The 57,671-nt window shown below is 64.6% G+C and carries 49 protein-coding genes, 1 pseudogene and 1 riboswitch (1 of these 51 running past the window's edge); of the genes and pseudogenes, 18 read left to right on the plus strand and 32 right to left on the minus strand.

The annotated features are described in order from the left end of the window. The 8 genes from LB572_RS04370 to LB572_RS04405 all read right to left on the minus strand — a co-directional run. Positions 1-1,289, minus strand: a 1,289-nt coding sequence (locus LB572_RS04370; protein ID WP_224666857.1) for a hypothetical protein, incomplete at its 3' end; no start/stop codon positions are given. 86 nt (positions 1,290-1,375) lie between these two features. Beyond that, positions 1,376-2,677, minus strand: a complete 1,302-nt coding sequence (locus LB572_RS04375) for an HlyD family type I secretion periplasmic adaptor subunit (protein ID WP_224666858.1) — start codon at positions 2,675-2,677, stop codon at positions 1,376-1,378. Between the two features lies 1 nt (position 2,678). Further along, positions 2,679-4,712 (minus strand): type I secretion system permease/ATPase, encoded by a 2,034-nt coding sequence (locus tag LB572_RS04380; RefSeq protein WP_224666859.1) that lies wholly within the window; start codon positions 4,710-4,712, stop codon positions 2,679-2,681. A 580-nt stretch (positions 4,713-5,292) separates the two neighbouring features. Further along, entirely contained in the window at positions 5,293-6,150 is an 858-nt protein-coding gene (locus tag LB572_RS04385) for a patatin-like phospholipase family protein (protein ID WP_224666860.1), read from the minus strand. Next, positions 6,147-7,541: a pitrilysin family protein gene (locus tag LB572_RS04390; RefSeq protein WP_318013989.1), complete on the minus strand. Its 1,395-nt coding sequence runs from the start codon at positions 7,539-7,541 to the stop codon at positions 6,147-6,149. Before LB572_RS04390 ends, LB572_RS04385 begins: the two co-directional genes overlap by 4 nt. A 2-nt stretch (positions 7,542-7,543) precedes the next feature. Beyond that, positions 7,544-8,902, minus strand: coding sequence for a M16 family metallopeptidase (locus LB572_RS04395; RefSeq protein ID WP_140801200.1), 1,359 nt, complete (start codon positions 8,900-8,902; stop codon positions 7,544-7,546). 130 nt (positions 8,903-9,032) lie between these two features. After that, the gene (gene rsmD / locus LB572_RS04400) at positions 9,033-9,587 is read right to left on the minus strand and encodes a 16S rRNA (guanine(966)-N(2))-methyltransferase RsmD (protein ID WP_224666861.1); all 555 of its coding nucleotides are present in this window, start codon (positions 9,585-9,587) and stop codon (positions 9,033-9,035) included. Further along, entirely contained in the window at positions 9,568-11,550 is a 1,983-nt protein-coding gene (locus LB572_RS04405) for a pseudouridine synthase (protein ID WP_224666862.1), read from the minus strand. The genes rsmD and LB572_RS04405 overlap by 20 nt, the downstream gene beginning before the upstream one ends. A gap of 179 nt (positions 11,551-11,729) precedes the next feature. Here LB572_RS04405 and LB572_RS04410 point away from each other — a divergent pair, with 179 nt between their 5' ends. After that, positions 11,730-12,182 carry a nucleoside deaminase gene (locus LB572_RS04410; RefSeq protein WP_140801197.1) on the plus strand — a complete coding sequence of 151 codons (453 nt, stop codon included), beginning with the start codon at positions 11,730-11,732 and terminating at the stop codon, positions 12,180-12,182. 21 nt (positions 12,183-12,203) lie between these two features. Here the strand turns inward: LB572_RS04410 and LB572_RS04415 are convergent, their stop codons facing one another. The 4 genes from LB572_RS04415 to LB572_RS04430 all read right to left on the minus strand — a co-directional run bounded on the left by LB572_RS04415 (position 12,204) and on the right by LB572_RS04430 (position 18,359). After that, positions 12,204-12,881, minus strand: a complete 678-nt coding sequence (locus LB572_RS04415; protein WP_140801196.1) for a hypothetical protein — start codon at positions 12,879-12,881, stop codon at positions 12,204-12,206. A gap of 190 nt (positions 12,882-13,071) precedes the next feature. Further along, a complete protein-coding gene (gene ileS / locus LB572_RS04420) occupies positions 13,072-16,035 on the minus strand; it encodes an isoleucine--tRNA ligase (protein ID WP_224666863.1) in 2,964 nt (987 codons plus the stop codon). 265 nt (positions 16,036-16,300) lie between these two features. Beyond that, positions 16,301-17,101 (minus strand): MipA/OmpV family protein, encoded by an 801-nt coding sequence (locus tag LB572_RS04425; RefSeq protein ID WP_224666864.1) that lies wholly within the window; start codon positions 17,099-17,101, stop codon positions 16,301-16,303. 112 nt (positions 17,102-17,213) lie between these two features. Next, entirely contained in the window at positions 17,214-18,359 is a 1,146-nt protein-coding gene (locus LB572_RS04430) for a glycosyltransferase family 4 protein (RefSeq protein ID WP_224666865.1), read from the minus strand. A 521-nt stretch (positions 18,360-18,880) separates the two neighbouring features. Between LB572_RS04430 and LB572_RS04435 the strand changes: the two genes are divergently transcribed. The 3 genes from LB572_RS04435 to LB572_RS04445 all read left to right on the plus strand — a co-directional run bounded on the left by LB572_RS04435 (position 18,881) and on the right by LB572_RS04445 (position 21,952). Beyond that, positions 18,881-19,831 (plus strand): glycosyltransferase, encoded by a 951-nt coding sequence (locus LB572_RS04435; protein ID WP_224666866.1) that lies wholly within the window; start codon positions 18,881-18,883, stop codon positions 19,829-19,831. Between the two features lie 10 nt (positions 19,832-19,841). Next, on the plus strand, positions 19,842-21,272 hold the full coding sequence (locus tag LB572_RS04440; RefSeq protein ID WP_224666867.1) for a glycosyltransferase family 4 protein: 1,431 nt from the start codon (positions 19,842-19,844) through the stop codon (positions 21,270-21,272). Between the two features lie 125 nt (positions 21,273-21,397). Next, complete coding sequence (locus LB572_RS04445) at positions 21,398-21,952, plus strand: HdeD family acid-resistance protein (protein WP_140641117.1); 555 nt, start codon at positions 21,398-21,400, stop codon at positions 21,950-21,952. 103 nt (positions 21,953-22,055) lie between these two features. On the opposite strand, the gene LB572_RS04450 is transcribed toward LB572_RS04445, so the two are convergent. Together LB572_RS04450 and LB572_RS04455 are read right to left on the minus strand one after the other, a co-directional pair. Further along, entirely contained in the window at positions 22,056-23,039 is a 984-nt protein-coding gene (locus LB572_RS04450) for a bifunctional riboflavin kinase/FAD synthetase (protein ID WP_412033533.1), read from the minus strand. 28 nt (positions 23,040-23,067) lie between these two features. Next, a complete protein-coding gene (locus LB572_RS04455) occupies positions 23,068-23,928 on the minus strand; it encodes a TIGR01459 family HAD-type hydrolase (RefSeq protein ID WP_224666868.1) in 861 nt (286 codons plus the stop codon). 296 nt (positions 23,929-24,224) lie between these two features. On the opposite strand from LB572_RS04455, the gene LB572_RS04460 reads away from it, so the two are divergent. From LB572_RS04460 to LB572_RS04470, 3 genes are all read left to right on the plus strand, one after another. Then, positions 24,225-26,192, plus strand: coding sequence for a pilus assembly protein (locus LB572_RS04460; RefSeq protein ID WP_263497830.1), 1,968 nt, complete (start codon positions 24,225-24,227; stop codon positions 26,190-26,192). 198 nt (positions 26,193-26,390) lie between these two features. Continuing rightward, entirely contained in the window at positions 26,391-28,364 is a 1,974-nt protein-coding gene (locus LB572_RS04465; protein WP_224666870.1) for a TadE/TadG family type IV pilus assembly protein, read from the plus strand. A gap of 141 nt (positions 28,365-28,505) precedes the next feature. Then, the gene (locus tag LB572_RS04470; protein ID WP_224666871.1) at positions 28,506-29,138 is read left to right on the plus strand and encodes a LysE family translocator; all 633 of its coding nucleotides are present in this window, start codon (positions 28,506-28,508) and stop codon (positions 29,136-29,138) included. A 24-nt stretch (positions 29,139-29,162) separates the two neighbouring features. Here LB572_RS04470 and LB572_RS04475 read toward each other — a convergent pair whose 3' ends face one another. Both LB572_RS04475 and LB572_RS04480 read right to left on the minus strand, forming a co-directional pair. After that, the gene (locus LB572_RS04475; protein WP_224666872.1) at positions 29,163-29,987 is read right to left on the minus strand and encodes a DUF2189 domain-containing protein; all 825 of its coding nucleotides are present in this window, start codon (positions 29,985-29,987) and stop codon (positions 29,163-29,165) included. A gap of 201 nt (positions 29,988-30,188) precedes the next feature. Beyond that, complete coding sequence (locus tag LB572_RS04480) at positions 30,189-30,587, minus strand: VOC family protein (RefSeq protein WP_224666873.1); 399 nt, start codon at positions 30,585-30,587, stop codon at positions 30,189-30,191. Between the two features lie 92 nt (positions 30,588-30,679). Here LB572_RS04480 and LB572_RS04485 point away from each other — a divergent pair, with 92 nt between their 5' ends. Next, positions 30,680-31,180 (plus strand): CAP domain-containing protein, encoded by a 501-nt coding sequence (locus tag LB572_RS04485; RefSeq protein ID WP_224666874.1) that lies wholly within the window; start codon positions 30,680-30,682, stop codon positions 31,178-31,180. Positions 31,181-31,191: 11 nt separating this feature from the next. Here LB572_RS04485 and LB572_RS04490 read toward each other — a convergent pair whose 3' ends face one another. From LB572_RS04490 to LB572_RS04505, 4 genes are all read right to left on the minus strand, one after another. Further along, positions 31,192-32,175 (minus strand): isopenicillin N synthase family dioxygenase, encoded by a 984-nt coding sequence (locus LB572_RS04490; protein ID WP_224666875.1) that lies wholly within the window; start codon positions 32,173-32,175, stop codon positions 31,192-31,194. A gap of 78 nt (positions 32,176-32,253) precedes the next feature. Then, complete coding sequence (locus LB572_RS04495; RefSeq protein ID WP_140801184.1) at positions 32,254-33,786, minus strand: DHA2 family efflux MFS transporter permease subunit; 1,533 nt, start codon at positions 33,784-33,786, stop codon at positions 32,254-32,256. A gap of 297 nt (positions 33,787-34,083) precedes the next feature. Next, entirely contained in the window at positions 34,084-35,277 is a 1,194-nt protein-coding gene (locus tag LB572_RS04500; RefSeq protein WP_224666876.1) for an HlyD family secretion protein, read from the minus strand. Then, positions 35,274-35,753: a MarR family winged helix-turn-helix transcriptional regulator gene (locus LB572_RS04505; protein WP_140801182.1), complete on the minus strand. Its 480-nt coding sequence runs from the start codon at positions 35,751-35,753 to the stop codon at positions 35,274-35,276. Before LB572_RS04505 ends, LB572_RS04500 begins: the two co-directional genes overlap by 4 nt. Positions 35,754-36,359: 606 nt before the next feature. On the opposite strand from LB572_RS04505, the gene LB572_RS04510 reads away from it, so the two are divergent. The 4 genes from LB572_RS04510 to LB572_RS04525 are packed head-to-tail and all read left to right on the plus strand — an operon-like array spanning position 36,360 to position 40,304. Next, positions 36,360-37,775: a glycosyltransferase family 2 protein gene (locus LB572_RS04510; RefSeq protein WP_224666877.1), complete on the plus strand. Its 1,416-nt coding sequence runs from the start codon at positions 36,360-36,362 to the stop codon at positions 37,773-37,775. After that, complete coding sequence (locus tag LB572_RS04515) at positions 37,772-38,662, plus strand: glycosyltransferase (protein ID WP_140801180.1); 891 nt, start codon at positions 37,772-37,774, stop codon at positions 38,660-38,662. Before LB572_RS04510 ends, LB572_RS04515 begins: the two co-directional genes overlap by 4 nt. After that, positions 38,653-39,399 carry a glycosyltransferase family 2 protein gene (locus LB572_RS04520; RefSeq protein WP_224666878.1) on the plus strand — a complete coding sequence of 249 codons (747 nt, stop codon included), beginning with the start codon at positions 38,653-38,655 and terminating at the stop codon, positions 39,397-39,399. The genes LB572_RS04515 and LB572_RS04520 overlap by 10 nt, the downstream gene beginning before the upstream one ends. Next, positions 39,396-40,304, plus strand: coding sequence for a glycosyltransferase family 2 protein (locus LB572_RS04525; RefSeq protein ID WP_140801178.1), 909 nt, complete (start codon positions 39,396-39,398; stop codon positions 40,302-40,304). The genes LB572_RS04520 and LB572_RS04525 overlap by 4 nt, the downstream gene beginning before the upstream one ends. Positions 40,305-40,347: 43 nt before the next feature. On the opposite strand, the gene LB572_RS04530 is transcribed toward LB572_RS04525, so the two are convergent. From LB572_RS04530 to LB572_RS04545, 4 genes are read right to left on the minus strand one after another with little or no spacing between them, the layout of a single operon-like run. Then, complete coding sequence (locus LB572_RS04530) at positions 40,348-41,334, minus strand: FecCD family ABC transporter permease (protein WP_224667115.1); 987 nt, start codon at positions 41,332-41,334, stop codon at positions 40,348-40,350. A 29-nt stretch (positions 41,335-41,363) separates the two neighbouring features. Further along, positions 41,364-42,311 (minus strand): ABC transporter substrate-binding protein, encoded by a 948-nt coding sequence (locus LB572_RS04535; RefSeq protein ID WP_224666879.1) that lies wholly within the window; start codon positions 42,309-42,311, stop codon positions 41,364-41,366. A 33-nt stretch (positions 42,312-42,344) separates the two neighbouring features. Then, positions 42,345-43,133, minus strand: a complete 789-nt coding sequence (locus LB572_RS04540; protein WP_224666880.1) for an ABC transporter ATP-binding protein — start codon at positions 43,131-43,133, stop codon at positions 42,345-42,347. Further along, entirely contained in the window at positions 43,130-43,516 is a 387-nt protein-coding gene (locus LB572_RS04545; RefSeq protein WP_224666881.1) for a DUF1636 family protein, read from the minus strand. The genes LB572_RS04540 and LB572_RS04545 overlap by 4 nt, the downstream gene beginning before the upstream one ends. Positions 43,517-43,605: 89 nt before the next feature. Further along, a riboswitch (cobalamin riboswitch) is annotated at positions 43,606-43,812 on the minus strand. Positions 43,813-44,044: 232 nt separating this feature from the next. Between LB572_RS04545 and LB572_RS04550 the strand changes: the two are divergent. Next, a pseudogene (locus tag LB572_RS04550) lies at positions 44,045-44,491 on the plus strand (helix-turn-helix domain-containing protein); the annotation flags it as partial. A 117-nt stretch (positions 44,492-44,608) separates the two neighbouring features. Here LB572_RS04550 and LB572_RS04555 read toward each other — a convergent pair. The 4 genes from LB572_RS04555 to LB572_RS04570 all read right to left on the minus strand — a co-directional run bounded on the left by LB572_RS04555 (position 44,609) and on the right by LB572_RS04570 (position 49,495). Further along, positions 44,609-45,544 carry a helix-turn-helix domain-containing GNAT family N-acetyltransferase gene (locus LB572_RS04555; protein WP_224666882.1) on the minus strand — a complete coding sequence of 312 codons (936 nt, stop codon included), beginning with the start codon at positions 45,542-45,544 and terminating at the stop codon, positions 44,609-44,611. 338 nt (positions 45,545-45,882) lie between these two features. Continuing rightward, positions 45,883-47,019 (minus strand): alanine racemase, encoded by a 1,137-nt coding sequence (locus tag LB572_RS04560; RefSeq protein ID WP_224666883.1) that lies wholly within the window; start codon positions 47,017-47,019, stop codon positions 45,883-45,885. Further along, positions 47,016-48,296 carry a D-arabinono-1,4-lactone oxidase gene (locus tag LB572_RS04565; RefSeq protein ID WP_224666884.1) on the minus strand — a complete coding sequence of 427 codons (1,281 nt, stop codon included), beginning with the start codon at positions 48,294-48,296 and terminating at the stop codon, positions 47,016-47,018. Before LB572_RS04565 ends, LB572_RS04560 begins: the two co-directional genes overlap by 4 nt. A gap of 14 nt (positions 48,297-48,310) precedes the next feature. Next, complete coding sequence (locus tag LB572_RS04570) at positions 48,311-49,495, minus strand: MFS transporter (protein WP_224666885.1); 1,185 nt, start codon at positions 49,493-49,495, stop codon at positions 48,311-48,313. Between the two features lie 120 nt (positions 49,496-49,615). Here LB572_RS04570 and LB572_RS04575 point away from each other — a divergent pair, with 120 nt between their 5' ends. Beyond that, a complete protein-coding gene (locus LB572_RS04575) occupies positions 49,616-50,242 on the plus strand; it encodes a TetR/AcrR family transcriptional regulator (protein WP_140801170.1) in 627 nt (208 codons plus the stop codon). A gap of 6 nt (positions 50,243-50,248) precedes the next feature. Here the strand turns inward: LB572_RS04575 and LB572_RS04580 are convergent, their stop codons facing one another. Beyond that, complete coding sequence (locus tag LB572_RS04580; RefSeq protein WP_224666886.1) at positions 50,249-51,145, minus strand: LysR family transcriptional regulator; 897 nt, start codon at positions 51,143-51,145, stop codon at positions 50,249-50,251. A gap of 106 nt (positions 51,146-51,251) precedes the next feature. Between LB572_RS04580 and LB572_RS04585 the strand changes: the two genes are divergently transcribed. Beyond that, complete coding sequence (locus tag LB572_RS04585) at positions 51,252-52,013, plus strand: SDR family NAD(P)-dependent oxidoreductase (RefSeq protein ID WP_140801168.1); 762 nt, start codon at positions 51,252-51,254, stop codon at positions 52,011-52,013. An 8-nt stretch (positions 52,014-52,021) separates the two neighbouring features. On the opposite strand, the gene LB572_RS04590 is transcribed toward LB572_RS04585, so the two are convergent. After that, a complete protein-coding gene (locus tag LB572_RS04590) occupies positions 52,022-52,873 on the minus strand; it encodes a hypothetical protein (protein ID WP_224666887.1) in 852 nt (283 codons plus the stop codon). A 73-nt stretch (positions 52,874-52,946) separates the two neighbouring features. Here LB572_RS04590 and LB572_RS04595 point away from each other — a divergent pair, with 73 nt between their 5' ends. The 3 genes from LB572_RS04595 (at position 52,947) to groL (ending at position 55,994) form a co-directional block, all read left to right on the plus strand. Continuing rightward, a complete protein-coding gene (locus LB572_RS04595; protein WP_224666888.1) occupies positions 52,947-53,747 on the plus strand; it encodes a class I SAM-dependent methyltransferase in 801 nt (266 codons plus the stop codon). A 231-nt stretch (positions 53,748-53,978) separates the two neighbouring features. Beyond that, entirely contained in the window at positions 53,979-54,275 is a 297-nt protein-coding gene (gene groES / locus LB572_RS04600; protein ID WP_006203049.1) for a co-chaperone GroES, read from the plus strand. 63 nt (positions 54,276-54,338) lie between these two features. Then, a complete protein-coding gene (groL, locus tag LB572_RS04605; protein ID WP_224666889.1) occupies positions 54,339-55,994 on the plus strand; it encodes a chaperonin GroEL in 1,656 nt (551 codons plus the stop codon). A gap of 427 nt (positions 55,995-56,421) precedes the next feature. On the opposite strand, the gene alc is transcribed toward groL, so the two are convergent. Next, positions 56,422-57,654: an allantoicase gene (alc, locus tag LB572_RS04610; RefSeq protein WP_224666890.1), complete on the minus strand. Its 1,233-nt coding sequence runs from the start codon at positions 57,652-57,654 to the stop codon at positions 56,422-56,424. Continuing rightward, positions 57,651-57,671, minus strand: the 3' end of a protein-coding gene (locus LB572_RS04615) for an aspartate/glutamate racemase family protein (RefSeq protein WP_224666891.1). It continues 759 nt past the right edge of the window; the window shows 21 of its 780 coding nt (coding positions 760-780); its start codon lies off the right edge, out of view — the gene reads right to left on this strand; the stop codon is at positions 57,651-57,653. The genes alc and LB572_RS04615 overlap by 4 nt, the downstream gene beginning before the upstream one ends.

Genomic DNA, 57,671 nt, shown 5'->3' on the forward strand with positions numbered 1-57,671 from the left:
ATCACCGTGTTGGGAGCACCGCTGGCGTAAAGGTTGATGGTGATGCCGGCAAGCGCCGTGTCGTCGTTATTGTGCCCGGCCGTGGCGTCGTCGCCGTTGACGTCGGTGTACTTCGTGCCCGAGATCGAGAAGGCCGCCGGCTGGCTCAGCGCACTCCATTCCTCAAAGGTACCGGCGCCAGACCAGTCACCACCCTGGAATCCCATGGCGGTATAGAAATACAGGAAGTTGCCGTTCGCAGGATTGAAATTGGCAGTCGGCACCAGAACAATCACGTCGCCGCCGCCGCCGCTGCCGCTGTCATACTCGGCGTCCATCAGGACCGAGTTGGCCCCCCCAGCATTCATATTATAAGCTAAAGTGGTGTTCCCAGAAGTGAAATGGAAGTTGGGGTCCGTCCCTGCGGTGCTAGGGCCGGCCGCGAAGCTGCCCGCACCAAGACTGCCATTGGCCGACTGGTAGATTTTCAGCTGATCAAGCGAGAGGAATGGATTCGCCCCCGTCTGATGCATATCAAGGCGGAATGCGTAATACGCCCCGTTCGGGTCTATCGTGCCATCGGCGGTGACTTTGACCAGAGAGTTCAGAGCAATGACCATATTGTGCTGGCTAGACGTCTTTTCATCCAACACGCCATCGGCGCTGTTGTAGCCCTGCTCCGCGCCGGCATTCTGGATCTGCGCAAACACCGACCAATTGCCGGTGCCGGAAGAACCACTTACCAGATGGTTGAAAATCGCCGTGTCGCGGCTTGAAAACCGAGCACCAGCCGCGTCCACAATCGTGTTGTCGGCGGTTATGTCGATGTGGGTGTCGGCATAGGCAAAGGTCGTCGGCGGCGTTTTCGGCGCATCCGTGAACGCTGTTGTGGCCGTGTTGCCTAAATCGTCAGTGGCCGTCAGCATGAATGCCTGGTTTGCTGCGTCGCCGTTGACGTACCACGACGTCTGGATCGAGCCGTTGACAACGCCGTCGAGATCGCCGGCGCCGCCGTCGGTGACGGTCCAGGGCGTGCCGGTGCCGGTAAGATCGTAGGCGAGCGTGTCGTCCGCGGTGCCGAGGACGCCGTCGGCGCCGGCGCTGAGGTGGGCGACCTGGAACGTGAGTGTGCCACCATCAGCGACTTCGGTGGCACTAATCCCTACCGCCTCGCCGGGCGCGTAGTCCGCATCCGCCTGGTCGAGCGAGATTGCAAGCGGCGGAACAGGGTCGGTGCTTCCGGTTGTGGTGGTGTCCGTTGTCGCGAGTTGATCGGTCGTCAGATTGTCGGTGATATCGCTAGAGGTCATGACATTCCCCTTAACTTTGAATGCGGCACCCGTCGGGTGCGGTTACTTATCGTCGTTTCTATTTTCATTTCCCGCTCCAGGCGGGCTCACTGTCTGAAGGCGCGGGTGATCTGGTCCTGCAATGGCTTCACCAGGTAGGAGATCACCGAACGGTCCTCGGTCTTGATGAAGGATTCCACCGGCATGCCGGGCACAAGCCTGACCTCGCCGAGGCGCGCAACCTGGGCGGCGGTCGTCCTGATGCGCACGGTGTAGTAGCTGACGCCGGTGCGTTGATCGGTGGTGACGTCGGGCGAGGTTCTCTCGACCACGCCGTCGATTTGCGGCGTCGTGCGTGTATTGAATGCCGAAAAGCGCAGCGAGGCCGACTGGCCGACCCACAACTTGTCGATGTCGCTGGGCGCGATCCTGGCTTCGACCGCGAGGCTGTCATTGTCCGGCACGACCTGCATGATCGTCTGGCCGGGCGTGACCACACCGCCGATCGTGTAGGCGATCGACTGCTGCACGACGCCGTCCTGCGGCGCGCGGATGTCGACTCGCTTCAACTGATCCTCGGCGGCGACCTTGCGCTCCAGAAGCTCGCCCATCTTGCCGTCGATGTCGCGCAGGTCGCTGTTCACTTCGGTGCTGAGGTCGAGGTCGATCTGGATGATCTGCAGTTTGATTTCCGCGATCTTTCCCTCGGCCTGCGCCTGCGCGGCAACGAGCTGGCCGCGTTCGCCGTCGAGGCGCGTAGCCTCGCGCTCGGTCGAGGTCAGGCGATCGATGGAAATGAGCTTCTTGGCCCAGAGCGCGCGCACCGAAGCGAGCTCCTTTTGCTCCAGCTCGATCTCCTTGCTGTTGGCATCCGCCTGGGCGACGTCGCCGGCGATCTCCTTCTCGAGCTGGGCAATGCGCTCCCCGAGCTGGCCTTTCTGGCCGGCGCGGGAGGTGCGCCGGGTCTCGAAATGCTGCTTTTCACCGGCCACCGCCTCGGCGACGTCGGGATCGGCGACGCGGTCCAAAAGCTCGTTCGGAAAGATGATGGCGTCGCTGCTACGGCGTTCTGAATCGAGACGGGCCTTGCGCGCCGTGAGCTGGTCGAGCGCCTTGCTCACCACCGCGAGATTGGCGGCCGGAACGGTACGGTCGAGGCGCAGCAAAAGATCGCCGGCTTTCACCTTGTCGCCGTCGCGGGCATCGATCTCGGCAATGATGCCGCCCGTCGCATGCTGCACGTTCTTGACATGGGAATCGACGACGAGCGTGCCGGGCGCAATGACCGCGCCGGCAATCTCGGTGACCGAGGCCCAGCCGCCGACACCTCCGCCAAGCAGCAGCACGGCTCCTAGCCCAAGCCGTGTGTAGAAGCGGATCGATGCGTGCGAGGCGCCCGACGCAACCATGTCAGTTTCCTCCCTCGGTTCCGTTGGCGACCGCCGGGACGCCGCCTTCCGCGGCCACCCTCAGCGGCGAATTGACCGAGGGGACCGGCCGCAGCGTCGGGAACATCTTGGCGAAAACCTCGTCCTTCGGGCCGAAGTCATGGATGCGCCCCTGGTTCATCGCCAGGACGAAGTCGACGGCGGTCAGCACGTTCGGACGATGGGCGACGATGACGACCACGCCGCCCCGCTCGCGGACGCCAAGCATGGCCCGGATCAACGCCTGCTCGCCATCCATGTCCAGATTGGAATTCGGCTCGTCGAGCACCACCAGGAACGGATCGCGGTAGAGCGCGCGGGCGAGCGCGATGCGCTGGCGCTGGCCGGCCGAAAGCGCCTCGCCATGCTCGCCGATCTCGGTCTCGTAGCCCTGGCGGAAACCCACGATCAGCTCGTGCGCGCCGGCGGCCTTGGCCGCGGCGATGATTGCGTCCGCGTCGGCGTCCGGCTCGAAGCGGGCGATGTTTTCGGCGACAGTGCCAGCAAACAGCTCCACGTCCTGCGGCAGGTAGCCGATATGGCGGCCGCGCTCTTGCGAGGACCACTGGTCGAGATCGGCGCCGTCAAGCTTGACGCGGCCGCTTACGGGCTGCCAGGCCCCGACGAGTGCCCGCACCAAGGTCGACTTTCCCGAGCCGCTCGGGCCGATGATGCCCAGCCCGTGACCGGCCTCCATGGCGAAGCTGGCATCCTGCACCAGCAGCCGCTGGGTTCCCGGGGCCGCGATGGCCACACCGTGCATCATGACATTGGCGCTTGGCGCCGGCAGCGGCATCGGTTCAGTCTCGGCGGGCAAGGCCGCAAGCACCCGACTCAATCGTTGCCAACCCTGGCGCGCGCCGACGAAGCCCTTCCAATTGGCGATTGCAAGATCCACCGGCGCCAGCGCGCGGCCGCTGATGATGGAGGCGGCGATGATGACGCCCGCCGTCGCCTGCTCCTCGATGACCAGCCAGGCGCCAATACCGAGCATGGACGATTGCAGCAGCATGCGCAGCACTTTCGATACCGCGCCGAAGCTGCCGGCGACGTCGCTCACCTTGCGCTGGTCGGCAATGTATTCGAGGTTGGCATTTTCCCAGCGGGCGGCGAGCCCACCGGCCATGCCCATGGCGGCAACGACTTCCGCATTGCGGCTGCCAGCCGCGATCAGCCCGCTGCGCCGGTTCCCGCTCATGGTTGCGGACGATACCGGTTTCCGCGTCAACCGCTCGGCGAACAAGGTCAGCACGACCAGAACGATCGCCCCGAACAGCGCCGCCACGCCGAGCACCCAGTGAAACATGAAGATGATGATCAGATAGATCGGCATCCATGGCAGGTCGAAGAGCGCCGTCGGCCCCATGCCGGACAGGAAGCCGCGCACGCTGTCGAGATCGCGCATCGGCTGCTGGCTGTCGCCCTCGCGCCCAGCCTTCAGCGGCAATCTCAGCATCGAGGTATAGACGCGGTGACCAAGAGCCTCGTCGAGGGCGCCGCCGATCCGCACCAGAACCCGCGCGCGCACGAAATCGAGAAAGCCCTGCCCGCAATAGAGGATGACGAGCAGTATCGAAATGCCGACGAGCGTCGGCAGGCTGCGGCTTGGCAGCACGCGGTCATAGACCTCGAGCATGTAAAGCGAGCCCGCAAGCATCAGCACGTTGAGCATGCCGCTGAACAGGCCGACCGCGAGGAAGGCCGAGCGGCAGCTGGCAAGCGCCGCAGAGAGTTCCGAACGAGCGGAGCCTGTCGGCCGACGGCCGGCCGCTCTCGCCGATGGCTTGCTGCGTGTCACAGCGCTGGGGGTTGCGGCATCCACGGCACTTTGCGCCGCATCGCCGCGGGCGCGGAACATGGCCAGGCAACCGAAACCCGCCATCGCTGCCGCGACGAGCATCGAGCCTATCGATGCAGGCCGGCCGGAGCCGAAGAGGAAAAACATGGCGACGCAAGCGACGAGGATAAGGCCGACAAGCCTCACCTTCGCCTGCGCCGAGCCCAAGGTTGTGCCCATCAACCTGGGCGACGCGTTACTGAACCCCACAGCCACGACACGCCTCTCACATCCGCGAACGCGTCAGCTGCGGCCGCAGGCATACCTGCCGCGCCAGGCGGCTGGCTACCTCATGCCGAAAGCGTTCGCGCCCAACTTCGCGGGAGCAGAAAGATCACAAAGCCATGCGACCAGCCACGCCCCGAACAAGGCCGGCCCATGAACAGCCGGCCCAATGGCGGCTCACGGACAGGCGGTGACGCGGTGGTTGATGGCTGAGGCGACTATAAAAGCCGCGCCCGGTGCCTCCCTACCCCTGGTAGCGCCGTAACTCGTTGTTGCCGGTCGGGAGATTTTTTGCGCTACCTTATATTAGGAGATTATTAACTCTACCGGAACGTGCGTCAACGGGCAACTCAATGAAGAGTTTGTGACATGCCTGAAATCTATGCATAAAAGGCGGCTAATCAGTATAAAGAATACTTTGCGTTATTCTTAGGTCCAGCTTGAGCGAAGACCTATGCGCTGACCTATCGGACTTCGGTTGTCGGACCTCGGTCGCCATTGCATGCGCCTGAAGGGATGCGGTCGGGAGAGCCTCTCAGACCACCTTCTTCTTGCCCCGCCTGCCGCCATGCGCTTCCACGGCCTTCTCGACGGCGCGCTTCAGTTCGTCCTTGATCTCGACCGTCTCGGCCATCAGCGTCTCGATCTTGAGGAATTCGAGCACGCGGTATTTCGAGACATTCGGCCGAATCAGAATGTCCGGCGGGTGCTGCCTGAGCTTGTTGGCGATGATCGACTGCATCATCAGTTGCGTGGCGCCATACATCAGGTCGACGGTGGTCGGGTGCCGGCGCTCGGCCTCGCTCGGCGCTCCGACGACATCGACGGCGATGATGATGTCGGCGTCCTTCTCGATGAGGTCGAAAGGCACGGGGTTGTAGATGCCGCCATCGATCAGCACACGCCCCTCGCGCGTCACGGGGCGGAAGACCGCCGGGATGGCCGCCGAAGCGGCAAGCGCCGAATGCAGGTCGCCCTCGGCAAACACCGCGAGGCTGTGGCCGAAATAGTCGGTCGCCGTGACCTTGAGCGGGATCTTGAGCGCTTCGAAATTCTGCGGGATCGCCTCGGGCAGGAAAGCCTTCAGAATGCGCTCGATGTTGAACTGGCTGACGCGGATGCCGCCCTGCATGGCCTCCGCGATCGTGCCCGGCCGCGAGCGCCACATGCGCGCCGCCACTTCGGCCCGGCTGCCGAGGATCGATCGCGCATAATCGTGAACCTCGGCGCCCTTCATGCCCGACGCCATGCCGGCGCCCATGATGGCGCCGATCGAGGAGCCGGCGATCGCCACCGGCTTGATGCCCAGCTCGTCGAGAGCCTCGATGATGTGGATATGCGCAAGACCGCGCGCGCCGCCGCCGCCGAAGGCCACCCCGAAGGTCGGGCTCATCCCTTGCCGCCTCCCGCCACCTGCACCAGCGGCGGCCCGATGACCATCACCGCGGGGTCGGTCGACAGGAGCTTCTTCGCCGCCGCCTTGACGTCGGCCAGCGTCACCGCGTTGATGAGAGCCGCGCGCCGCTTGATGTAATCGATGCCGAGATCGTCGATCTGCAGCTCCACCAGCGTCGCGGCGATGGAGCTGGACGAATCCAGATTGCTGATGGCGTAGGCGCCGACCATGTATTTCTTGATCGCGGCGAGTTCCTCCTCGGTGGGGCCGTTCTGCGCCATGTCCTTCACCACCTGGCGCACGATCGAAAGCGTTTCGGCGGCGCGGTCGGAACGCGTCGCCGTCGTCACCAGCAGCGCGTTGGAATGCTCGTGATCGACGAGATCGGAGCTGACGCTATAGGCAAGGCCGCGCTTCTCGCGCACCTGCTCGTAAAGGCGCGAGGTAAATGTCGAGCCGCCGAGGATCTCGTTCATCAGCACGGCGGCGTAGAAATCGGGGTCGCTGCGCTTCACGCCCGGCCAAGCAAGCTGCAGGGATGTCTGCGGCAAGTCGTAATTCACTTCGAGCTGCTGGCCGAGCTTGGGCTTGACGTCGGCAACCGGAGCCAGCGTCTGCTTGTCCGGCAGGTCGCCGAACACCTCGTCGAGCCTGCCGCTCAGCGTGGCGGCGTCGATATCGCCCACCACCGCCACATGCAGGCCGCCACGGGCGAAGTTCGCCTTGTGGAAGGCCCTGAGGTCGTCGGCGGTGATGGTGGCGAGGCTGCCCTTGTTGCCCTCGTCCGGCCGCGCGTAGGGATGCTGGCCATAGATCGCGCGCAGCCAGCGCTGCTGCGCGATCGTATTGGGGTCCCGTTCATTGGCGAGGATGCCGGAGAGTATCTGGGCGCGGATGCGGTCGATCGGCGCCTGGTCGAAACGCGGGCTGTTCACCGCCAGCTTCAGCAGGCCAAAAGCCTCGTCCTTCTGATCGGACAGCATCCGCATCGAGCCATAGGTGCCATCGCGCGCGCCCTGGAAACTCATCTCGGCGCCGGCATCGTCGAGCTTCAGCTGGAAGGCCTCGCTGTCGAGGTCGCCGGCGCCCTCGTCGAACAGGCCGGTCATCAGGTTGACCAGGCCTTCCTTGCCGGCAGGGTCCTGCGCGGTGCCGCCGTCGAAGACGAAACGGATCGCAACCAGCGGGATCGAATGGTCTTCCACCAGCCAGGCGGTGACGCCCTTCTTCGACTTCACCTCCTGGATGTTCATTTCGGCGCGCGCGGCAAGCACCGGCAAAAGCAGGAAGAACAGGGCGAAGCAAAGGGTGACGACGGCGCGATAGAGCTTGCCTTCCTCATTCGCCGCAGAAGGAGAAACGACCATACGGCCAAGAACCATGCTCATCGTCAATTCCCCGCCTGCTGCTGCGGCAGAAGATAGCCGGTGGTGGAACGATCGAGCACCAGATAGCGGGTAGCCACCGCCTTGACCTCATCGGCGGTCACCTTGCGGATACGGTCCGGCCATTCCTGAACGTCCTTGACATCGCCGCCCGTGGCAAGCGTCGAGCCGTACATGTTGGCCATGTCGTCCTGCTTGTCGCGCGCAAAGATCATGGAGCGCACATAGCGGGTCTTTGCCCGCTCCAGCTCATCGTCGCTCACGCCGTCCTTGACGATATGGGCGATCTCGGCATCGACCGCTGCCTCGACGTCGGCAAGCTTGGCGTCGCCGCGCGGGGCGCCATAGACGGTGAAGTTGGTGGCGTCGAGCATGGTGCCCTGGAAGTAGGCGCCGGCCTCGGACGCGATACCCTGCTTGACGACGAGCTGCTGGTACAGCCTGCTGCGGTTGTCGCCGCCGAGGATCTCGGCAAGCAGGTCGAGCGCCTCCGCCTCGCCGGGCTTGGCCGTGTGATAGGACGGCACGACCCATTGCGTCGAAAAGCTCGGCACGGAAACGCGCGCGTCGGTGAGCGTCACCGTGCGCTTGGTGTTCTGCTCCGGCTCCACGGGGCGGATGCGCGGCCGCAGGTCCGGGCCGCGGGCGACCTTGCCATAGGTCCTTTCGGCCATCGCCTTCACCGCGTCGGGATCGACGTCGCCGGCCACCACCAGCACGGCGTTGTTCGGCCGGTAGTAGGCGTCGTAGAAGGCTTTCGCGTCCGGACGGTTCAATTGCTCCATTTCCTGCATCCAGCCGATGACCGGAATGCGGTATGGCTGGTTCTGCCAGAGCGTCGCGTCGACCTCCTCGTCGAGCACCGCCTGCGGATTGCTGTCGATGCGCGAGCGACGTTCCTCCAAGATGACGTCGCGCTCGGTCTTGATGACATCGTCGGTCAGGATGAGGTTGCGCATGCGATCGGCCTCGAAGCCCATCATTTCTTCGAGCGCGGAAGGCGGCACCGTCTCGTGGAAGGCGGTGTAGTCGTAGGACGTGAAGGCGTTGTTGGAGCCGCCGATCTCGGACACGGCGCGATCGAACTCGCCTGCGGCATGGGTGGTCGTGGCCTTGAACATCAGATGCTCGAAGAAATGCGCGATGCCGGATTTGCCGGGCGGCTCGTCGGCGCTGCCGATCTTGTACCATACCATGTGCGTGACGATCGGAGCGCGATGGTCGGGGATGACAACCACTTCCATGCCGTTGTCGAGCAGGAAATCCTTGACCGCGCCGTCATCGGCCGCGCGGGCCGGAGCCGCGGCGAGCGCCAGCGTGCCGACAAGAAGCGCCGCTCGCAGCCCAATCCCCGTTGGTGTCATCAAGGTCTCCGGTTCCGGTTGCGCGACGATAGGCAAGGTTCGCAGGCGAGGCAAAGTGAATTGTTCGGCATTTTCGAGGCGCTTGTGCCTTTTCCTTCTTCCCTTGCGGAAGAAGGAAGACGCGCCTCGCTCACTCCGCCTCGATGAAGCGGATAATGGTTTCGCCGTAATTGCGTTCATCCATCACGGAAAAACCGGCGCCCGGTTCGAACGGCGCCGAGGCAGCCTCCTCGACGACGCAGAGCGCGCCAGGCAGAAGCCAGCCGCCGGTCTTGGCCGAGCGCAGCGCGCGCTCGCCGAGCCCCTTGCCATAGGGCGGATCGGCAAAGACCAGCCCGAAGGGCGAGATCGTACCGGCTTCGCCGAGATGCGTGGCGTCGCGGCGGAAGATCTTGGTGCGACCGGTGAGCCCGTAGGCCTCGACGTTCTCGCGGATCAGGCCTCGCCCCTCGGTCGATTCCTCGATGAAGACGCAGTAGGAGGCGCCGCGCGACAGCGCCTCAATTCCGAGCGCGCCCGTGCCGGCGAAGAGATCGAGCACGCGGCCGCCTTCGAGCTTTTCAGCGTAACGGTGCGCCAGGACGTTGAACACCGCCTCGCGGGTGCGGTCTGTGGTCGGGCGGATGGCATTGCTTTTCGGCGTCGCCAGCGGACGCCCACGGAATTCACCGCCGACGATCCGCATCGCCGCCCCTCTTCGGACCACGCGGCCTGTCGCCGCCATCGCCTTCCGGGCGCTCGCCGCGAGGCTTGCCGAACGGTTTCGCGCCCGGCTTGCCCTTGCCGCCCGGCTTATAGGATGCCTTGCGCGCCTTCGCCTCGGCAGCCCTGGCGGCATCGGCCTCCGCCCTTCCCTTGCCGATCGGCCGGGCGCCAGGCGCCATCCAGACATTGGCCTTGCGCTGACCCGGCGGCTCGATCGGCCGCTGCTCGCGCTCGGATTTCTTGCCGCCGAAACGGGGCTTGTCGCCGAAACCACCACGCGGCTTGTCACCGAAGCCGCCGCGATCGGGTTTCGGGCCGCGCTCGCCGAACGCCTTGTCCGGCCCAAATGCCCTGTCAGGTTTTGTCGAGAGCTTGCTCAGCGCCTCGTCGCGGCTGCCTTCGCGGCGCTTGCGCGCCTTGATCAGCCCGCCCTCGCCGATCGGCCTGCGGTCGCCGTCGCGCGTGAATTTCGGCCGGTCGGCCTCTTCGTGGCGGGGTCCGCCGCCGCGCACCGGCTTGTTGGAAAACGGCTTCTGGATCTCGGCGTCGAAATTGGCGCCGGATTCCTCGATCAGCCTTTCGCCGAGCTGCTCGCGCAGCACGCGGCCCTTGATCTCCAGAACATGGCCCTCGGGAAGATCCTCGAGCTGGAACGGTCCGTAAGAGATGCGGATCAGCCGCGTCACGTCGAGGCCAAGCGCGCCGAGGATGTTCTTCACCTCGCGGTTCTTGCCTTCCCGCAGGCCGAGCGTCAGCCATGCGTTGGTTCCCTGCTCGCGGTCGAGCGAGGCCTCGATCGAACCGTAGAACACGCCGTCGACGGCGATGCCGTCGCGCAAGCCGGCGAGCGCGCTCTCCTCGACCTTGCCGTGGACGCGCACACGGTAGCGCCGCAGCCAGCCGGTGGCCGGCAGTTCGAGCACGCGCGACAGCCCGCCGTCATTGGTCAAAAGCAGCAGGCCCTCGGTGTTGATGTCGAGCCGGCCGATCGTCATCAATCGCGGCAGATCGGACGGCAGCACGTCAAAGACGGTCTTGCGGCCTTCCGGATCGCGGTTGGTGGTGACGACGCCCGCCGGCTTATGGAACAGGAAGAGGCGCGTGCGCTCGATCGGCGGGATCTCGGTGCCGTCGAGATGGATGACGTCGGAGGCGCTGACATTGAAGGCCGGCGAGTCCAGCACCTTGCCGTTGACCTTGACGCGGCCGGCCGCGATCAGTTCCTCGGCGTCGCGGCGCGAGGCGATGCCGGCGCGCGCCAACCGCTTGGCGATGCGTTCGCCGCTTTCCGGCGCGGCTTCCGCGGGACGCGGCCTCGGCCTGAAGCCACCCTCCGGCTTTCCGCCAGCTCCGCGCGGACGATCGCTGAAATCGCGCTTCGGCCGATCGGCGAAGTCGCGTGCCGGGCGGTCGCCGAACTCGCGCTTGGGGCGCTCGAAACGTCGTTCGCCCCGCTCGCCTTCGGCGGTCGCCGGCCGGTCGCCACGCGGTGCGTAAGGCTTGCGGCCCTCACGCTTTTCGAAGGGCTTGCCGTCGCGCGGCGGGCCTTTGCGGAACGGCCTGTCGCCACCTTCACCCATTTCACGCGGCTTGTGGCTGCGCTTGAAATCGCGGGCCGGGCGCTCGCCTTCGGCGGCCATCGGCCGGTCTCCGCGCGGTGCGTAGGGCTTGCGGCCTTCACGCTTCTCGAAGGGCTTGCCGTCGCGCGGCGGACCTTTGCGGAACGGCCTTTCGGCCCGCTCGGCGCTCTCGCCCGCTTCGCGCGGCTTGTAGCTGCGCTTGAAGTCGCGCGCGGGGCGCTCGCCTTCGGCGGCCACCGGCCGATCGCGCTTCACAAACGGCTTCTTGGCACCGAAGCCCGGCTTGCCGTTGCGGTCACGCTGGCCCGCCGGTTTCGAGCCGCCTTTGCGCGGCCCGCGTGAAGATTTCTTGTCGTCGTCCATTACTTTGCTCGTCTTCGCCTGCTACGGCGTCGCGCGCCCTCGCGGACGCCAACGCAGGCAGTATCATCTTGATTTTGCGCATCCGGCGGCGCGGCAAAAACCGATTCCGGTTTTCAGGGTCTCGCGCTAGATAACAGGATCGCTCTCGGGTGGCGAGGCGTAATCGGAGTGGAAACCGCTTGAAACGACCGGATTTCATGGCCCTGGCGCTTGAAGAGGCCGAGGCGGCCGCCAGCCGCGGCGAAGTGCCGGTCGGCGCTGTTATCGCCAATGGCAACACGGTGATCGCGAAAGCCGGCAATCGCACCCGCGAGCTTGCCGATCCGACGGCGCATGCCGAGATGCTGGCGATTCGCGAGGCCTGCCGGGAGCTGGCCAGCGAGCGGCTGACCGGTCACGACCTTTATGTGACGCTGGAGCCCTGCGCGATGTGCGCCGGCGCGATCTCCTTCGCCAGGCTGCGGCGGCTCTATTTCGGCGCCGCCGACGAGAAAGGCGGCGCGGTGGTGAGCGGCACGCGCTTCTTCGCTTCGCCGACCTGTCACCATGCGCCGGACATCTATCCGGGGATCGGCGAAAGCGAAGCCGCCCTCATCCTCAAGGATTTCTTTCGCGAGAGACGGGAAACGTAGGCCTGCGCGGCCCGTTCCGGCCTACAGGCCAAGCCAGTCGAACCAGCCGCCCTTCTTGCCTTCCGCCTGCGCCTTGAGCCGGCGCTCCTTCTTGTACTCGTCCTCGCCGAGCTCGTTCTGCGGCGCGTCGGCGGAGGCCTGGCGATAGGCAAGCGGCGGCTCGCTCAGATATTTGCGCGTGGTCGGGTCGCCCTGCTTCTGTTCCGCAAGGTTGCGCTGAATCGCGGCCTTGCGGGCGGCACCGCTGGAATCGTCCGGCGTCCAGCGCGGCGGATGGCTGGAGCCCGATTCGGCCAACGCCTTCTTCACCGCCTCGGGATCGGTCTGGATATCCTCGACTGCTTCCGGCTGGTAGTTTGGATCGTTCTGGTGCGCGGTGGCGTCGGCGCGGATGCGGGCGCGGCGCGCCTCCGGCGATTCGGGCCAGTCGGCGCTCGCCGTCTCGATGCTCTGCTGCGGCGGCGGCAGGCTTTCCTTCTGCCCGGGAGCGGGCTTCACCAAGTCGGGACGCGGCTTGTAGTCGATCGGATCTTTACGCTTCGGCGTGATCGAGGCAGCGGCGGAAACATCGTCGAAGAGCTGCGCGGCAGCCGTCTTGTCGGTTCCGTAGGTGGGCGAGCTCATGCAGCCCGACAGGGCGATGGCCGATACCACAAGCGGCGCGACCAGCACGGCGCGCGCAAACGTTCTGTCGGTCATGCCAAAAAGTCCCACTCTAACAGCCTTTCGGTCGCCACCGGCCAACGGCGCGGTCCCCTTCTTCCCCGCACTTGCGATGGAAATCCGGCGACAATTTGTCTTCCGGAGTGTCGCGTGTTTACCTCAACCACTTGTTAAGGGCAACGCACGGGCCGTTTCGGGCCGCCCGGCGTGGCACTTTTGCACCGGCTTATGAACGGCCAAGCGCCTTTAGCTCATGCAGCACGGCGGCGTCGCGGGCCGAGACGTCCGGAAACTCCGGGTTCTGCCCGACATCGGCGGTGTAACGCCAGGAGCGCGCGCATTTGACCAGGCCGCGATCCTCGGCTTTCTCCACCACCACCGCCACGCCCTTGACGTCGTCGAGCGCGAAGGCGCCTTGCGGGGCCTTGCCGTGCTTGACGACGAGGTCGCTGGTGATCGCCATCTCGGCCATGTCGACATCGGCGATCGCGGCTTCCAGCGCCGCGTCGTCGAGCGTCACCACCGGCACGGCCTCGAGCGAGGAGCCGATCAACTTCTCGGCGCGCGCGATCTCCAGCGCACCGGTGACGACGCGGCGCACCTGCCTCACCTTGCGCCATTTCTCGGCCAGCGCCTCGTTGCGCCAGTTCCGCGGGATCGCCGGGAACTGGTCGAGATGCACCGAGACGGCTTCCGGATGGCGGTCTAGCCAGGCTTCCTCGGTGGTGAAGGGCAGCATCGGCGCCAGCCACTTCACCAGGCATTCGAAGAGGTGGCGCACCACCTGCACGGCTGCCCTGCGGCGCAGGCTCGACGGCCCGTCGCAGTACAGCGCATCCTTGCGGATGTCGAAATAGAAGGCCGAAAGCTCCACCACCATGAAGTCGAGCAGCGCGCGGGTGATGCGCTTGAACTCGAAGGCGTCGTAGCCCTGGCGCACCACCTCGTCCAGCTCGGACAGCCGGTGCAGCATCAGCCGCTCCAGTTCCGGCATCGCCTCGACCGGCACATCCTGACCGTCGTCATGGGCGAGCGTGCCCAGCATCCAGCGGATGGTGTTCCTGAGCTTGCGGTAGGCGTCGATATTGGTCTGCAGCACGTTCTTGCCGAGCCGCTGGTCTTCCCAATAATCAGTCGTCACCACCCAGAGCCGCAGGATATCCGCGCCGGACTGCTTGATGACGTCCTGCGGCACGACGGTGTTGCCGAGCGACTTCGACATCTTGCGGCCTTCCTCGTCCATGGTGAAGCCATGGGTGATGACCGTGTCGTAAGGCGCCCTGCCCCTGGTGCCGCAGCTTTCGAGCAGCGAGGAATGGAACCAGCCGCGATGCTGGTCCGAGCCCTCGAGATAGACGTCGGCCGGCCATTTGAGGTCCGGACGGTCCTCCAGCGTGAAGACATGCGTCGAGCCGGAATCGAACCAGACGTCCAGGATGTCCATCACCTGGTGCCATTTCGAGGCATCGTGGTTGCCGAGGAAGCGCGCCTTGGCGCCTCCGGCGAACCAGGCGTCGGCGCCTTCCTTCTCGAAAGCCTCCATGATGCGCTGGTTGACGGCCTCGTCCTTCAGCACATTGCCGTCCTCGTCGGCGAAGACGGCGATCGGCACGCCCCAGGCACGCTGGCGCGACAGCACCCAGTCGGGGCGCTCCTCGATCATAGCGCGGATGCGGTTCTGGCCTGCCGCCGGGACGAAGCGCGTGTCGTCGATCGCCTTCAGCGCGCGGCTGCGCAGCGTCGTGCCGTCGCCGAAGTCCTTGTCCATATAGACGAACCATTGCGGCGTGTTGCGGAAGATGACCGGCTTCTTGGAGCGCCAGGAATGCGGATAGCTGTGCTTCAGCCGGCCGCGCGCGAAGAGCGCGTTGCGCTTGATCAGCTCGTCGATGACCGCCTGGTTGGCGTTGCCCTTCTTGCCGTTGTCGTCGATGACGCGCGCCGCACCGCCCTCGCGTCCCGGACCGAAGCCCGGCGCATCCTTGGTGAAGAAGCCGGCATCGTCGACAGTGAACGGGATCGTGGTGTGGACGCCGCGTGCCCGAAGATCGGCGGCCGCTTCCATCCAGGCGTCGAAGTCCTCGCGGCCATGGCCGGGCGCGGTGTGTACGAAGCCGGTACCGGCATCGTCGGTGACATGCTCGCCCGCAACCATCGGCACCGGGAACTCATAGCCGCCGCCGAGCCCCTTGAAAGGATGGGAAAGCGTAAGCTTGCCAAGCTGTTCGGCCGAGACGCTGTGAAGCCTGTTCAAGGTGACCTTGGCCTTGGCGGCGCATTCCTCCGCCAGCGCGTCGGCAAAGATCAGCTTCTCGCCGGGCTGCGGGCCGAAAGCGTTCTCGGCCGCCGTCACCTCATAGAGGCCATAGGCGATGCGCGGCGAATAGCTCACGGCGCGGTTGCCGGGGATGGTCCAGGGCGTGGTCGTCCAGATGACGACATGCGCCTCGACCAGATCGAGCGCGGCTCCATCCAGCGCCGGCGCGATGCCGGCGACCGGCTGGGCGAGGCTCGCGACCGGGAACTTCGCCCAGATCGTGTCGCTCTCATAGTCCTGATACTCGACCTCGGCCTCGGCGAGCGCGGTGCGCTCGACAACGCTCCACATCACCGGCTTGGAGCCGCGGTAGAGCTGACCGGACATGGCGAATTTCAGCAGTTCGCCGGCGATGCGCGACTCGGCATGGTAAGCCATGGTCGTATAGGGGTGGTCGAAATCGCCGATGACGCCGAGGCGCTGGAACTCGCCGCCCTGGACCTTGATCCAATGGGCGGCGAAGTCGCGGCATTCCCTGCGGAACTCGTTGACCGGCACCTCGTCCTTGTTCTTGCCCTTGGCGCGGTACTGCTCCTCGATCTTCCATTCGATCGGCAGGCCGTGGCAGTCCCAGCCCGGCACGTAGTTGGCGTCATAGCCGCGCATCTGGAAGGAGCGGTTGATGACGTCCTTGAGGATCTTGTTCAGCGCATGGCCGATATGGATGTTGCCGTTGGCGTAGGGCGGGCCGTCATGCAGCACGAACTTCTCACGGCCTGCGGCCTCCTCGCGCAGCTTCTTGTAAAGGTCCATGTCCTCCCAGCGCTTGACCAGGCCAGGCTCCTTCTCGGGCAGCCCGGCGCGCATCGGGAAATCCGTCTGCGGCAAATAAAGCGTTTTGGAATAGTCGATCGTCTCAGCAGTGTCGGTCATCGGGGTGTCGGTCATTGATCTGCCATCTGCGTTGCCCGGCGGCGGAAAGCCCGGGCGTTGAACCAGCATTTTCTTGAAAAAGCGCGAGGGGCGCGCGCGAAAACTCCCGGCGGCTCCAGCGGCGCTCAGGCCGCCCGGAACACCGGGCCCGTAATTCGTATCGCGATCGCGAAAAGGCGCGAAAAGCTCGTCATGGCGTGGCTTTTAGCGGATGGCGCGGCAGGAATAAAGCACGGATTTCGAGGGCTAGCGCCGGTTTGGGTGCCTACATCGAGAAATTGAAGCGGTAGGTGGTCGACACGCCGAACATCCACTGGCTGCGGTCGCCGCGCTCCTTGACCAGGCTGGAATCGGCTGCCGGCCCCATCAAGCGCGAATATTCGGTGAAGACGCTCGCCGTCATCGGCTCGGTCACTTTCCAGGTGATCGCGCCACCGAGGCCCGTCGACTTCACGCCGCCGCCCGGATGGTACTCGCTCAAGCCCGAAGCCGCCGCCTCGGTGGCGTTGACGCCGTAATAGGCATCAAAATAGTTGGACGAGGCGAAGGACACCCGCGGCCCGCCCGAGATGCGCACCGTCGGCGTGATGTCGTAAAAAGCGTCTGCCGCGATGTCGGCCACGAAGCCGTTGTGGGAGCGGATGCCATGCCGCAACTCGGCGCGGGCGCGCAGCCAATCCAGCGGATAGAACTCGAAGAAGCCGCCCACCTCACCGCCGAAGCGCACCGGGTCGAGGCCTTGAAGTTCGTCCTTGCTGGTGCGATGGAACAGGAACTTGCCGGTCAGACCGGCGCGCACGGAGCCGTCGTCGATCAGCGCCAGCGAGATGTTGTCGTTGCGCGAGGTGAAGCGCGCCTCTGGGCCGACCTTGCCCAGCGAGATGATCGGCTGGGCGCTGAACATATATTTCTTGCCGCCCTCGAAATTCGGCGCGACCAGGCCGGTGGCGCCGAGCGTCAGGTACCAATCGCCGGATATCCAGCTGCCGCCTTCGCCCGCCTGGGCGACAGGCGCGGTGAACAGGCCCAAGGCGACGGCCAGAGGAATCTTCCCGACAATACGCATCGTCACCCCTTACGCGAAACAGGCCGGCAACACCACCTGCCGACGCTCCAGCCATGCCGTGCATTCGGTAAAATTTGACTTAAAATCGGTAACATCGGAACCGACTGGCCAACTAGGCGACACGCCGGCTGCGGCGGAACGTCTCTATCAGGTCGCAGGCCGCTTCCAGTCCGCCGGTAAGCGGGTTCGATGCGCCGTAGGCAAGAGCCGCCTCGCGCCATTGGCCCCGGATCGCCGGGTTGCCGGCCTTCTGAATCGCCTGCCGCCAGATTTCGGGATCGTCGCGATTGGCCACAACCAGTCCGGCACCGCTGGCCTCGACATATTTTGCATATCCGCAAGCGTCCGAGGCAATGACCGGCAGGCCGTTCGCAAGCGCCTCGAGGATCACCGTGCCGGTATTTTCCAGGCGAGCCGCGTGCATCATGAAATCGCTCGCAACCACGATCGCCGGGATATCCTCCTGGATGCCCAGCAGGGTAACCCGTTCCGACATGCCGAATTTGGCAATCATGCCGCGAAGCCGCGTCTCTTCCTCGCTATTCTTCCGAAGACCGGCGATCAGCCAGTGGATTCCCGGAAACGGTTGCAGGGCCTTCACCGCCCGGTCGAGACCCTTCACCTTCAACCTGTTGGCGATGGTCAAGGCGATGACCGCCTCGCGCGGAAGCCCGAAACGATCGCGGATTTCATTGCGGTCGACGGCCAGCAGCTCCGGTCTGCGGCGTTTCGGATCAAGCGTTGGCCCGACGACGTGAATGCGGGATTCCTCGGTCCGCCAGAAGCCGCGGTAGAGCGCTGCCTGCTGTTCGCTGAGCGCAATGATCTGCACGGCGTTGCCGGGAGCAAAGATCATCGATTCGAGGTTCTGCTGGCGCATGAAACGGGGGGAAAACGGCCGCCACCACCCGAGCTTCGACGCAAAATAAGGCGGGTCGCCGGCATAGTAGATATCCAGGCCCGCCATCTTGTTGAAACCGACGACGCAGTCGAAGTCGCGCCTGGCTGTCTGCACGGTCCTTCCCAACGCATATTCGGTGCCCGGGTTGGAAAGGACCCGTGCCGGATGGACTTTTATCGTCGCCGAACTCTCGACATGACCCACCTGACGGGTTGTCAGGATCGTCACGTTATGGCCTCGGCCGACCAGTCGCTCACTGATGTTGAGACAATCCCTTTGCAGCCCCCCGTTCATGAAGAGGGCAGAGATTGCGCAGCAGATTCTCATCACATTTTCCAGAGCGCCGCCTACCCCCAAAGTCAGATCGGACGGAGAGATCTCCGGGTGCGCCCCAGACTTCCCCATACAAACAAACACAGCCGGGCGCTCAAATGTTGGTCGTGTTGAAAAGACGAATATGCTGTATATAGCCGGTTATCAAGAGACCTGGATGCTGTCGCGTTCGGCCTTTCCCCAAAAGCCGACTCGAGCGCGCCGCGCGGGATCGATGCAGACCCGAACGCGGTGCCGCAACGGCCGATAACCGCATTCGCCGTCTTGCCGAGGATCGAGTTCAGACGGACCTGTTGCGGGGAAGCTGGCTCCATAAAGTCGGCCTCGACGGCGACCTTTCTTCGAAGGCCAAGAGGGCGCGTATCGGTCGTGCGACTGCTCGCCCCGCCCTTGAGGTCGCGCTCGGATCGGCCGGACAGAGAAAATTGACAGTCGACAGATCGACGGAACTTTGAAATTGGAGTTTCGAGACCAGCCTGCCGACAATCCAAGGGCCATTGAGACGGTCGATCATTGCAAGGAACATTCTATTGCCGACGGTAAGCGTGATCATTCCGGTGAGAGACGGCGCGCAATATGTCGGCGAAGCCCTGCAAAGCATCCTGGACCAGGATCTGGCGGATATCGAAGTCATCGTCGTCGACGATGGATCCCGCGACAACAGCGCGGCGATCGCGACGTCGATCGGCGAGCGCGACGGCCGCGTCAAAGTTGTCGCCAACAGCGGCAAGGGGATCGTCGATGCGCTGAACATGGGGATCTCGCTCGCGCAGGCCCCTCTCGTGGCGCGCATGGATTGTGACGATGTCTCGCTGCCCGACAGGTTGCGCCTGCAGGTGGCGTGTTTCGAGGCGGATGCCGATTTGCAGGTGCTTGGTACGGCGGGATTGCAGATCGACCGGGACGGAAACCTGTTGAGGCCGATCGACGTGCCTGTCGGCGACAACCCATTGCGGGACGCGCTCGCCAGATACAATCCCATGCTTCACCCGACGGTGATGTTCCGGACCGAGGCCGTCCGGCGCGCGGGAGGCTACCGCCGCGCCTTCACCTATGCCGAAGACTACGATCTATGGCTGCGGCTTTCCGAGACGGGGAAACTGACCAACATGGATACGCGACTGGTTAAGCTGAGATCGCATCCGGGACAGGTATCGCGTGTGAAGCAGGATCAGCAAAAGGCGGCCGCGGCATTGGCCAGGCAGTCGGCGCTGCTGCGTTGCCATCGTGCCGAGCCCTTCGATGCGAACGGCCAACCCGCGCAGGCCATCGCAAGCTTTCTGGCATCGCGTGCCGCCACGGGGGTCGGCATCTCCAGCCAGGAAAGACGCGACATCGAGTTGCTGTTGCGAACCCCGGACATACCCCTGGCCCTCACCCTAAAGCTGCTGTTCCTCGCGGCTGTCGGCGCACCCTCCTTCAGGACGCTCGCGCTGGGACCGCGGCTGGCCTGGCGCAGGATGATCGCGCGCTCGCCAAGAATGCGGCTCAACTGATGCGGCCCGAATGATGCGTCTTGTCGTCGATCTCTCGAGCATGGTGCGCTGGCTCGGCCCTCCGGTCGGCCTGGTCCGCGTGCAACGCCACTACGCGGCCGCGGCGGCCGCATTCAAGGCCTCCGAGGTGGCATTCACGGTGTTCGACCCGATCGAGCGGGCCCTTAGACAGGTTTCGCCTGGTATGGCGGCGGAAATCATCGCCGGCGACATTTCGTGCGACATGAGCTTTTATCCGGACCCGGCCCGCATCAAGATGCGTTTTTACGATCGCTGGCCGAACTGGGCGCGGCGGTTGCTGATGGCGATCATAAGACCGCGCCGTATCCTGATAACCGAGATCGGCGCGTTTGGCCGACGCAATCCCGGCAGCCCTTTTCTTCGTTTCCTCGAGCGGATCGAAAGCCGGCTGATGAAGGAAAACGAGCGGCGGCAAGTCGCTCGCGAGGACGGTTCACGCGCCCGCATCGTCCCGCTCAGGACCGTGGCCGGCAACGAATACAATCTTTCGCCCGGCGACCATCTGCTGTTGATGAACAACGACTGGGCGCATACCGATATCGAGGTCATTTCGCGCGAGGCGCGCTTGGCCGGCGCAAAGCTGGTCGTGCTTTTGAACGACATCATTCCGATCCAGTTTCCCGAATGGTACAAGCCGCACGACGTCAAGAGATTCACGGACTATGTGAATCTGGCGGTCGGCCTGGCGGACCGCTTCATCCTGACGTCGAGGCGCGTCACCACTGACGTCGAGGACTATGCCGCCAAGCTCGACGTCCGGCTGCCGGAGCTAAAACAGGTTCCTCTCGGCTGCGACAGCGCCCGCAAATCGAAGGCGGACGGCCGCCTGCCGGACGGGCTCGAGACGGATCGCTATATCCTGTTCGTTTCCACCATCGAACCGCGCAAGAACCATTCGCTGCTGATGGACGTCTGGAGGCGCCTCGTCCTGGACGGAACGATCGCGCGTGGTGGCATGAAGCTGGTTTTCGTCGGTCGCAGCGGCTGGATGGTCGATAGTATCCTGGCGAAGCTTCACAGCCATCCCGACTACGGCAAGAGCCTTGTCCATCTCGACAATGTCGATGACGCAACGTTGTCCCTGCTTTACCGCAACAGTGCGTTTTGCGTGTATCCGTCGCTGTATGAAGGATATGGGCTGCCGCCCGTCGAGGCGCTGGCTTACGGAAAGGCGCTGATCGCCTCTACGGGCGGAGCCATCGCCGAAGTGGTCGGCTCGTCGGGACTGTGCCTCGATCCGCTCGACGTCGAAGGATGGGAAAACGCCATGCGGGAGTGGATCGCCTCGCCCGCGGCCCGTGCTCCGTACGAAGCGAAGGCTGCGGAATTCGTGGCGCGAAGCTGGGAGCAGGCCGGCCGGGAGACGCTGGAGGCGACGCTTGCGCCGTTCGCGGACGAAGTCCGGCCATCGCGACAATGACCGCGTTACGGTCACGGACAGCCGGCCGGCCGCGGGTTCGGCCCGTGTTGCTGGACGGACAATGCGGTTGGGTCTAGCTTCCTTTCGCCGCACGACCGGTGGTGAATTTCGAGGGAGATGAAACCATGACTCTGCCAAGCGACGCTCTCAAGGACGCGATCGGCCAGACGCGGGACAAATGGGGATGGTTCGTGGCGCTCGGCGTGCTGTTGCTGATCTTCGGCGGCATCGCCTTCGGCAATCTGTTCATCGCCACCGTCGCCTCGGTCTATGTCGTCGGCTGGCTGATGCTGATGGCAGGGGTCATCGAGATCATCCACGCCTTCGGGGTCAAGACCTGGGGACGTTTCTTCTACTGGCTGCTGAGCGGCCTGCTTTACGCCGTCGCCGGCTTTTTCGCCTTCGACAACCCGTTGCTCGCCTCGGCGGTGCTGACACTGCTATTGGCCATCGCGCTCGTCGCTTCGGGCCTTCTGCGATCCTGGGTGGCCTTCAATCACCGGCCGCAGCAAGGCTGGGGATGGCTGCTCGCGGCCGGCATCATCACCATTCTGCTTGGCCTGATGATCGCCATGGGCTGGCCGGTGAACAGTCTCTGGGTGCTGGGCATTTTCCTGGCGATCGACCTGGTGTTCCAGGGCTGGAGCTTCATCGCCATCGGGCTGGCGCTGAAGCGATAGTCCTCGCCTGCAGCCGGGAAAGTTCGACACGATTAGGCCCGGCGGCTTTGCCGTAACCTCCCGTCAGGAATTGCGCCGCGTTTCACCGTTTCCGTGAAACGATCTAGAACGCGATCCCGGCGTCCAGTTGCGAGAGTGGGCGCACGCCCGCCAGCAGCGCCCTCGCCTCGGCCTCGTCCTTTTTCATCTGCGCCACCAGCGCGTCGAGGCCATCGAATTTGAGCTCCGGGCGCAGGAAGCCGAAGAACGACACCTGGCAGGTCTGGCCATAGAGATCGCCGGAAAAATCGAAGACGTATGTCTCGAGCAGCGGCGCGCCATTGTCGTCGACGGTCGGGCGGCGGCCGAAGCTGGCGACGCCATCGTGAAGCGTGCCGTCGGCGCGACGGAAGCGGACGGCGTAGATGCCTTCCTTCAAGGCCGCTTCCGGCGAAAGCCGCATGTTGGCGGTCGGGAACCCGAGCGTGCGGCCAAGCTGCTGGCCGCCGATCACCTCGGCCTCGACGGTGAAACGGTAGCCGAGCAGGCCGGCGGCCTCCTCCACGTGACCTTCGGCAAGCAGCCCCCGGATGCGGCTCGACGAAACCACCTCCGCGCCCTCGTCGCGAAAGGCGTCGACCAGCGTCACGCCGAAGCCGTGCCGTTCTCCGGCCGCCATCAGAAAGGCCGGGCCGCCCTGGCGGTCCTTGCCGAAATGAAAGTCGAAACCGGTGACGGCGTGGCGGATGCCGAGGTTCTTCTCCAGCACGTCGGTCACGAAAGCCTCGGGCGAGAGCGAGGCAAAATCGCGCGTGAACGGCTGCTCGACCAAAGCGACAAAGCCAAGTCCGGCGAGCAGCCGCGCCTTCATCGGCGGCGGCGTCAGCACGAAGAGCGGCACCTCCGGCCGGAAGACCTTGCGCGGATGCGGCTCGAAAGTGAGCACCAAAGCGGGCGCGCCATTGCGGCGAGCTTCGGCCAGCGCACGCTCCAGGACGGACTGGTGACCGCGATGGACACCGTCGAAATTGCCGATCGCCACGACGCCGCCGCGCAGATGCGCGGGCAGCGGCGAGACCGCCGAAAGACGTTCGAAGGCTTGCATCATGTCGAGGCGCCCGTCATGGCCAGACCACCTATTGCAGACGCGGAATGACGGCGACCGGCTGGTAGCCGTGCTTTTCAAGGAAGCCAGCCAGCCTTTCTGGATCGGGGCGGAGCGGATCGCCATAGTCGCGAGCGTGGATGCCGCCCGACACATACAGCACGTCGAAGCCATTGTCGGCCGCGCCCTTGACATCGGTCATCATGCCGTCGCCGATGGCGAGAACCTCTGAGCGCTCGACGGCACGGCCAAGAAGGCCGGCGACCTCCTTCATGGCGACATCGTAGATCGGCGCGAAAGGCTTGCCGGCAATCAGCGTACGCCCGCCAAGCTGCGCATAGTCGCGCGCCAAGGCGCCGGCGCACCAGATGGTGCGCTCGCCACGCTCCACCAGGATATCCGGATTGGCGCAAATGAACGGCAGATTGCGGGCGCGCAGCCGCTGCAGCAGCTCGGCATAGTCGGCTGGCTTCTCGACCTCGTCGTCATAGAGGCCCGTGCAGACAACGCCGGAGGCCTCGAATTCCTCGACGAGATCGACGTCGAGCCCGTCATAGAGCGTGAAATCGCGGTCGGGGCCGATATGGAAGATCTTCCTCGGACCATCGGCGATCAGGTCGCGGGTGACGTCGCCGGACGTGACGACCCGGTCGCAGGCATCGGCAGGGACGCCGATGACCTTCATCTGGGCGACGACGTCGGCGCTGCGACGCGGAGAATTGGTGATGAGCACGACAGGCACGTTGGCCGCGCGTGCCCGGGCAAGTGCCGCGGCGGCAGGCGGAAAGTGCCATTCGCCATTGTGCACGACGCCCCATACGTCGCACAGGATGGCGGCGTAGCGCCCCGCCAGATCGTCGAGCCCAGCGATGATGTCAGGCGAATCCGCCATGCCGTGTCCCTGATTTGGTCTTGAGGCGCCTAGCGCTGAAACGGATTCCAGCGACGCGCTCCTGGTCTTGTCTTGATGCAAAGCCAAGGCTCCGCGGCAGTCGGCTCCGCATAACCGAAGCGCTTCATCCTGTCACTCGCTTTCCGACATCGACCTTCGGCGGTTTGTCGGGTGCACAGGGTTAATGCCCCGTCAAGGGGGCCGGGCGATCTTGCTGCTTTCGGGAGGGCTAAAATTTAACGATTTATGATCATGCTGAACCAGAAACTATAGGATCTTGGCGGGGGCTAAGGGCATTGATCCGCAAATTTTTACGTGACAGACGAGGCAACTATGCCTTGATGACGGCCATCACGATGATACCGCTGATGGGCGGCGTGGCATTGGCGATAGACTATACCGAGCTGGTGCGGCAAAAGCAGGAAACGCTGAATGCGCTGGACGCCGCTGGCATTGCGACAGCGCAGCAGATCGTCTCCGGTGTTAGCGACGACGCCGTAAAAGCCTACGCCAAGGATTTCTTCGAGGCCAATCTGAGACACGTTCTCCCGGCAAACACGACCTTGACGGTTACCTTACCCAATAACAACGCCGGCGGCGGCACGCTGAAAATGCAGGCGACGCTAAAATATCGCCCCTACTTTCTGCCGGCAGCCGCCATGCTGCTCGGTAAAACTGCCGGCGAAACCGACATCAACGTCGTCGCGACGTCCGAAATCCGGTTAAAGGATACGCTTGAAGTTGCGCTGGTGCTCGACAACTCCGGTTCGATGTCGACCCTCGGCTCCGGGACCGGCCAGAAACGTATCGATCTGCTGAAGAACGCGGCCAAGCAACTGGTCGACACGCTGGCCGCGCAGGCTCAGCAGATGAAGCAGGTCAGCAAACCAGTGCAGTTTTCGCTGGTTCCGTTCTCCGCCTCCGTCAATATTGGCCCGACACATGATCAGGATGCGTGGATGGATCTAAATGGCGTCTCGCCAATCCACCACGAGGATTTCGACTGGTCGACGATGAACGCCGCCAACGATCCCAACAAGTATGTCGAGAAGGCCGGCGGCATATGGTACAAACGCGGTGATGGCTGGGGAGACACCAAGGGTCAGGCCATCACCCGTTTCAGCCTCTATTCCGACATGACCGTCGAGTCCGACCGCGAAACAGTGCAGCCTCCGAAGCAGTATGTCTGCGACGTCACCAAGAAGGACGGCACCTGCAGCAAAGGCCATTGGGTCACTCCGTCCCCGACATACGTCTACACCACGAGCCGCTATGCGAGTTGGCAGGGATGCGTCGAGGCCAGGCCCTATCCATACAACGATGACGACACCACGCCTACGACATCCAATCCCGCTACGCTTTTCGTGCCGATGTTCGCATCCGACGAGGCCGGCACATTGTGGCGCGACTTCAATCGCGACGGCGTCAATGACGTCAGTAGCGCCAGCTATGGTTACAGCAACAACTGGTGGGCCGACTGGCCGTACTCGCCCAACCCGACGGCGTCGCAGCGCCAGTCCGACATGCGCAAATACTTTCTGGTAAAGCCCTACGGGTCGGCTTCGGCGAGTGCCGGCGACGGTCCGAATGCGGCCTGCACCACCAGTCCGATCACTCCGCTTAAAGACGTCACGGCGGCGGCTGAAAAGCAGGAGCTGGACGACGCCATCGACGACATGGCGCCGACCGGCAACACTAATGTGCCGGAAGGTCTAGCCTGGGGCTGGCGAACCGTGTCCAGCAATGAGCCCTTCACCGAGGGACGACCGAATACAGAAAAGGGCAACGATAAAGTCGTTATCGTCCTGACCGACGGCGCCAATACCTATAGCGCCATCAGCGATTCCGGCTATGCCAACAACCGGTCCACATACGCAGCTTACGGATATACCGGGCTGACTTACCCCGGCTCAGGCAGCGTTACGCGCCTGTTCATGAACACCAGCAGTGCCGTTCCGAAGACCACCTATACCGACAGCAACTATACCGCAGCGCTCGACGAGAACATGCAGACCCTGTGCGCCAACGCCAAAGCTGCCGGGGTCATAGTGATGACTGTCTCGCTCGATCTGGTCGACACCAAGACCGACGAAAAGAAAGCCATGGCTGCTCTTAAGGCCTGCTCGTCGGACTCGCGCTTCCGCAAGGATCCGACCGATCCGAGCAAGCCGGCGAAGCTGTTCTGGAACTCGACCGGCGCCACGCTGTCCGATGACTTCAAGGCGATCGGCAACGAATTGTCGAACCTGCGCATCGTCAGCTGATCTGCTCGGACAAACGATCGACGACGCCCGCCCGCAAGGCGGGCGTTTTTCATCGTGGCCATGCCATGGAATTGATTTGGTTAGCGGTTGGTGAAGCCGCCGTTAAGCAATCGAGCGGTTTGCCAAACCGGTCCTTCAGCGTTTTGTGGAAGTGTGGCCCGACAGAGAATCCGCCGGCGGGGGGCCGCTTCAACTACAATGCGCAAATTCTGGCATCAATTCTGCCGCGACCGCCGCGGCAATTATGCGCTTATGACAGCAATCGCCATGGTGCCGCTGATGGGCGCGGTGGCGATGGCGGTCGACTTCAGCGAGCTCAACCGCCAGAAGCAGATGGTGCTGAATGCGCTCGATGCCGCCAATTTCGCCGCGGCGCGGCGGCTTGCCGAAGGCGCCACGGACGATCAGATCAGAGCCTACGCGGCCGACTTCTTCAACGCCAACCTCAACAATATCGACCCCGCCAACATCTCGCTCAACATCACGCTGCCCACCAGCCAGGCCGGCGGCGGCCTGCTTAAGATGAGCGCGACGCTGAACTATCACCCTTACTTCTATCCGTCCTCCTCGCTGCTCGTCGGCGCATCCACAATCGATGCGAACAAGTCGATCAACCTCGATATGGACTCCCAGGTCCGGCTGAAGAACACGCTGGAAGTGGCGATGGTGCTCGACAATTCGGGCTCGATGACGACCCCCGGCACCGGCTCGGGCCAGAAGCGCATCGACCTGCTCAAGCAGGCCGCCAAGCAGCTTGTCGACACGCTGGCGCAGCAGGCGGCGCAGATCAAGCAGATCGACAAGCCAGTCCAATTCAGCCTGGTGCCGTTCGCGGCCTCGGTCAATGTGGGGCCGGACAACGACAACGCCCCCTGGATGGACGTCTATGGGCTGTCACCGGTCGCCAATGAGAATTTCGACTGGTCGACGCTGAACGCACCCGACAGATACGCCCAGAAGGTCAACGGCATCTGGTACAAGAAGGGCGCCGGTTGGGGTGACACGCAAGACCAGGTGCTCAGCCGCTTTTCGCTCTATCGCGACATGCAGGTGGTGACCAGCCACGAGCGCATCGTCGGCAGCAAGCGTGTCGTGTGCGACCAATACCGCTCCGACAACACCTGCAAGCGCAGCCACAACGAGTACGACTACACCGATACCTACGGGCCGTTCGCCAGCTGGCAGGGCTGCGTGGAAGTACGACCCTATCCATACAATATCGACGACACGCCGGCCTCGGGTGGCCCCAACAACACCGGCATCGGCGTCGGCGACCCGGCGACCATGTTCGTGCCGATGTTCGCGCCCGATGAGCCCGGCAACCGCTGGAAGGTGACGCAGGATCCAGACGAGCCGAACCCGATCACCTACGGCGCCGCCAACAGTTGGTGGAACGACGATCCGTCAAGCACCACCGGCAAGACCAGGCAGTCGAACATGGCCAAATACTTCATGCCGCGGCCGATCGATGCCCCGACGCTGAGCACCGGCGCCGGTCCGAATTACAGCTGCACCACCACACCGATCACGCCGCTCACCGATGTCACGCAGACGGATGGGCTTGCGGCCATCAAAGCGGCGATCGACCTGATGCAGCCCAACGGCAACACCAATGTGCCCGAAGGCATGGCCTGGGGCTGGCGCACCGTGTCGAGTGCTGCGCCCTTCACCGAGGGACGGCCGGAGACGGAGCGCGGCAACGACAAGGTCGTCATCGTGCTCACCGACGGCGAAAACACCTATTCGACGGTCAATCCCGACCCGGCCGGCAACAAGTCGACCTATGCCGCCTATGGCTATACCGGCGTCGGCTATAACGGCACCTCGGTCACCCGCCTGTTCGGCGGCACGTCGAGCGCCATCGGCCAGTTCAACTATTCGTCGAGCAACTACACCGCGGCGATGAACGAGCAGATGGCGAAGCTGTGCGACAACGCCAAGGCGGCCAATGTCATGGTGATGACGGTGGCGCTCGACATGTCGTCGACCAGTTCGAGCGACCAGAAGGCGATGGCCGCGCTGAAAGCCTGCTCTTCCGATTCCCGCTTCCGCAAGGATCCGACCGATCCCAGCAAGCCGGCCAAGCTGTTCTGGAACGCGACCGGCGCAACGCTGTCGGACAATTTCAAGGAGATTGCGAACGAGTTGTCGAACCTGCGGGTGGTCGGGTAAGGCATGCCGATATTTCAGGTGAGGTCGGCCTTACCTGAATCTCAACACGCCTTGCGCTGGCGCAACAGGTGCTAACCGCAAGCCCTTGCGCCCTCCCGCGAAGCCGCGCACATCTGCCGCCGCGCTTTGCTGGAGCCATCAATGCCCGACGCCGCCAATCATCTGACCTTTGCGCTGATCTGCCTCGGCATGGTGCTGACGCCGGGCCCGAACATGATCTACCTGATCTCGCGCTCGCTATCGCAAGGGCCGAAAGCCGGGCTGATCTCGCTCGGCGGCGTGGCGCTGGGGTTCCTGTTCTATGTCGTGTCTGCAGCCTTCGGCATCACCGCGCTGATCTTCGCCGTGCCTTACGCCTACGACGCGCTGCGCTTTGCCGGCGCGCTCTATCTGTTGTGGCTCGCCTGGCAGGCGCTGAAGCCCGGCGGACGCTCGCCCTTCCAGGTCCGCGAACTCCCCAGGGATAGGCCGCGCAAGCTTTTCATCATGGGGCTGATGACCAACCTACTCAATCCGAAGGTGGCGGTGCTCTATCTGTCGCTGCTGCCGCAGTTCATCAATCCGGCCAAGGGCCATGTTCTGTCGCAGTTGCTGGTGCTCGGCGTGACGCAGATTTCGATCAGCCTCACCGTCAACGCCATCATCGCGGTGACGGCCGGCTCCATCGCGAATTTCCTCGCCGGACGGCCGTTCTGGCTGGTCGTCCAGCGCTGGATGATGGGCACGGTGTTGACGGCGCTGGCCCTGAGGATGGCGACCGAAGCGCAAAGATAGCCGTCACCCCAAGAACGCAGCCGTCTACATCGGCCGGCGGACCGGCCGGATCTGCTCCGGCTCGACCACCTTGCGATAGAGATGCCAGGTCGCATGGCCAAGGATCGGCATGACCACGGCGAGCCCGGCAAACAGCGGGATCGAGCCGACCACCAGCAACACGGCGACGGTCAGGCCCCAAAGCGCCATTGTCAGCGGGTTGGCCATCACCGCGCGGGCCGAGGTTTCGATCGCCGAGACGGCGCCGACGTCGCGGTCGAGCAGCAGCGGGAAGGCGACGACCGTGGTGGCCAAGACGACAATTGCGAAAACGAGGCCGACAGCGTTGCCGACGAGGATCAGCGTCCAGCCCTTCCCGGTCGTCAGCACGTCGCGCACGAAAGCGCCCACCGAAGCGGGCGGCCCGGCGCCGAACAGGCTGGTGTAGAGCGACTGCGCGGTGAACAGCCACAACAGGAACAGCGCGAAGAGCAGGATGCCGATGACCGCGATCGACGGCAGCGCAGGCGAATGGCGGACATCGAGCGCATGCCGCCAATGGGTGTTCATGCCGAGCTCCCGCCGGCGGCTGATCTCATAGAGGCCGATGGCCGCGAACGGGCCGATCAGCGCGAAACCGGACATCAGCGGATAGACGAGTTGGATGGCGTTCGAGCCCGAGGTCCATTGCGTCAGGATCAGGCCGACGATCGGGTAGACCAGGCACAGGAACACGTAGTGCGAGGGCTTGGCCCAGAAATCCTCGGCGCCGAGCTTCAGCGCGTCCCAGAGGTCCGAGGTGGAAACGTGGCGCACCGTGGGCTGCACATGCATCCCGTACGCATCCGCCATGACATGAAAACCGGCCATAACCGTCCTCCGTTTGTCAGTGCATGAGCCCGAAAACCGGGAGGTTCTCGCCAAGCAATCATGCGCCAGATCAACGCGGGTCGGTCACCGCCTGTGGGTGGCCGCCCGTGGCTGCCACTTCAAGAACGATCGCATCATAATCGATCTTCCGGGAAAAGTCGTCGCTTCACGCGATTTTCATCGCGGCGAAGCTCGTTCTGCCTATTCGGGCGCGTTGAACACCGCCTCGAGGCGATGCCCGCCCGGGTCGATGACAAAGGCCGCGTAATAGTGCGGGCCGTAGTCGGGACGCGGGCCTGGGCCGCCATTGTCCTTGCCGCCATGGGCGAGCGCGGCCGCGTGGAACCGCGCGATGCTCCGCCGATCCGGAGCGGCAAACGCCAGGTGGAACCCCGGCCCGGGCGGACGCTGACCCTTCGGGCGGAACTTGATCGCCAGCTTGTCGCCGCCGCCGGGCGGGCCGTAGCCGACAGCCTGATCGGCCTCGCCGGGCTTGAGATCGTCCCAGACGCGAACATAGCCGAGCGGCGCCAACGCCGCGTCATAGAAGGCGGCCGCGCGCTCGATGTTCGAAACGCCGAGGGAAATGTGGTGGAGCATGGCGGACCTCCTGTCGTCGAATCGCTGCGCCGTCCTGGCGATTTTCACCGCCCTGCCCGGCAAAAGCCACGATCGCCGGTATCAGAGGCCGGATGAGCATCTCGATCACAGCCGACCTGAACCGCCGTTTTCTGCTCAAGGCCGCCGGCCTTGCAGCGCTTGCCGGCATCGCCGCCTGCAGTACCGTCACGGTCCCGACCGGCGAAGGCGCCGGCGCCTCTTCGTCCGCCACAGCGACGCTGGCCGGCATTCGCGCCTCCGCCGGACTGCCGGTGCTGACGCCGGACGCCCAGCTCGAACAGGCGGCGCTGCAGCAGGCCGGCTACATGGCGTCGCGCGAGCGCATGAGCCACACGACCGGCTGGGGCAAGGATTTCGCCTCGCGCATGAAGGACAATGGCGTACGGGGCGCGGCGGCCGAAAACATCGCCGAGGGCCGCTTCGACCTTGAGAAATTGTTCGACATCTGGATGCATTCGGCCGGCCATCGCCGCAACATGCTCGACCCCGACTTCAGCCGCTTCGGGCTGGCCTATGTGCGCGACGGCCGCGATCCCGCCTTGCGCTACTGGGCGCTCGTGCTGGGCCGATAGCCGGCGGCCCCCTATTTTGTCGTCGCCTTGAACTTGCCCATCAGGTAGGGCCCGGAGCGCACCGGCCCGTATTTCGGCGTCTCACCCTCGGCCAGGCATGCGCCCAGAACCGTGATCTCCGCGTCCCAGTTCGGCTGATGGAAGAAGGCCATGGACTGCCGGCGATCCTTGCCGCCCTCCTCCAACGGCGGGTTGACGACGCGATGCACGGTCGACACCCAACGGTCATTGGTCCAACGCGCCATCAGGTCGCCGATGTTGATGACAAAGGCGCCGGGGATCGGCGGCACCTCCGCCCATTCGCCGTCCGGCGTGACGATCTGAAGTCCGCGCGACCCTGGCTGCGGCAGCAGGATCGTCAGGCTGCCATAGTCGGTATGGGCGCCGGCGCGGATCTGCCCTGGTTTCGGCGCGACATGCTGCTCGGGATAGTTCAGCGCCCTCAGCGCGCTGATCGGCGCATCGAGGAAAGCGTCGAAATAGGTTTCCGGCAGGCCAAGCGCGGTGGCGAAGACCCGCATGATGCGCAACGCCAGATCCTCGAGAGCCGCGTAATAGGTCTTCCAGCCATCGACGAAGCCCACGGGCTCGGCCGGCCAGATCGTCTCGGCATAGCAGAAGGCCAGCGCCTCCGGGTCCTTGACGCCCGGCGGCACACGCAGAGGCCCGCCGTTGAAGCTCTCTTTCAAGTCCGGTGGCGTGTCGACGTTACGGGATTTCGCCAGCGCCTCGAGCTCCGGGCCGAGATATCCATAGGGATAACCCTTGTAGGGCGCCTTCGAGCGCTGCTTTTCCTCGGGCGGCAGGTCGAAGAAGGCCTTCGCCTTCGACCAGGCGGCGTCGATCACGGCCTGCGGAACGCCGTGGTTCGTGACCGCCAGGAAGCCGGTGCTGCGGCAGATATGGTCGACCTCGCGGCCGAGCGCCTTCTTTTCCGCGGGGCTCGCAGCCTCGAACCTTCCGAGATCGAATACAGGAAATGACGGGTTCTGCATCACGTTCATCCAAGCGCTCAATACCGGAACGATGCAGTCTGTCCCGGCTGTGATCTAGGACCAACCGGCGTGGCGGTCCTAGTCCATATGGGCTGCGGGCGCCCCACCCGCCGGCGCCGCCTTCGGCTTGCGCAGCAATATCACGAACGGGATCGCGGCCAGCGTCATCACCATGAGGAGTTTGAAGTCGTTGATGTAGGAGATCATCATCGCCTGGGCGTTGACGGCCAAGTTGACCTGCGAAAGCGCGGCCGGATCGCCGCTGGCCGCCGCCGGCGAGGCCGCCCAGAGATTGGGATTGTACGGGTTGATGAAGGCCGAAAGCTCGGTGTGGTTGATCTGCGTGTTGCGCACCATCAGCGCCGCGACCACCGACACGCCGATGGACGAGCCCAGATTGCGCACCAGGCTGAACAGCGAGGTGGCGTCGGTGCGGTAGCGCGCGTCGAGCGTGGCGAAGGCGACCGTCGACAGCGGCACGAACACCATGCCCATGCCAAGGCCCTGGATAACCCCGGAGGAGATGATCAGCCAATTGTCCATCTGCGGCGTAAAACTCGCCATCGTGTAGAGCGACTGCGCGGTGAGCAGGAAGCCGATGGCGACGAGGATCCTCGCGTCGATCCTGTGCATGATGCGGCCGACGACCAGCATCGAAATCATCGTGCCGATGCCGCGCGGCCCCAGCACGACGCCTATGGTCACGGTCGGATAGCCGAAGATGTTGGCCAGCATCGGCGGCAACAGCGACATCGACGCCAGGATCAGCACGCCCATGATGAAGATGAAGCCCAGCCCGGTCACGAAATTGCGGTCGAGGAAGATCTTGGGATCGATGAAAGGATGCTCTGATGTCACCGTGTGGATGATGAACACCCAGAAGCCGGTGAGCGACAAAGCGAGCTCGATCCAGATCTCGGCCGAGTTGAACCAGTCTATCTCGCCGCCGCGATCGAGCATGAGCTGCAGCGCGCCGACGCCGAGCGAGATCATAGCGAAGCCGAAGAAGTCGAAGCTCCGCACGCGCTTGGCGACGACGGGCAGATAGGCGGCCATGCCGAGGAAGGCGAGGATGCCGACCGGCAGGTTGATGAAGAACACCCAGCGCCAGTTGAAGTTTTCCGTCAGCCAGCCGCCGAGCGTCGGCCCCAAGATCGGCCCAAGCATGATGCCGGCGCCCCAGATCGCCATCGCCTGGCCGTGGCGTTCCTTCGGGTTGATGTCGAGCAGGAAGGTTTGCGACAGCGGCACGATTGCGGCGCCGAACACGCCTTGCAATAGGCGGAACAGCACCATCGTCTCCAGGCTCCACGCAAGGCCGCAGAGCATCGAGAAGATCGTGAAACCGACGACGGAGCCAAGGAACAGTTCCTTGCGGCCGAGCCGGTCGGCGAGCCAGCCGGTGACCGGCGTCATGATCGCCGCGGCCACGATATAGGAGGTCAGCACCCAGTTGATGTTGTCGGGCGACGCGCCAAGGTCGCCGGTCATGGTCGGCAACGCGACATTGGCGATCGTGGTATCGAGCGCCTGCATGATCGTCGCTAGCATCAGCGCGACCGTGATCAGTCCGCGATGCGGCACTTCCTTGAAGGCTTCGGGCGTGCTCATGATGCTGAACTTCCAGCAGGTAACAAAAACGTGTAGACTAGGTTTCCGGGCGGCAAAGCCTTCCGTTGAGAGACCTTCATCGCGGTGGGACGCGACTATCGATGTGGGGGTTACATCGACCGAAAGTCTCTGTTGGAGCGGATGCCTGCCGCCCGGAAACCTGAGGACCAACGGGTCCGCGCCGAGGTCCCAGCTTTCGAACGAGCCGCCATGCGGCTTGCCTTGCTGATCCTCGCCACTCCTCCCATCGGACCAATCCCCTCGATGCCCGCCGGATCGCGGCCGGCTTCGCTGTCGTTACTGCGCGTGCTCCCCTGCCGTGGCGTTGCCGAAGATCGACGGCAGGCCGCGCGCCACGCCGGTGTCGACGGTGACGGTGGCGCTCATGCCGGTGCGCAGCGCCATCTTGGCATCGGGATCGGTCAGTTCCAGGCGCACGGGAATGCGCTGCGTGACCTTGACCCAATTGCCGGTGGCGTTTTGCGCCGGCAGCAGCGAGAACTCCGCGCCGGTGCCGGCGCCGATCGCCTTGACCGTCGCCTCGAAGGTGCGGCCCGGATAGGTGTCGACGACGATCTCGGCCTTCTGGCCCGGCTTCATGTTGGTGAGCTGGGTCTCCTTGAAGTTGGCGTCGATCCAGGTGTCGCCTGTCTCGACCAGCGCGAAGAGCGGCGTGCCGACGGAAACATACTGGCCGACCTTGAAGGAGGCGGCCTGATAGATGACGCCTTCGGCCGGCGCCCTCACGGTGGTCTGCGCCAGGTCGTAAGCGGCCTTGTCGCGCGCGGCGAGCGCCGCCATCACGGTCGGATGCTTGTCGGTCTCGATGTCCGGATTGCCGCCGAGCGCGGCCTTGGCGCTGACGATGCCCTGCTCCGCGACGGCCAGTTGCTGCTTGGCCTTGTCGAGGTCGTTGCGGGCCTGGTCGAGCGAGGACTTGGCATTGATGCCCTTCTGCGCGAGATCGGCGGCGCGGCCATATTGCGACTGCGCATAGTCGACCTCGCTGGAGGCGGACTTTTCCTGCGCCGTCGCCTGGCTGTAGGCGGCGCGCAACTGCTCGACATTGAGGCGCGCGGCGGCGACCGCCGCATCGGCCTGGGCGAGCGCGATCCTGTAGGGCTCGGGATCGATGACGAAGAGAAGATCGCCCTGCTTGACCAATTGGTTGTCGGCGATGCCGACCTGGACGATACGGCCGGCCGTGTCGGAAGCGACCGAAATCCTGGCCTGCTGCAGATTGGCGTTCTCGGTTTCCTGATAGCGTCCGCCCGTCACCCAGACATACGCGCCGCCGGCGAGCAGAGCGAGCGGCAACGCGACCATCAACAGGAAACGGCCGAGGCGGCGCTTCTTCTTCGGCGCGGCCCGCTGCGGCTCGGGAGCCATCGCCACCGGCGCGGCGACCGGCTGGGCCGGCGCTTCGGCAACCGGCTGCGCCGGCGCAAGCTTGGTGACGTTGTCGTCTTCTACCTTGGCTGCCGCGTTCATGCTGCTGCGCCTTCCGCACTCTTTATCTTTTCCAGGGACGACGTCTCGGCGTCCGTCAAATTCTGCACGATGGTGTCCAGCACGCGGATCAGGACGCGGCGTTCTTCCGCCGACACGCCGGTCAGCGATTCCTCATAGACCTCGCCGGCAAGGCTCTTGACGTCGGCGTAGGCCGCGTTCGCCTTCTCGGTCGGGAAGATCATGCGCACGCGCCGGTCGGTCGCGTCCTGGCGGCGCTCGATCCAGCCGCCCTCCTCCATGCGGTCGACAAGGCGCGAGACGCTGATCGGCTCGATTTCGAGGAGCTCGGCAAGCCGCGCCTGGGCGACGCCGGCCTCCTTGGCGACGCGGACGAGCAGCCGCCATTGCGCCGATGAAAGACCCAATCCACTGGCGCGCGCCTCGAAACGCTTGCGCATCAGGCGCTGCACGTCGTGGATCAAAAATCCCAGTCTATCGATACCATCTGAAACCATGAGCGATACATATAATAAGCGTGCTTACTATTCAAGTGGATGCTTTGCGCCAGAAGCCGGCAAATCGACATATCAGGCATTCGATGCATTCATGGTTAGCGGCCAGTGAAGACGTTGCCGATGCAACCGGCAAAATATCGCGCCTCGGCTTTCCCGGAAACCAATTCACCCTCAATCCAACCCCTGTTGACGGCGGCTCGGGGATCAGGCCAGACTGCCGTCATCCACCAGGCGTTCGGGGGCCTGAACTCAATGCACCAATATATGCAGGCGAAGCCGCGAAGCTGGCGCGGATCGCCTATGTCGACGCGTGTGATCTGACCGTTGGAGAAGGTGGCCGGACACCGGAAGGTCGTCATATGCACGCTTGCGTCGGGCAAACCAGGCTACGCGCTGGCGGCTCACGAGGCGTTGCAATCATTCCTTCGCCACAGCGATTTCGAAATCTATGTGACGACGGATCCAGGCTCGTCCGCCTTGCTTCCGTGCTCGCCGCGCCTTCATCTCAATCTGGTCGACACAACCGGCCAATCCAGCCGGGCCGGCGGCTTTCTCGCCAAATTCGAGGCGCTGGCATGGTGCCTCGAACGGTCAGGCGCGGAGATCGTGCTGCAGGTCGATGCCGATGCCGTGCTCTTGCGCCGGCTTACGGCGCAGGACGTCGCGGACGCCCTCGGCGATCGCGGCATGGCGATGGTCGAGCAGACCGGCATCGCCGGGTCGGCCATGGGCCGACGCGATTTCCTTGCGCATTACCGCAATTACACCCTGGCGTTCGTCGACGGCTCCCTGGCAGCACCAGGCGAAGAGGATTTCCGCTATTTCAACAGCGGCGTGGTGATTGCGCGCGCCGACGAGTTGCGGCGCTTCCTCGACTGGACGAGCGCACGCCTTCGGCTGCTTCCGCCCGACCATGCGATCGGCGGGCAAATGGTGGCCGACCAGGACTATTTCCAGATCTGGACGAACACGCTGGCCCCTGAGCGGCGGCGCGAGCTTCCCTGGCAATGGAACCACTGCCGCCACTGGGATGACGGCTTTCCGCGAGAGGGCGCGCTGATTGCTCATTTCAGCAATTTCTGCAACGGCCCCGACATCGAGGCGGTCGCGGCAATGCACACGCTGGCCGGCGAAGCCCGTATCCCAGCCGCGCCTGATGGCGACAAGCCAGCCGCGCTGGCCTTCGTTATCGTCACACATAATTCGAGCAAGTTGATCGGCTATTGTCTGGACAAGCTTGCCGACCTCTCGGCGCACCTGCCAAGCGAGATCATCGTCGTCGACAACGGCTCGATGGACCACACGCTTGAGAAGATCGCGCGGCCGGGCGTCACGATCCTGCGCAATACGCGCAATGAGGGCTTCGCGGCAGCGGCCAATCGCGGGGCCAAGGCGGCGCGGGCTGACCAACTCTGTTTTCTCAACCCGGATTGCGTGATGACGCTTGCGGCGGCGGAAGCGGCATTGGCGGTTCTTCGGGCAAAACCCGGAGCGATAGCGGTGCCTGATTATGTCGACTGGCATGGGGAACGAACGGCAGGCCGGCAGCCCGGTTATTCGCGGATCAAACTCATTGCCGACATGCTGCACAGTCACGGCAAGGCCCGGCTTGCCGAGCGGCTGAAGCAGTTGCCGGGTTATGACTGCGACAGTTGGAGTTGGCCGCTTGCCGCCGCCCTTTTTACAAGCCGCAGCAGCTTCGCGCGGCTCGGCGGCTTCGACGAGCGCTATTTCTGCTATATGGAGGACGTCGCGATCGGGGTCGAAATGGTCAAGCGGGGACTCGAGATCGTCAGGCTCGACCAGGTTCTGCCGCATTTCGGTCGGCACGGCGCCGACGTCGCTCCCGTCCTGCGCGCGCAGATGCTCAGCACGGCGCGGATTCAGTTTGCCCGCCTGTATTACGGCCGGACTTTCGCCATCGCGCTGACAGCCCTGCGCTCGCTTCTGCACGGTCGTCGTGCGGTCAAGGATGCGCTCCGGCACGGGCGGCGCGCCGTCACCTTCCTGGCAACCGGATGAATTACTACGTCCTGCCCGGCATAGGGATCTACGGCGGCATAAAGGTCGGCTTCCAGTTCGCGCGACTGCTTGGTGAATTGGGCGCTCCAATCGCGGTGGCGACACCCGGCGGCATGGCGCCTCGCTGGTTCGGGTCGGACCGGCCGGTGGTCAGCCGGGAAGAGACCATCGCCAGGGTCGGCAGGGACGACACGCTGATCTTCTCGCTGCCGCACGACTATCCAGTGCTCAAGGCCACGGGCGCCCGGCTGATGTTCCACTGCCAAGGGACGGATCCCCTGATCGACCCCGTGCTGCGGGACAAGGATGTGGTCCTGCTGACCTGCTGGGAGCAGGCCGCGCATTATGTAAACGCCATCGCCGGACGCGAGCCGACAGATGTCGGCATCTCGATCTCCGACGTCTTCTTCCATGACGGCACGCCGAAGGACGAGCGCACGGTCGCCTACATGCCGCGCCGCGGGGCGGCGACAGCCCAGGCCGCGATGGCGCGCGTGCGGCATCTCCACTACGCACCGATCGGCGACAGCGACGAGATCTCCTGCGCCGCCATCCTGAAACGAAGCGGCTACTTCCTGGCCACGGCCGAGGGTGAGTGGTTCGGACTGCCGGCCCTGGAAGCCATGGCCGCGGGCTGCACCGTCGTTTCGGTTCCCGTCCTCGGCGGCATGGAATACCTCAAGGACGGCGAAAACGCGCGGGTCGTTGCTCCGGTCGATCTGCCGGAGGCGCTGGCCGAACTCAGCGCCGAACATGCCCGCGGCGCCCGCGCCATGCTGCGCGAGAAAGGCGCGGCGATGGCCGGCCGCTATCGCATGGCAGCGCAGCGCAGGAAACTGCGTGACGCCATGCAGGCCGGCTTGCGGAACGCCCTTTCATGGAACTGACCGCGGTCATCTCCTCCTACGGCCAGCCCGCGCTGCTGCGCACCTGCCTGATAATGCTTGAACGTGCCTTGGCGCGGGCAGAGCTTCCCAGCTCGGCGATTGTCGTCATGGACAACGGCACCCTCATACCGTACCGCCCCGTCGAGCTCGGCGTCGCCGATGCGCGGATCGTGCGTTTCGACAACCGGCATCCCTTCTCGGTCGCCTGCAACCGCGGGGCCCGCGAAATACCCGCCGCGCGTTATCTCTTCCTCAACAACGACGTCTTTCTCCATCCCGAGGCGCTGCTGGAGATGCTCGACGTCATGCGCGATCATGAGGCCGGGATAGTCGGCGCCAGACTCGTACTGCCCGACGACACGATCCAGCACTGCGGCGTGAGGTTCGATGGTGGCGAGCGCGGGCCCTATCATCAGGACCATGGCAAGCCTAGCGCCATCGTCACCCGGGTGACGAGCTTTCCCCAGGCGGTCACGGGCGCCGCCATGGTGATCGACCATGCCGTCTTCACGGCGCTTGGCGGCTTCGACGAGGTGTTTCCCTTCGGCTATGAAGATGCCGACCTATGCCTGCGGGCACGGCAGCTGGGCGTCCGCATAGCCTGCGCGCAAGGCTGGGATTCCCTGCATCTGGAATCCTTTTCCGACCGGCGGCCCGATCGCCATCAGGCATCGCGACGCCTATTCTTGGAGCGCTGGCGGGGCCGCTACGCAATCGATGGAGACGAGAACGGGTGACGCGGGAACACGCAATATCGCTGATCGTCCATACGCGGGATTCGGAAGCCACCTTGCCGCGGCTCCTGGATGGCACGCGATGGGCGGCCGAGCGTATCGTCGTCGACATGCAAAGCCGAGACAAGACTGTCGAGATCGCCAACGCCGCCGGCTGCCGGGTGATGTTCACGGCGGTCGTCGATGCCGTCGATCCGATCCGCAATCAGTACCTGGCCGAGGCCAGTCATGAATGGATCCTGGTGCTCGATTCCGACGAATACCTCGCGGCAGACGCGCATGAGGCGCTTCAGCAGCTGATCCGCGAGCACGGGGCGAATGCCGACGCCTTCGCCATTCCGCGCTTCAATTCCATCGCCGGCCATGTCATGCGGGGGTCCGGCTTTTATCCCGACCACCAGGTGCGCTTGTTTCGCAGAGGAACCGTGGCGTGGCAGCCCGGGCATCATCGCCTGCCCAAGGTGTTGACCGGCCGCCAACGGCTTCGCCAGCTGGAGCCGCCGCATTGCGTGCACATCCACCACGAGAACTATCCCGACATCGCCTCGTTCATCGCCAAGCAGGTGCGCTACGCGCTCACCGACGACTACGACCCCGATCCCGAAAAATTCGACTTCGGCATCTACCTGGCCGAGGCTCATGCCGAATTCGCCAGGCGACACGAGCCCTCGCAGGACGGTGAGCTTTCGACCGCCGTGGCCACCGTGCTTGCATGGGATCGCATCATGCGCGGGCTGATCCATTGGGAACGGCTTGGCCGCCGGCAGTCGCTCAACGCCGCCTTCTCGCTGCCGATCTCAATCGCAGCGGCGCCAGGCAAACGCTCGCGTCCAGGCACGCCGCTGCGCAACGTTCCGCGCGAGATCGGCCGATGGATCCGCAGGGAGATGTTGGGCCGACGGAACTGAACGACCAGTGGCGCCTGCGCAACTGTGCCCGAAGACCGGGAGGTCATGGCCGACGTCGCATCAACATGGTGACGACGAAGAAGGCGCCGAGCGAGCTGGTGATGATACCGATCGGCAGTTCCTGCGGCGGCAAAAGCGTGCGGGCAAGCAGATCGCTGGCCAGAAGCAGGATCGCGCCGAACAGCGCGCAGGTCACTATCAGGGGCCGGTGCAGCGGACCGGCCAGCGGCCGGCCGAGATGCGGGATCATCAGGCCGACGAAGCCGATGACGCCGGCCACGGCGACGAGAATGGCGGTCGCCAGGGCAGCGACGAGGAATGTCGTTCGACGCATCCTTGCCACCGGCACGCCGAGGCTCTCCGCGGCGCTTTCGCCGGCGAGGAAGGCATCGAAACGGCGGTGGTTCCACAGGCCGTAGGCAAGGATGATGCCGGCACCCAGCGCCGCCAGGCCGATATTGTCCCATCGCGCAAGACCGAGCCCGCCCATGGTCCAGAACAGTACCGAATGCGCGGCGCGCTGGTCGCCGGCGAAGACGAGATAGTTGGTCAGCGCGGTGAACAGGAAGGAGACCGCGAGGCCGGCAAGGATCAGCCGCTCCGGTCCCTGCCCCCTCACCCGCGGAACGAGCAGGAGCACGATCGCCGCTGCCAGCATGCCGCCTGTGAAGGCGGCGAGCGGGAGCGTCCAGATGCCGAAACTGTCGCCAAACACGGTGATGACCGAAACGGCGCCCGCGGCCGCGCCCGAGGACAGGCCGAACAGGAACGGGTCGGCGAGGTCGTTCCTGGTGACGGTCTGCAACAGCGCGCCGACAACGCCGAGACCAGCGCCGACGGCGATCGCCAGCAGCGTGCGCGGCAGCCTCAAGTCCACGACGATGCTGCCGACCGGGCCGGATGGGCTCTGGCTGTCGAGCCCCGCCGCATGCGCCAGCGCGCCGACGACCTCGCGCAAGGGTATCAGCGTCGAGCCATAGGCGATCGAAAGCAGCGCGAGCGCGACCAGCAGGATCGCGCCCAGCGCCATCGCCAGGACGAAGGGCTTGCGGTGTGGTCTCAAAACGCTTCCGGATGCATGGCCCTGGCGATCTTGCCGATCGCCTCGATATTGGCGGGTCCGGGCGTCAGCTCGGCGTAGCGCAGCGCAACGAAGCGCTCGTTCCTGACGGCGTCCGTCTCTTTCATCGCCGGGTGGACTTTAAGGAAATCGAGCAGCTTCCTGTAGCCGCCGCCATCCTGGTAATCGAGCAGGATCAGGAACTGCGGATTGCGCGAGGCGACCGTTTCCCAGTCGGTGTTGCCCCAGCTCGTCTCCATGTCGGCCATGATGTTCTCGCCGCCCGCGGCAGCGATCATGGCGTTGGGAATGGCGAACTTGCCGGCGGTGAAGGGCTTGTCCTCGCCGGAATCGTAGAGGAACACGCGCGTGCCCTTGGCGCTGCCCACTTTCGCGGTGATGCCGGCGAGCTCGGCCTTCCAGCCGTCGACCAGCTTTTCGGCCTCCGCCTCCTTGCCGAAGATCTTGCCCAGCTTCTCGACGTCGCCGTAGAGCAGGTCCATCGAGGCGGCGGGACGGTTCTTGTCGAGATGGACGCAGCTCTCGGTCAGCACCAGCGTCTTGATGCCATGTGGGGCAAGCGTGTCGGGGGTGACCTCGCCGCCCGGCTTCATGCCGTAGTACCAGCCGGCGAAGAAGAAATCCGGCTGCACGGCGACGAGGTTTTCAAGCGTCGGATATTTCGGCGCCAGCTCCGGGATGGCGCCCTGCTCGGCCTTGAACTCCGGGCCGACCTTGTACCAGCCGGTGATGCCGGTCAGCCCGACGATCGACGGCTGCAGCTTCAGCGCGAAGGCCATCTCGGCCATGTTGAGGTCCTGGATTACAGCGCGTTTCGGCGGCGCGTCGAAGGTGAGCGGCTTGCCGCAGCTGTCGACGGTGACTGGGAAAGCGAAGGCGGCCGGGGCGACGAGCGACAGGGCCAGCGACAAAGCGAGGCGTTTCACGGAATGATGCTCCTTGTTTTGGGGTGGGCAGGTTCAGGATGGCGACGACGCGCGCGTGGGCAGCTCGAAAACGGTGAGCTCGCGGTCCTCGGTCGGGTGCCGCAGGCGCAGCACATCGATGCCGAACACCTCGCGGATAAGCGGCTGCGCCAACGCCTCGCGCGGCGGCGCCAGCGCATGCAGCCGGGCGTTGCTCATCACCGCGACGCGAGTGGCGAAGGGCGCCACAAGCGCGAGGTCGTGCAGCACGGCGACCACGGTCATGTTGAATTCGGCCACCAGCTCGAGCAGTTCTGCGCGGGCGCGCGGGTCAAGGTGATTGGTCGGCTCGTCGAGGAACAGGATCTTCGGCTCTTGCGCGATGGCACGGGCGAGCTGCGCGCGCTGGCGCTCGCCGCCGGAGAGCGAGCCGATGGCGCGCGCAAGCAATGGCAAGAGCCCGGTTCGGCGCAGCGCCTCGACGACGATGTCGCGGTCGTCGTGCCGGCGCCTCAGGCCGGCGTGCGGGACGCGGCCAAGCTCGACATAGTCGATGAGCGCCAGCCGTGGATCGGGCTGGTCGGTCTGGCCGACGACGGCGATGCTGAGCGCCCGCTCGGCGGCGGTGATCCTGTCCAGCCGGCGCCCGGCCAAGCGAACCTCGCCGCGGCTCGGCGACAACGCCCCGCACAACATGCGCAGCAGCGTCGTCTTGCCGGCGCCGTTCGGGCCGATGATGGCAAGGCGCTCACCCGCCGCCAGCGACAGGCTGAGATCCTCGACCAGGGTCCGGCCGTTTGCCGTGGCGCGCAGATCGCGGGCTTCGAGCAGGGGCGCGCTCACCGGACTTGCTCCGTTGCCTTACCCGCGGTGGGGATGCGCGCCAGTATCTTGCCGGCGAGCCTTGCCGGACGCTGGCCGGAATTGCACCAGCCGTCGGGCAGCGAGGCATAGAGCCTGGCGAATTCGACCAGCGGGCCGGCATCGGTGCCCCTGTCGATGGAACCGAAGAGATAGGTGGCTTTGCCTTGCGCCTTGAAGGCCACGGTCAGCGGCCGCGCGCAGCCGGCCATGCAGTCGATGGTCTCGATGGCAAAGGAAGGTGTCTGCCGCAAGGAGAGCCTGGAGCGAAGGTCGGCGCATAAATCCCCGCCGGACCTCAGCCCGGTCAGGGTGTCGCGGCACAGCGAACAGACGATGATACGATGGCTTGAGGCTTCCAACATTTCCGTCACTTTCCAAAATGGCGACGGAAGGATGCTGGGCGAGCCGGCCGACAGGACGGTGCCCGCGTCTCCTCCCGGCACACCCCGTCCGGTCAACTCGTGTCGATGGCAGGTCTCCTGGCTCGCGGGTCGCTGCGCCATCCGCCTTCCCAGCCTTGCCGGCCAGTGGCATTTCGGATGGAGCTCGCCGCTCACAGTTGCGGGGGCAGCCACGGGTTCGACCCAAAGCGGATCTCACCGTGTTCCCTTTTCACCCCTCGCCTTGCGGCTCGGGGACCATGACGCAGCCATCGTAGGTTGTCGCCGTCCGAGTCGCAACGGGCCTCTGTCCGCTCCTTGCGCGAGAGACGTGGCGGGATCGTCGTGTCGTTGCCGCAAGTTTCTGACCCTTTTTGATATGTAATAACATTACCAACTAGCCTACGCTACTTGGCCTGTCAACGTCGTTCGACTTCGCTTGAAACGCAATTTCGATCAAACTGGCGCGCGGCGCGGCGGCTAGGGTCGGCCTGCCAAATGCGAGGAACCATGAACCCGACCGAGAAAGCGCTGTGGTTTGTCGAAAGCCACCTGCCCGACGCCATCAGCCTCGACGAAATAGCGGCAAGCAGTGGCGTGTCGCGCTTCCATGTGACGCGCGCCTTCGGCGCGGCCACGGGACGATCGGTCATGGGCTATATGCGGGCGCGCCGCCTGAGCGAAGCGGCGCGCAAGCTGGCCGGCGGCGCGCCCGACATTCTTTGCGTCGCGCTCGATGCCGGCTACGGCTCGCATGAGGCGTTCACGCGGGCTTTTCGCGAGCAATTCGGCACCACGCCGGAGTTGGTGCGCGCGCAAGGCTCGACCCAAAACCTCGACCTCGTGGAGCCCATTCTGATGGACAGTTCGCTTCTCACCGCACTCGAGCCGCCGCGCTTCGAGACCAGCCGCCCCTTCCTCATCGCCGGCCTCGGCGAGCGTTATCGGGCGGGAACGGAGCTTCCATAAGGCGGAAGGGAGCGGACTTACCGGGTGCCGCTCCAGGTCCTTTTCGACCATTTCGTGATAGCATTGCAGACTGGTTCGGGCAAACGCTGCTGGGCGACCCGCGAACTAAAGCTCCAGGTTCCAGGTCTGGCCGACCAAGTCCTTGCCGAAGGAATGATGGCGTTCCTCGTCGACCAGCCTGAAGCCCGCTTCCTGGTAGATGCGGCGGGCCGCGCCCAATATGTCGTTGGTCCAAAGCGTCAGCGTCCGATAGCCCTTGGCGCGAGCGAAGGTGATGCACTCGTCGACCAGCCGCGCGCCGATGCCGAGGCCGCGCGCCGATGGTTCGACATAAAGCAGCCTGAGCTTCGCGACCTTGGGCGATTTGCGCACGACGAAGACCGAGCCGACCACCTCGCCTTCGCGCTCGGCGATCCAGCTTCGCTCCCATTGCGGGACGAAGTTCTTGACGAACTCGCCGAGGATCTCAGCGACCAGCGCCTCGAAGGTCTCGTCCCAGCCATATTCCTGCGCATAGAGCATCCCCTGGCGACGCGTGACCCAGCCGATGTCGCCGACCTGCAACGGCCGCAGGATATACGGCACCTTCGGTTCGGGCCTGTCGCCAAGCAGATCGTGGACGGTGCGCATGGCCTTGACCAGCCGCTCCTGGTCGGCCGGCGCCAGGCGATCGAGCAGCGCGCGCACCTGGTCGTGCGAATCCTGGTTGAGCGGCGCGAAGGCCTGGCTGCCCGCCAGCGTCAGCGCGATCGAGGCGCGGCGCGCGTCGGCCTCGCTTGCCTCGCGCTCGACCAAGCCGCGTTCCTCGAATTTTTTGAGGAGACGGCTGACATAGCCGGGGTCGAGGCCGAGATCGCGCACCAGGTCGCTGGCGACCAGCCCGTCACGATTGGCAAGTTCATAAAGCACCCGCGCCTCGGTCAGCGAGAACGGGCTCTTCAGCAGGCCTTCGTCGAGCAGGCCGATCTGTCGCGTGTAGAAGCGGTTGAAGGCGCGCACCGTATCGATGCGTTCCTTGCCGGGATGATCGTGGATGGTCATGGGAAGTCCTCCTGTCTTGGACAGGATCAATCATTTAGTTGACTGAGTCAATAAAATGCTTGTGGCGAGCCGCCTCACAACTTCGTCATTCCAGGGCGGAGCAAGGAGCGGAGCGACGCGCGCAGACCCTGGAATCCATGCCGGGACGGTGGTCAGGGAGTGCTACGCCGCAGAACGGAGTTCATGGACCCTGCATCAGGTGCCAAGGATCCAATTCGTTGCATAGCGGAAAGGTAACGGAATGGATTCTAGGGTCTGCGCTCCGCTTCGCGTCGCTACGCCCTGGAATGACGAGGTTGCCGGAAGGCCAGCGCCAAGTACGCCCGCAGTGGTGCCCCTCACCCCATCGGCAGAACCGGCCAGAACTCCACGATCCGTCCGCCGGCGAACACCGCAATCGCACCGAAATGCTGGAGCACGGCCTCGCTCTGCGTCGGCCGCAGAAAGGCATAGTCTCCCGGCTTCACGTCCACTCTCGCCGGCAAGCCCATCAATTGCTGGTTGGAGGAAAGGCCCATCAGGCCGTTCGGCTTCATGCCTTCGGGAAACACCGGCTCGGCCATCCACTTGCCGCCATAGAGGTAGCAGCCCTTGCGCGGAAAGAGGCCAAGCGCCTGCAAGGCCGTGGACAACCACGCGGGTCCCGGCAGCAGCGCATCACCCGTCTTCAGGATCGGCGTTGTGATGAAGGCGGCTGGCTGGAGGCCGTCCAGGCCGGGCGTGTCGAAATCCTTGGGCAGCACGAAGGCCGAGCCCATCGAGACTTCGTTGGCGACTGCCGCGCCATGCAGCAGCGCCGTCTTCGAGCCGCCGATGTTGAGGATGCGGCGCTGGTCTGGCTCCAGCGCCGCGACGAACTCCGCGGCCTTGGCCGAGGCCTGCTTCAGCGCCTTGGCCGCTCCACCGAACAGACCAGGAATCTCCGGCGCATGCGCCTCATAGGCCATGATGCCTTCGCAGTGCAGGCGCTCCGGTATCGTCAGCGCCTTGATCTGCGCGGGGTCTGCAAAACCGCCGCGATGCAGGCCGACATCCACCTCGAAGGCAAAGCGCAATTCGGTGTCGAGCGCGGCGGCCATGGCGCCATATTCGGCTAGCCTCTCCGATGTGTCGATCAGCCAGCAGACGCGCGACCACCAGCCAGCGCCGCCCCTGGTCAGCGCGGCCTTGGCGGCACCGACCGGCATCGGCTTGCCGTAGAGCAAGTCGCCCTCGGGAAAGGCGTCAAGCACGGCCTGCGACACCGGCGGATGGAAGGTCATGAAGCGGTCGGTGCCAAGCGCCCTGGCGATATGCGAAAGCAGCGGCACGCAAGGCAGCGACTTGTCGACCAGCCGCACGCCAAGGCCTGGCGCCAGCCTATCCTTCACCAGCGCGATGTTGCGGTCCAGCCGGTCGCGGTCGAGCACCAGGCAGGGCCGGAAAATGTCGGCGGCCCTCAATGCTTCGGACAGGGCAGCAAAATAGGCGTTCATGGTTGGATGCCGAACAGGCCGGCCATATAGGGCGAGACGAAACGGTTTTGCGGATCGATGTCTCGGCGCACCGCCATCGCGTCGTCCCAGCGCGGATAGAGTTTTTTGAAATCCGCCGCCCTCAGGCTATGCATCTTGCCCCAATGCGGCCGGCCGCCATATTTGCGGAAGATCGGTTCGGCGGCGCGCATGAAGGGCAGCGGATCGTTGGCCGCATCATGGTGGATGGCGATCGAGCAGGTCAGCCTCTTGTGGAAAGGCGAAAGCCAGAATTCGTCGGGCGCCACCGAACGCACCTCCATCGGGAAATAGACTTCCGGAAAGTGCTTTTCCGTCAGCGCGATGATCTCGGCCAACGCTTTGGGACCTTCCTCGTAAGGCAGGTGGTACTCCATCTCGTTGAATTTGGTGCGACGGTCGCTGGCGTAGACGTTGAGCCAGTCCTGCACATAATCCTCGGAGGACACTTTCTTCACCGCGCCCCGGATCAGCGCGCGGCGCAGCGACGGCAGCCAGCGCAAGGCCGTGCGCAGCTTTCGCAGTGTCGCCAGCCCTTCCTCATCGTCCTCGGTCGGCCGCGCCGTCGTCGGCGCGTCGCTGATATCGCTGGCGATGAACTGCACATAGTCGGCGAAGGGGATGTAGTAGAATTCCGCCGAGCGATGCGCGGCCATCATCGTCTCGAAATTCTTGAGCATGTCGCCGACCGGCAGCACCCATTTGCGGCGGCGCAGCCGATAGGTCGCAATGTTGTTCACCGCCACTTCGGTCAGCACGCCGAAAGCGCCCAGCGCGACGCCGGTGGCGTGGATCATATCCAGGTCGTTCGCACGGCTGAACTCACGCAGCTTGCCTCGCCCATCCACGAGTTGCAGCGCCTCGAGCTGCGTGTGATAAGCGCCGAGCGTCGGGCCTGAGCCATGCGTTGCGGTGCCCAGCGCGCCGCCGATCGCCTGCTTGTCGATGTCGCCCATATTGGGCAGGCCCTGGCCGATGTCCTGGAGGATGTGCATCAGGGCGCCGAGCCGCGTTCCCGCCCTCACCCGCGCCCGGTTGGCCGCGGCGTCATGCGAGACCAGCCCTTCGATCTTCTCCAGCGAGACGATGGTGCCCTCGGACTGCACCAGCGGCGTGAAGGAATGGCCGGCGCCGGCGACGCGCAGCGGACCGGGCGCCGAGCGCACCAGCTCGGCCAGTTCGCCGGCATCGGCCGGCGTCGCGATCCGCTTCGGGGAAGCCTTGACGAAGCCGGACCAGTTGCTCCAGGCGTTTGCCATATTGGTTCTCCCGCTCAGGCCCGGCCGCGGCGGCGCGCGACCAGCACGAAGACGCCGAGCAGAAGCACACTGGCCAAAGCGGTGGCGGCGGCGAATTCGGGCACCGGCCGGAAATTCGCGCCGTCGATCAGCAGCGAGGCGGCGATCGGGCCGATGGCGAGGCCGAAGAGTTGGGCTGCCGGCACCAGGAGCACCGCGGTGCGCGTCTCGTCGGCGGTGATGGCGAGGCGGATCTGGTAAGGCACGATGAAGAGCAGGATGAAGCCCATCACCAGCGCCACCGCCCAGAACACCGAAACCCCCGGGCTGGAAGCGAGCAGAACCGAACTGATCGCCGCGACGATGCCGATGATCGTGATGGCAAAACGATAGTCGATGCGCGCCTCGAAGACAGTCGCGGTCAGGGCGCCGATCACCTGCGCGGCCAGGCTTGCCGAAACCATCAGGCCGACGGTCCGGCCGTCGATCCCGAACTGGGCGCCGATGGGCTCGAGGAAAGCCCAGACGGCGCCGAAGAACATGAAATAGCAGAAGATCGACAAGAGCGCGGTGATCGCCGGCACGGTCGCGACATTGGCAAACTGCTCTTCCTTGGGCAGGTCGGCATAGTCGTCCGGCACGGTCCAGGCGACGATCAGCGACAGCAGGCAGACGATGCCGAGCGCGATGAAGCCGCCGGCCGAACCCGCTCTCGGCACCGCATAGAGCGCGAGGATCAGCGCCAGCGCGCATTGCGCCAAGGTCTGCAGCGTGACGAAATAGCCGCCGATGCGCTCGGCCCGGCGCGAGCGGGCGATCAGCTCCGTCGCGACGGCGACCAGCCCGCCCTCCGCCAGACCGGCCAGCGTGCGTGCGCCGATCAGCGTATTGGGACTGCCGGCATAAGCAGTCCAGAAGTTGGCGAGCGCCAAGAGCACGAGCAGCACCGCGCTCTTCCAGCGCATGTTCCTGGCGGGGAGCAGCATCGCCACGATCGCCGAGCCGATGGCGATCGCGATCATCTCGGCGGTGGCGACCAGCGCCAGCTCGTCGCCGCTGACATGGCCTTCCGTGTAGAGCGCGCCGAGCAGCACCGGCTGCAATCCGAGGATGAGCAGGCCGACCGAGCCGATCCATAGCGCCGAGGCCAGTTGCAGGCCGGTCGGGTTGCCGACAAGCCAATCGCCGTTTTCCGCTTGCACGGCTTGCGATGCAGTCACGAGGTGCCCTCCCTTGCAGCTCGATCGAAAAACTGACAAGTTGTCAGCATTTGGCGAAACTGATACTTGATCATGTTTCTTGTCAACCGCGAATTCGCGAGTTCTCACGAGATTTGGCGCATGACGCAGATTAGGCGAGCGGCGACGGAACCGCGGCGAAGGCCGAAACAGGAGCGCAGCCGCGAGCGCATCGACGCGATCCTCGCCACCACCATGCGGCTGATCGGCGAAAAAGGCATCGACGCGGTGACGATGAAGGAAGTCGGCGCGCTGGCCGGCGGGCCGATCGCCACCGTCTATCATTATTTTCCGAGCAAATCGGCGATCCTGGCGATGCTCTACGAGCGGTTTTCCGAGGAAAGCCGCGCGCGTTTCGGCGCGATCATCGCCGGGATAAGCGGGCCGGGCGACGTGACCGCGGCGGCCGACCGGCTGCTCGATGATTATTACGGTCGCGTCGCGGCGGACCCGGCGATCCAGGACCTGCAGAACGCCATCCAGGCCGACAAGGCATTGCAGCATCTCGACATCGCCGAGACGCGGCATCAGGCGAAGATGTTCTGCGACCATGTCGCGCCGATGCTTAAAGCCGAGCAGCGCGAGGCGTTCGGGCGCGTGGTGTTTCTGATCTTCCAGCTTGCCGGCGGCGTCGTGCGGCTGGCGCTGACGCAGGACAAGGAAGAAGGCCGGCGCACGATCGAGGATTATCGCTCGATCATCCACACGCAGTTGAAGCTGTTTCTCTGAACGCGATCAGGCGTCTAGCTTCGGCCCCAGAATCTTGACCAGCCAATCCACGAACACTCTCACCCGCGGCGACAACTGTCGGCTCGGCGGATAGAGCACCGAGATCGGCGTCGGCGTCGGAGGGTTGCCGGGCAGCACCTCTACCAGCCGGCCGGCATCGATGTCGGCGGCAAAGCGGCGGCGCGGCGCCTGGTAGAGGCCAAACCCCTGGCGCACCAGCGTGGCGGCGGTGTCGGAATTGGAAACCGTGACGCGCGACGGCAGCACGATCTCGCGGATCTTGCCATCGACGGTGAACTCCAGCGGCATCACCTGCCCTGTGCGAGACGAAACAAAGCCGATCATCATATGCCCGGCAAGCTCCTCCAGGGTTTTCGGCAGGCCGTGGCGCTCGACATAGGCGGCGCTGGCAAGCGTTACCTCGCGCGCCATGCCGATGCAGCGCGCGATCATGTCGCTGTCGGGGAGCGTGCCGGCGCGGACCACGCAATCGACGCCCTCGCGCACCAGATCAACGAAGCGGTCACCCTCGCCGATATGCACGCTGAGCCCGGGATAGCGGGTAAGCAGCGCCGGCAGTTCTGGAATGACGAGTGTGCGGGCCATGTTGCCGTTAATGTCGATGCTCAAGCGCCCGCGCACTTCATGCGCGCCGAAGGCGCCTTCGGCGTCCTCGATCTCGGCGAGGATGCCGATGCAGCGTTGGTAATAGGCTTCGCCGTCGAGCGTCGTCGTGACATGGCGCGTGGTGCGCCGGAGCAGTTGCACGCCGAGCCGCTCCTCGAGCTGCTTGATCGCGGCGGTGGCGCTGGAACGCGGCAGGCCGAGATCGGCGGCGGCCGCGGTGAAGCTGCGCCGCTCCACGACGCGGGTGAAAAGCCGCATGCTGTCGAACCGATCCATGGCCGATTGTTCGCACAGATTGAATAGTGTTGGCAATCCATGCCCGATTATATCGCTCACTCAGGCGAGTATATGCATCTCCATCCAGACAGAAGGAGATTTCGCCATGACCACCCGTCCCATCGCCCTCATCACCGGCGGCAGCCGCGGCCTCGGCCGCAACACCGCGCTCCACCTCGCCCGCAAGGGCGTCGACGTCATCGTCACCTATCGTTCGCGCGCCGATGAGGCGAAGACCGCAATCGTCGAGATCGAGGCCGCCGGCGGCCGTGCCGCGGCACTTGAACTCCACACCGGCGCCGTCGCCACTTTCCCCGCCTTCGTCGCGGCGCTGAAGCAGACGCTGCAGGAGACTTGGCAGCGCGACCGTTTCGACTATCTCGTCAACAATGCCGGCACCGGCCTGCGCAAGATGATCGCCGAGACGACCGAAGAGGAATTCGACACGCTGATGAACACCCATCTCAAGGGCGTGTTCTTCCTCACCCAGGCGCTGCTGCCGCTGATCAACGATGGCGGCCGCATCATCAACATCTCCAGCGGGCTGGCCCGCTTCGCAGCGCCCGGATCGTCGGCCTATGCGATGATGAAAGGCGGCATCGAGGTGTTCACGCGCTACCTCGCCAAGGAGCTCGGCCAACGCGGCATCACCGCCAACACTGTGGCGCCCGGCGCGATCGCCACGGACTTCAACGGCGGTCATGTGCGTGACAATGCCGAGATCAACCGCATGGTGGCCGGCGTCACCGCACTTGGCCGCGCCGGGGTCGCCGACGATATCGGTCCGATGATCGCGTCGCTGCTCTCCGACGACAATCGCTGGGTCAACGCGCAGCGGATCGAAGTGTCGGGCGGCATGAACATCTAGGTGATCGGTTATGTGACTTGGCGGATCAACCCTTCGAAGCCGTCGGCAAGATTGGCGTTGCCGGCGGCGATGAAGCTCGAAAGGTTCCTGGCGCGCCCGGGGGTCTTGTTGGCATCAAGCAGCACCGCTTTGCCGTCATGCATCACGAAATCGAATTTTCCGTAATCGAAGCCAAGCTGGCGCCTTAGCGCGCGAAGCTCGTCCGGCACCGGAACCGCCTCGCGGCGGATGGTGTCGTCGCCCTTGACGAGGCTTTGCGGCGAGACATGGCGGGTGCAGCGCTCACGCTCACCGCAGAACAGCCAGAACCGTGCGCCGAAGCCGTCTGGTTCGGGTTCGGGAATGAATTTCTCGACGACTAGATCCTGACGTTCGAAGACCTCGGCCGGAACGTCGGCGAGCGAGGCATGGATCTCGTATTTGTCGAAAGCTTCGACGCCGGGAAACGGCATCGGCTTGGCGGCGCGCCGCGCGCGCTGGTTCAACTGCTGTTCCGGCGTTCCCCAATGGTTGAGGCTGCTCTTGACGATGACCTGTCCCTTCCAGCCATCGCCCCGGCCAATGGCGGCGCCGCTGACGCGGCGCTTCGAAATGTCTGTGGCGCCGAGATTGAGACAGAAAGGAAAGCGGCGCGCATAGTCGGCGTACTCGGGCGGCGTCACGGTCACGTCGAGATGCAGCACCGCGATATCGGCGGCCGGCTTCGCCGAGGTGCCTTTCAATATCTGCACCGAATGGCCGCGGCGCTTCAGTTCTTCCAGCACGTCGAAGAGCATGTAAGGACTGTCGCGGCGCATCAGCAGCCCGCGCCGGCTCTGGAAGCGGTCGAACTCATGCGTGATGACCGCGATGCGCGCCATTGTTCCTCACTTGGCTTATCAAGTGCCGTCGATTATTCGATCGAATACAACGCGCTACCGGGCTGGGGTTTGCATGACGGAGCATTGGAATGCAATTCGCAAACATTGGCAGCTGCTCGGCTCGCCCCTGCGGCCGCCGGCGGAGGTGGTCGAAACCTATGACCGGGAGCTCGACCTTGCGCGGTCGCATGTCGTGATGCTCGGTGTGACGCCGGAGCTCGCCGGGCTGGGCGCCACGATAACGTCGGTCGACGAGTCCGCCGCCATGATTGCCGGCATCTGGCCTGGCGACACCGATACGCGCAAGGCGATGCAGGGCGACTGGTTCGATCTGCCGTTCGGCGATGCAAGCGTCGAGGCACTGATCGGCGACGGATGTCTCTCGGTCATCGGCGCCGCCGAGCTCAGGCGCAAATTGTTCGCGTCGATCGCGCGTGCGCTCAAGTCCGACGGCCGCGCCGGCATCAGGCTTTACGCCTCTCCCGAGACACCGGACGACCCGAAGGATGTCCGCGCCATGGTGCTCAGCGGCGGCGTCTCGACTTTCCATGAGCTCAAATGGCGCGTGGCCATGACCGCGATCGGCGGCGCGCCCGACTACATCATACCGGTGACTGGAATTCTCGAGCAGTTCGATGCGCTGTTCCCCGACCGTGCGGAGCTTTCGGCTCGCACAGGCTGGGAGCTGCCGATCATCGGCACCATCGATGTCTACCGGAACTCGTCCGTCGTCTACAGTTTCGCCCCCGCGGCAGCGCCGATCGAGGAAGCCCGGACCTTTTTCGATGATGTCCGGCTGGCCTCGACCGGCACATACGGGCTCGCCGAGCGGTGTCCGCTGCTGGTGCTGCGCTCGCCGAGGCGCCGGGACTAACGGACGAGATTGCTCGTCAGTGTCTCGCGACAGCCGGCGCTTTTTTCGTGCTGGCGTTTCGCGCAAGAAAAATTTCGCGCCGCCGCCCCCTTGCGCGCGCCTTGACTCTCGCAAGGCGCCAGCCTATTTCAGCGCCACGTTAGCACTCGCCCCAAGTGAGTGCTAACCGATGTCCGGCGGCCTCGCCGGATGGAGGAACAGTTCTCACCGTTCTCATTCGAGGAAGAAAACATGGCAAAGTCCAAGTTCCGCCCGCTTCATGACCGCGTGGTCGTACGCCGGGTCGAATCCGAATCCAAGACCGCCGGCGGGATCATCATCCCGGATACGGCAAAGGAAAAGCCGCAGGAAGGCGAGATCATCGCTGTCGGCTCCGGCGCCCGCGACGAAGCCGGCAAGCTGGTTCCCCTGGACGTCAAGGCTGGCGACCGCATCCTGTTCGGCAAGTGGTCGGGCACCGAAGTCAAGCTCAATGGCGAAGACCTTCTGATCATGAAGGAATCCGACATTATGGGCATCATCGGCTGATTATCGGCCTCATCGTCAACTGAATTCCGGGCTTGATCGCAAGCCCTTGCCAGGAGCTAAAACATGGCTGCTAAAGACGTAAAATTCTCCCGCGACGCCCGTGAGCGCATGCTGCGCGGCGTCAACATCCTCGCCGACGCCGTGAAGGTCACGCTCGGCCCCAAGGGCCGCAACGTCGTCATCGACAAGTCGTTCGGCGCCCCGCGCATCACCAAGGATGGCGTCACCGTCGCCAAGGAAATCGAGCTTGAAGACAAGTTCGAAAACATGGGCGCGCAGATGGTCCGCGAAGTTGCTTCGAAGACCAACGACATCGCCGGCGACGGCACCACGACCGCGACCGTTCTGGCGCAGTCGATCGTTCAGGAAGGCCATAAGGCGGTTGCCGCCGGCATGAACCCGATGGACCTGAAGCGCGGCATCGACCTCGCCGTCAGCGAAGTCGTCACCGCCCTCGGCAAGGCCGCCAAGAAGATCAAGACTTCGGAAGAAGTCGCCCAGGTCGGCACGATCTCGGCCAATGGCGACGAGTCGGTCGGCAAGATGATCGCGGAAGCGATGCAGAAGGTCGGCAACGAAGGCGTCATCACGGTTGAGGAAGCCAAGACCGCCGAGACCGAGCTGGAAGTCGTCGAAGGCATGCAGTTCGACCGCGGCTATCTCTCGCCCTACTTCGTCACCAACGCCGACAAGATGGTTGCCGAGCTCGAGGACGTCTACATCCTCCTGCACGAGAAGAAGCTTTCCAACCTGCAGGCCATGCTGCCGGTTCTCGAAGCCGTCGTGCAGACCTCCAAGCCGCTGCTCATCATCTCGGAAGACGTCGAAGGCGAGGCCCTGGCCACGCTGGTCGTCAACAAGCTGCGCGGTGGCCTGAAGATCGCCGCCGTCAAGGCTCCGGGCTTCGGCGATCGCCGCAAGGCCATGCTGGAAGACCTCGCCATCCTGACCGGTGGCCAGGTCATTTCGGAAGACCTCGGCATCAAGCTCGAGAACGTCGGCCTCAACATGCTCGGCCGCGCCAAGAAGGTGTCGATCTCCAAGGAGAACACCACCATCGTCGACGGCGCCGGCAAGAAGGCCGAGATCCAGGGCCGCGTTGCCCAGATCAAGCAGCAGATCGAAGAGACCACGTCGGACTACGACAAGGAGAAGCTGCAGGAACGTCTCGCCAAGCTGGCGGGCGGCGTTGCGGTGATCCGCGTCGGCGGTGCGACGGAAGTCGAAGTCAAGGAAAAGAAGGACCGCGTTGACGATGCGCTGAACGCGACCCGCGCGGCCGTGGAAGAAGGCATCGTTGCAGGCGGCGGCGTCGCGCTGCTGCGCGCTTCGGCCAACATCAAGGCCAACGGCGTCAATGCCGACCAGGCTGCCGGCATCAACATCGTTCGTCGCGCACTGCAGGCTCCGGCCCGCCAGATCGCGTCGAACGCCGGTGCGGAAGCCTCGATCGTTGCCGGCAAGATCCTCGACAACAAGGGCGCCACCTTCGGCTACAACGCCCAGACCGGCGAGTATGGCGACATGATCGCCATGGGCATCGTCGATCCGGTCAAGGTCGTTCGCACGGCTCTCCAGGACGCGGCTTCGGTCGCCGGCCTGCTCGTCACCACCGAAGCCATGATCGCGGAGGCTCCCAAGAAGGAGTCGGCTGGCGGCGGCATGCCTGGCGGCATGGGCGGCGGCGGCATGGGCGGCATGGGCGGCATGGATTTCTAAGAAGTCCTACCCATCGCACATACGGAAAGGGCGCCGAAAGGCGCCCTTTTTCATTGAAATATGCTCATGGCGGCGAAGGGAGATTGGCGTATCCTTCGCAACTTCGTCATCCACGGGCGAAGCAAGGAGCGCAGCGACGCGCAGACCCGAGGATCCATGCCGTGACGCTAAGGCGTTGCAGCGGTTCAGAATTCTGCCCTGCCGTGTTCCATAGCGAAGGTCGCGGCATGGATCCCAGGGTCTTCGCGACGCCGCGTCGCGGCTGCTTCGCACTGGGATGACGACATACGGATTGTTCCGGCCAATCGCCGCCGCCGGAGCACAATCTCTCCCGCGCTAGCGGCGGAGCGAATGCAGCCCGAAGCGGAATTGCATAGCTGCGAAAACGAGCCGCCGCAGCATCTTCAATGCAAGCAAGATCTTCCCGTCAGTTCTCATCGCCCGATCCTTCGAGCACCGCTTTCACGCCCGTTAACCCAAGACCGGCGAAGGATGCGATAGACTCTTCCGCCAGCGGTCGCGCCGCGATCAGGCGTTCGGCGATCTCGGCCGAAACACCCTGCTCCGCAAGCACCTGCCTGGCCTGCCCTGTCGGCAGCGCGTTGAACCAGCGATAACCAGCGGCGAGACGCGCGGCGGGGTCGACCTTGCCCCACAATCTCACCCGCGAGATACCGCCATCGGGATAGGCATCGAGCCTGACGCAAGAAACCGGCTCGCTCGTTCGCGCCACGCGAAAAACATGGCGTGTGTCCGGCTGCAGCGGCCGGCGCGACAGCAGCGGCGCCCAGCCATCGTCGCCGGGCGTCGCCTCCCCCGCGCCGGAGAGCGCGACTTCGGCCGAGGCGTTGTATTTGAAATGCGCGGTGTCGATCTCGACCAGCCTGACATGGCCCGGCAGCGCAAGGCTGATGATGGCGTGGTCGTTGCCGCCGTCGCGGCGGCGCCGGGTTTCCCAGCCGTCGCCCATGTTGCGCGCCTTGTCGGGACGGTTGAGCATTGCGGCCGAGGTGTAGAAGCCGTCGCTGCTGGTCACCACCTGGCCGCCATGGTCCTGGCTGGCGAGGTCGATGGTAAGCCCGTCGAAGACCCGCGGGTCCGGCACGACATGGCCATAGACGCGCAGCCTGGCGATGCCGCCGTCGGGAAAAGCCGAGAGGCGGATATGCGTGAAACGTCGGCGATCGGAAACCTCGAAGCGGTTGTGCGCGTCGCCCTTGAGCGGCGAACGCTGCACGATCTCGATCCATTCGGTCTCGGCCGACTGCAGAGCCTTAGGGCCGGGATAGCCTTCGACACCGCAGGCCTCGATGCGGCACGTGGTCGGGAAATTGCCAGTGAAAAAGGACGTATCGACATCGATGCCGGTGATGATGCCGGCCGCACCCAGCCGCACCAACGCCCAATCGTGCCCGGGCTCGCGCCGCCGCTTCGTCTCCCAGCCGTCGACGATCTCGCCGCGCGGTCCGTAATTGCCCGGGACGAAAGCCGAGGGCGTCGGCGTGAGCAGGCTCTCCTTGTCGCCGAAGGATTCGTCGCTCGCGGCCAGCACGCTGCCACCCAGCCAACGCGAGGCAAGATCGACCTCGGCGGCGAAATCCTCCTTCAGCTCGGGCATGGCGTAAGCGTCATGCGCCGGGCCCTTCTCGATCATGTTCATCGCCGGCCTCCCGCGCG

The organism is Mesorhizobium sp. BH1-1-5, assembly GCF_020165615.1.
Taxonomy (GTDB): domain Bacteria; phylum Pseudomonadota; class Alphaproteobacteria; order Rhizobiales; family Rhizobiaceae; genus Mesorhizobium.

Coding starts and splice junctions, on each gene's coding strand:
- groL (WP_224666889.1), top strand. CDS start 54,339: ATGGCTGCTAAAGACGTAAAATTCTCCCGCGACGCCCGTGAGCGCATG.
- ileS (WP_224666863.1), bottom strand. CDS start 16,035: ATGACCGACACTGCTGAGACGATCGACTATTCCAAAACGCTTTATTTG.
- LB572_RS04560 (WP_224666883.1), bottom strand. CDS start 47,019: ATGAACGCCTATTTTGCTGCCCTGTCCGAAGCATTGAGGGCCGCCGAC.
- LB572_RS04555 (WP_224666882.1), bottom strand. CDS start 45,544: ATGACCATCCACGATCATCCCGGCAAGGAACGCATCGATACGGTGCGC.
- LB572_RS04465 (WP_224666870.1), top strand. CDS start 26,391: ATGCGCAAATTCTGGCATCAATTCTGCCGCGACCGCCGCGGCAATTAT.
- groES (WP_006203049.1), top strand. CDS start 53,979: ATGGCAAAGTCCAAGTTCCGCCCGCTTCATGACCGCGTGGTCGTACGC.
- alc (WP_224666890.1), bottom strand. CDS start 57,654: ATGAACATGATCGAGAAGGGCCCGGCGCATGACGCTTACGCCATGCCC.
- LB572_RS04580 (WP_224666886.1), bottom strand. CDS start 51,145: ATGGATCGGTTCGACAGCATGCGGCTTTTCACCCGCGTCGTGGAGCGG.
- LB572_RS04455 (WP_224666868.1), bottom strand. CDS start 23,928: ATGGCGGATTCGCCTGACATCATCGCTGGGCTCGACGATCTGGCGGGG.
- LB572_RS04485 (WP_224666874.1), top strand. CDS start 30,680: ATGAGCATCTCGATCACAGCCGACCTGAACCGCCGTTTTCTGCTCAAG.
- LB572_RS04405 (WP_224666862.1), bottom strand. CDS start 11,550: ATGGACGACGACAAGAAATCTTCACGCGGGCCGCGCAAAGGCGGCTCG.
- LB572_RS04385 (WP_224666860.1), bottom strand. CDS start 6,150: ATGAGCCCGACCTTCGGGGTGGCCTTCGGCGGCGGCGGCGCGCGCGGT.
- LB572_RS04565 (WP_224666884.1), bottom strand. CDS start 48,296: ATGGCAAACGCCTGGAGCAACTGGTCCGGCTTCGTCAAGGCTTCCCCG.
- LB572_RS04445 (WP_140641117.1), top strand. CDS start 21,398: ATGACTCTGCCAAGCGACGCTCTCAAGGACGCGATCGGCCAGACGCGG.
- LB572_RS04475 (WP_224666872.1), bottom strand. CDS start 29,987: ATGGCCGGTTTTCATGTCATGGCGGATGCGTACGGGATGCATGTGCAG.
- LB572_RS04380 (WP_224666859.1), bottom strand. CDS start 4,712: ATGGGCACAACCTTGGGCTCGGCGCAGGCGAAGGTGAGGCTTGTCGGC.
- LB572_RS04390 (WP_318013989.1), bottom strand. CDS start 7,541: ATGAGCATGGTTCTTGGCCGTATGGTCGTTTCTCCTTCTGCGGCGAAT.
- LB572_RS04440 (WP_224666867.1), top strand. CDS start 19,842: ATGATGCGTCTTGTCGTCGATCTCTCGAGCATGGTGCGCTGGCTCGGC.
- LB572_RS04425 (WP_224666864.1), bottom strand. CDS start 17,101: ATGCGTATTGTCGGGAAGATTCCTCTGGCCGTCGCCTTGGGCCTGTTC.
- LB572_RS04590 (WP_224666887.1), bottom strand. CDS start 52,873: ATGGCGCGCATCGCGGTCATCACGCATGAGTTCGACCGCTTCCAGAGC.
- LB572_RS04395 (WP_140801200.1), bottom strand. CDS start 8,902: ATGACACCAACGGGGATTGGGCTGCGAGCGGCGCTTCTTGTCGGCACG.
- LB572_RS04545 (WP_224666881.1), bottom strand. CDS start 43,516: ATGTTGGAAGCCTCAAGCCATCGTATCATCGTCTGTTCGCTGTGCCGC.
- rsmD (WP_224666861.1), bottom strand. CDS start 9,587: ATGCGGATCGTCGGCGGTGAATTCCGTGGGCGTCCGCTGGCGACGCCG.
- LB572_RS04495 (WP_140801184.1), bottom strand. CDS start 33,786: ATGAGCACGCCCGAAGCCTTCAAGGAAGTGCCGCATCGCGGACTGATC.
- LB572_RS04375 (WP_224666858.1), bottom strand. CDS start 2,677: ATGGTTGCGTCGGGCGCCTCGCACGCATCGATCCGCTTCTACACACGG.
- LB572_RS04470 (WP_224666871.1), top strand. CDS start 28,506: ATGCCCGACGCCGCCAATCATCTGACCTTTGCGCTGATCTGCCTCGGC.
- LB572_RS04490 (WP_224666875.1), bottom strand. CDS start 32,175: ATGCAGAACCCGTCATTTCCTGTATTCGATCTCGGAAGGTTCGAGGCT.
- LB572_RS04520 (WP_224666878.1), top strand. CDS start 38,653: ATGGAACTGACCGCGGTCATCTCCTCCTACGGCCAGCCCGCGCTGCTG.
- LB572_RS04595 (WP_224666888.1), top strand. CDS start 52,947: ATGACGGAGCATTGGAATGCAATTCGCAAACATTGGCAGCTGCTCGGC.
- LB572_RS04500 (WP_224666876.1), bottom strand. CDS start 35,277: ATGAACGCGGCAGCCAAGGTAGAAGACGACAACGTCACCAAGCTTGCG.
- LB572_RS04480 (WP_224666873.1), bottom strand. CDS start 30,587: ATGCTCCACCACATTTCCCTCGGCGTTTCGAACATCGAGCGCGCGGCC.
- LB572_RS04575 (WP_140801170.1), top strand. CDS start 49,616: ATGACGCAGATTAGGCGAGCGGCGACGGAACCGCGGCGAAGGCCGAAA.
- LB572_RS04415 (WP_140801196.1), bottom strand. CDS start 12,881: ATGACCGACAGAACGTTTGCGCGCGCCGTGCTGGTCGCGCCGCTTGTG.
- LB572_RS04530 (WP_224667115.1), bottom strand. CDS start 41,334: ATGGCGCTGGGCGCGATCCTGCTGGTCGCGCTCGCGCTGCTTTCGATC.
- LB572_RS04515 (WP_140801180.1), top strand. CDS start 37,772: ATGAATTACTACGTCCTGCCCGGCATAGGGATCTACGGCGGCATAAAG.
- LB572_RS04450 (WP_412033533.1), bottom strand. CDS start 23,039: ATGATGCAAGCCTTCGAACGTCTTTCGGCGGTCTCGCCGCTGCCCGCG.
- LB572_RS04585 (WP_140801168.1), top strand. CDS start 51,252: ATGACCACCCGTCCCATCGCCCTCATCACCGGCGGCAGCCGCGGCCTC.
- LB572_RS04505 (WP_140801182.1), bottom strand. CDS start 35,753: ATGGTTTCAGATGGTATCGATAGACTGGGATTTTTGATCCACGACGTG.